Source organism: Nocardia vermiculata NBRC 100427, assembly GCF_001613265.1.
Taxonomy (GTDB): domain Bacteria; phylum Actinomycetota; class Actinomycetes; order Mycobacteriales; family Mycobacteriaceae; genus Nocardia; species Nocardia vermiculata.
The window spans coordinates 1-57,671 of the sequence record NZ_BDCA01000031.1; the positions used below are offsets into that span (position 1 = coordinate 1).

Here is a 57,671-nt window from a genome sequence, read left to right on the forward strand (position 1 = left end):
GCACTATCTTCCTTCGGACGTGTCATTCATCCGAGGCGCGCGCCGATATCGTGGCAGACCCATCGATCGGATGCCTGTGTTCTAGTAGCTACCGCGGCGGCCACTGTTTACGGGCGTCCGGAATGCAAATGCTCGAAGTCGACCGAGCGTGTGTAGTAGCACTGAGATGTGGCGCGCCGGTATCGAATGCCCGGAGGTGCCGGCAATCGGTGGATCCGACCCGGAAGGAGGCCCCGAGACCTTCATGGTCCGCCGCCGCAAGGGTTGCGTCATACGGGGCCGGGGTAGGCCGGTGGAGCGCTGGGCTGTCGTCGTTGCCCGGGCCTCGGTCCGCGTCGCCGGGTCGTGCGCGCCCGCGTCCCGAGCACGCCGTGCCGAGCCGACTACGCCCCGGGGCGGACTCGAACGGCCTGCTGCTCCTCGGTCGCCGCGGTCGCGCCTCCGTTTCGATCGGCACGCGCACGAGGCAACACCCAGAACAACACATATGTGCTGATCGCGCTGAGCACACAAATCCCCACCGAATAGCACGTGACCGCCAGTGACGAAGAACCCGCGGTCCACAGCGCGGTCGCGATGAGCGGGGCGAGCCCGCCACCGAGAATCACCGACACCTGGACGATGAGTGAGGTACCGGAATAGCGGACCGCCGGCGGGAACAACTCGGCGACGATGATGCCGCCCACACTGTGCGCGACCGGCAGGACGAGCCCCATACCGAGCAGCGCCAGTGACACCACGACCGCATTGCCGGTATCGAGCAACGGGAAATAGGCCGCAGACCAGACGACCAGCGCGACCGAACCCGCCAGATAGATGCGGTGGGTGCCGTAGCGGTCGGCCAGCGCACCCCACAACGGCATCGTCACACACCACAGCACCGAGGACACGATCACCGTCGACAGCAGGAAATCGCGGCTGAATTCCAGCGACTCGGTGCCGTAGGTGAGGGTGAAGGTCATGAAGATGTACACCACCGCCGACGTCGCGATCGCCGCGCACAGGATCAGCAACAGGCGGGCCGGACCCACCCGCAGTGCGGCGCGCAGCGGGAATGCGACAACCTCGCCGCGCCGGACCAGATCCGCGTACTGCGCCGATTCGGTGACCGTGAGTCGTACCGCCAGCCCGATCAGCACCAGGACGGCGCTCAGCAGGAACGGAATCCGCCAGCCCCAGGACAGGAACGCGTCCTCGGGTAGCAGCGCGCTGGTGCCGAGGAACACCGCGTTGGCCAGTACCAGCCCCGCCGGGGTCCCCATCTGCGGAAAACTCGCATAGCGGTTGAGCTTGCCGTGCGGGGCGTGTTCCATCGAGAACACCACCGCGCCGGCGCCTTCGCCACCGAGGCCGACCCCCTGGACCAGCCGCGCCAGTACGAGCAGGACCGGTGCCCAGAACCCGACGTCCGCGTAGGTGGGAAGCGCCCCGATCAGGGTCGAACTCACCCCCATCAGGATCAACGACACCACCAGTGTGGTGCGCCGGCCGACCCGGTCACCGAAGTGACCGAACAGCAGACCACCGATCGGACGGGCGCCGAAACCGACGGCGAAGGTCGCGAACGCTGCCAGGGTTCCGGCGGCCGGGCTCATCGAGGGAAAGAACTGCTTGCCGAAGATGAGCGCGGACGCGGTGCCGTAGAGCATGAAGTCGTACCACTCGAGTGTGGTGCCCACCAGTGTCGCCATCGCGACCTTGCGATGGGGCGGGGCGGCGGTCGAGCCGGAGGATCCTGCGGTCACTGCTATCCGTTCAGCCTGCGGCGGTGCGCCGCGTGTCATCGGGTAGGGCCGACACCGGGTGTCCGCGGACCCGGACCGGTCGCCTGGCCCGCAGGTAAATGTCCCATACCGGCGATAGCGGATGCGGGCCGGGCAGGTGCGGCAACCTCCGTTCCACATGATTGAATTCATGGTGGTTGCGGATGCGTGCCGGTCACCGGCGCCCAGTCCCGTGTGTCGTCGCCGGCCGCCAGAAGTCGGCTCGAAGAGAGGTAACACGCTGTGTCGGAGCATGACGACGGTAGGAGGCCCTTCCGCCGTAGTGGTACTGGTCCCGGTTCGACCGGCTCCGGCAAATCGGCGAACGAGCGTCCGGCGGGTGAGCGTGGTGGCTTCCGCCGCGACAACACCGGTGAGCGCCCCTCCGGCGGCTACGGCCAGGGCTCGGACAACCGGCGCTCGGGCGGCTTCCGCCGCGACGACGACGAGCGTCGATCCGGCGGTTTCCGGCGCGGGGACACCGAGCGCCCACGAGGTGGATTCCGGCGTGACGACGAGCGCCGCGACGGTGGCGACGAGCGTCGTTCCGGCAGCTACGGGCGCGGTGGCGACGGTCCGCGTTCCGGTGACGGCCGGCGCGATCAGGGCGATCGCCGTCCAGGCGGTTTCCGCCGCGACGACGCCCGGCGCGGTAGCGAGGGGACCCGCGGTGGCGATGCGGGACGCGGCGGCGAGCGTAAACAGGGCGGCTTCCGTCGCGAAGGCGAGCGCGGGACCGGTGGCTACGGGCGCGGCGGGGACGAGCGCCGCGGTGGCTATCGGCGGGAAGACAGCGGGCAGCGGCCCGCCGGTCCCGGGCAGCGCCCCGACGGGCCGGGACGTGGCGAGGACCGCCGCCGTGGTGGTGAAGGCGCTCGCGTGGGCAGCGAACATCGGGCCGGCCGGCCGGACGAACCGGCGCTGCCGGAGGAGGTACAGGCGAGCGATCTGGAAGGTGCGGTACGCCGCGACCTGCTCAGCCTCGACAAGAACAACGCCGAGACTGTTGCACGCCATCTGGTGATGGCGGCACAGCTGCTCGACGAAGATCCCGAGCTGGCCCTCGAACACGCCCGCGCGGCCCGGCGGCGCGCCGGCCGGATCGCCGTGGTCCGCGAAACCGCCGGTGTCATCGCCTATCACGCCGGCGAGTGGGCCGAGGCGCTGTCGGAACTACGCACCGCACGCCGGATGGCGGGCGGGTCGGGCCTGCTCGCGGTGATGGCCGACTGTGAACGTGGCCTCGGGCGGCCCGAGCGGGCCATCGAACTCGGCCGCAGCGACGAGGCACGGGAATTGTCCGGTGCGGAAGCGACCGAATTGCGGATCGTCGTCGCCGGCGCCCGAATGGATCTGGGGCAATACGACCAGGCGGTAGTGACACTGCAGACACCGGAACTGGACCCGGCCCACACCGGTCCGGCCTCGGCCCGGTTGTTCTACGCCTACGCCGAGGCCCTGCTCGCCGCCGAGCGACCGGACGAGGCGCTGCAGTGGTTCCTCAACACTGCGGCCGCCGATATCGACGGTGATACCGACGCCGAGGAGCGCGCCGACGAACTCGCCGCCGCGCAGGCCGACGACGACGCGGAGTAACACGGTATGGCGGCAACGCTGCGGGACGACTTCGACGCCCTCCTGCTCGATCTCGACGGCACCCTGTATCGGGGTGCGGAAGTCATCGACGGTACCCCGGCGGCCCTGGCCGCCGGGGGTGACGGTCGGCGGCTGATGTACGTCACCAACAACGCGAGCCGGTCGGTGGGTGCGGTGGCCGCGCACCTGCGTGACCTCGGCTTCTCCGCCACCGACGACGACGTGGTGACCAGCGCACAAGCGGCGGCGCGCCTGCTGGCCGACCGTGTGGACTCCGGTGCGCGAGTACTGATCGTCGGCACCGACGATCTGGCCGCGGAGGTCGAACTCGCCGGGCTGCGGCCGGTGCGGCAGTTCGACGGCGACGCCCCCGCTGCCGTGGTGCAGGGACATTCACCGCGCACCGGGTGGCCGGACCTGGCCGAAGCCGCCTACGCGGTGCGCGCGGGCGCACTGTGGGTGGCGGCGAATACCGATGCGACCCTGCCCAACGAACGCGGCCTGGCACCGGGTAACGGCGCGATGGTGGCCGCACTGCGCGCCGCCACCGATGCCGAACCCGTCGTGGCCGGCAAACCGTACGCGCCGTTGCTCGAGGATGCGCTCGTGCGCGCCGGCACCCGCCGTGCCCTGGTGGTCGGTGACCGCCTCGACACCGATATCGACGGTGCTCTCCGCGTCGGGCTGCCGTCGTTGCTGGTACTGACCGGAGTCAGCACCCTGGACCAGGTGTGTGCCCGGCCCGCCGACCGCCGCCCGACGTATCTGGCCCGCAGCCTCGACGCGCTCAACCACCCGCCGCTGTCCGGCCGGGCGGATGAGCCCCTGGAAAAGCTTGCGGAGCTACTGGACGAGCAGCCGGCCCGCGCCATCGCCCTGTCGGAGTGACGCCGATCCGGTGATACCGCCGCGGCCGTGCCGGGGGCCGCGTCCCGCCGGGCGTGCGGCGGGAATGCGGCGGCTGTCCTCATGTCAGGCGGTGACCCGTGGGCGGCCGGGCATCGCCCATGGCATCCACCGGGCCGGATACAGCGTGCGATCGCCGTCCGCGCTGCGGGCCCACGGTGGTGTTCTGCGTGCCGGACCTCGATGGGCCCCGGCCACACCTCACCGGCGATCTGCCGAGCCCGGTGCCTGCCGGCCATGAGGCGGTGCGTTCAGCGCCGCGGTACCGGAAGCAGGTCGAGCCGTTGCAGCAGGGGAGTGGCGGCCGCACCGGCGCGGCGGCGGGTGATGGCCGCGAGTTCGTGCGCTGCGGTGGGGACCTTGAGCCACCAGCGTTCCAGCGGGCGGTAGTCGTCCGCGGGCGCGAGCCGCCGGGCGAGGTCCGGGCGCTGAGCGCGCAGGTAGCGGCGGGCCCGGGCAGCATGCATCGGGTCGGAGGCGATCATGACGCGATCGGCCTGCTCGAACGACGGGGTTGTGAATTCGATGTTCTGCCAAGTGGTTTCGGCGGAGGTCTCGACGCGGATCCGGTCCGCGGACACACCCAGGTGCTCGCGCGTATAGGCGGCCATCACCTCGGCCTCGACCCAGGGGCCGTGCACCGCGCTGCCGGTGAAGATCAGAAATCCGTCCCGTTCCGGCGCCAGCGACCGCGCCGCGATCGTGCACCGCCACCGCTGCAGCGCTCGGGTTCTTCCCTCGGGTGTGGCCGGATAGCCGAGCACCACGACCACATCGAATCCGTCCCGGCGGGGTTCGTGTGCCGGGCCCAGCAACCGGTGTGACGCGCGCCGATGCGCCCATTCGGAGGCCGCCACCGCGGCCGCCGACACGCCCGCGATCAGCGCCGTCGCGGTGACGGCGAACCGGGCTGCGTCACGACCTCGCTCACCTCCCACCACGCCCATTGTGCCAATGCCGCCCACGGTGTGCTCGGGTCGGCGGGCGCGACCGGCCCGATTGCCGGGCTCGCGGGCCCGCCTGCCGCTTGTCTCGCAGGCCGGCAACTCCGGTAGCGTTGTCGGCACCATGAATACGCCCACTCCACGACCGCATTCGTCAGGTTCTCCGGGCCCTCGCCCCGGGGTTCCGCTGCCGGGGCAGCATCTCGCCGGCAGCGCCGCGGACTTCGCCGACCCGGAGCAGGTCCGCAGCGAGGTCGAGGCATTGCTGGCGGAATTGCCCGGCGGTCGGCGCGTCGCCGCGGAGCCCGACGGGGTGGACCGTGCCGGGGCCGATCTGACCCGGCGGGCTCGCATTCTCGAGCAGGCACACGAGGTGCTGGTCGGCGCCCTGGCGACGGTGGACAAGATCTGAGGTGGCCAGGCGTGCGCGAGTGGACGCCGAACTGGTTCGCCGCAAGTTGGCGAGATCGCGGGAACACGCGGTCGAGCTGATCGGCGCGGGCCGCGTCCTGATCAACGGTACGGTCGCGACGAAACCGGCGACCGCGATCGAACCCAACACCCCCTTGCTGGTACGCGAGGAACCCGACGAGGTGCAGTGGGCCTCACGGGGTGCGAAGAAGGTGCTCGGCGCCCTCGAAGCCTTCGAACCGCTCGGGGTGACCGTGGCGGGGAAACGCTGCCTGGATGCCGGTGCGTCGACCGGCGGCTTCACCGATGTGCTGCTCGACCGTGGTGCACGCGAAGTCGTCGCCGTCGACGTCGGTTACGGCCAGCTGGTCTGGCGGTTGCGCAACGACGAACGCGTGCGGGTGTTCGACCGCACCAATGTGCGTGCGCTGACACCCGAGACCATCGACGGGCCGGTGGAACTCGTGGTCGCCGACCTGTCGTTCATCTCGCTGGCGCTGGTACTGCCCGCACTGGCCGCCTGCTGTGTACCGGGCGCGGATCTGCTGCCCATGGTGAAACCACAGTTCGAGGTCGGTAAACAGCGAGTAGGCTCCGGCGGTGTGGTGCGCGATCCGGCTCTGCGTGCCGAGGCGGTGACCGAGGTCGCCGCCGCGGCCGCCGAACTGGGCCTGCGGACGTGTGGGGTCGTGGCCAGCCCGCTGCCCGGGCCGTCGGGGAATGTCGAGTACTTCCTGTGGTTGCGTAAAGATGTGGCAGATGCGCAGCACCCCGGCCCCACCGCGGCGGTGGATACCCGGACGGCCGAGATCGGCGAGATGGTGCGGCGGGCGGTCGAGGAGGGGCCTCAGTGAAGCGCGAAATCCTGCTCGTCGCCCACCCGGGCCGCTCCGAACTGCTCGAGACCGCACACCGGGTGGCGAAGATATTCTCCGACGCCGGGATCGGCCTGCGCATCCTCGAGGACGAGACCTACAGCACCAAGCTGGATTTCGACGAGACCGGCGAACCCGATGGTTATCCGATCCAGGTGGTCGCGCATGCTCCCGATGCGGCGGTCGGTTGCGAGATGGTGCTGGCGCTAGGTGGGGACGGGACGTTCCTGCGCGGGGCGGAGATGGCGCATCCGGCGCGGGTACCGGTACTGGGAATCAATCTGGGCCGCATCGGATTTCTCACCGAGGCCGAGGCCGAACACCTCGACGAGGCGCTGGCGCAGGTCGTGCGCGGGGATTACCGCATCGAGCAGCGGATGACCGTGGACGTCAGTGTCCGGGTCGACGATGTGGTGGTGGAACGCGGCTGGGCGCTCAACGAGGCGAGCATCGAGAACGCCACCCGCATGGGTGTGCTCGAGGTGGTGCTCGAGGTCGACGGCCGCCCGGTGTCGCAATTCGGTTGTGACGGGGTACTGGTCGCGACACCGACCGGGTCCACGGCCTATGCCTTCTCCGCGGGTGGGCCGGTGGTGTGGCCGGAACTGGAGGCGCTGCTGGTCATCCCCAGCAACGCCCACGCCCTGTTCGCCCGGCCCCTGGTGACCAGCCCGGACTCCCGTATTGCAGTGGAAACCGTTGCCGGCGGCCACGATGCGATCGTCTTCCTGGACGGCCGGCGGACTCTGGCACTGCCGCGCGGGGCGCGGTTCGAGGCGGTGCGTGGCACCGAACCGGTGCGCTGGGTGCGGCTGGATTCGGCACCGTTCGCGGACCGGATGGTGCGCAAATTCCGGCTACCCGTGACAGGCTGGCGGGGACGGCGGGGCGAGCAGCCGAACGGAGAACAGACGTGCTGACCGAGATCAGGATCGACGCACTCGGCGTCATATCCACTGCCACAGCGCAGTTCCACGAGGGCCTGACCTGCGTCACCGGTGAGACCGGCGCGGGAAAGACGATGGTGGTCACCGGACTGCATCTGCTCGGTGGCGCTCGTGCCGACGCGGGCCGTGTGCGTCAGGGCGCGCCGCGCGCCGTGGTGGAGGGCCGGTTCACCGTCGAGGAGGTGCACGACGGTGCCCGCGACGACGTGGAGAAGGTGCTGGAGTCCTCCGGCGCGCGCCGCGACGACGACGACAGCATCATCGCCCTGCGCACCGTCGGAAGCGACGGCCGCTCCCGCGCCCACCTGGGTGGTCGCAGCGTGCCCGCCGCGGTGCTGTCGGAGTTCACGGCGCCGCTGCTGACGGTGCACGGACAGAACGACCAGCTGCGGCTGCAGCGGCCCGATCAGCAATTGCAGGCGTTGGACCGGTTCGCCGGGAACACCGTGTCCGGGCCGCTGCGGAAATATCAGCTGGCCCGGCGTACCTGGGCGCAGGCCCGGACCGAACTGCTCGAACGTACCGCCCGCAGCCGTGAACTCGCGCTCGAGGCCGACCGGCTGCAGCATTCGCTGGACGAAATCGACGCCATCGCACCGGAACCGGGTGAGGATCAGCGCATCGTCGCCGAGGTGCTGCGGCTGGGCGATCTGGATTCGCTGCGCGGGGCCGCGGGAGCCGCCCACGAAGCACTGGCCGGCGCCGCCGAGACTTCCGGTGAGGGAGCCGGGGCGCTGGACGCGCTGGGTGCCGCGCGTAGTCGGCTGGAGTCCAGCGACGATCCCGGCCTGTCGGGTCTCGCCCCGCGGCTGGGCGAGGCGATCGCAGTCGTCGTCGACGTCACCACGGAATTGAGTTCGTATCTGTCGGACCTGCCGTCGGATCCGGCGGCGTTGGACAGCCTGCTCACCCGCCAGGCCGAGTTGAAGACCCTGACCCGGAAGTACGCCCCCGACATCGACGCGGTCATCGCCTGGGCCGAGGACGCTCGCCGGCGCCTGGCGTCGCTCGACGTGTCCGAAGAGGCATTGGCCGCGCTGGCCGCCGAGGTCGACACCGCGGCAGCGCAGGTACGTGAGACGGCGAAGAAGCTGACCGCAGCTCGGCGCAAGGCCGCCCGCAAACTGGCCGGTGCGGTGAGTGCGGAACTGAGTGGTCTGGCGATGGGGCGCGCCACCCTCGACGTGGAGGTGTGCCCGCTCGCGGCCGCGGCGAACGACAGCGCACCGATCACCATCGGCGGTACCGAACTGCATGCCGGTGCGGCCGGAGTGGACGAGGTGGAATTCCGGTTGTCCGCGCACTCCGGTGCACAGTCGCTTCCGTTGAGCCGCAGCGCGTCCGGGGGCGAGCTCTCGCGCGTGATGCTGGCTCTCGAAGTGGTGCTGGCCGCCTCCGAATACGGGTCGACCATGGTGTTCGACGAGGTCGACGCCGGTGTGGGCGGCCGGGCCGCGGTCGAGATCGGGCGGCGGCTGGCCCGGCTGGCCCGTACCCACCAGGTGATCGTGGTGACCCATCTCCCGCAGGTCGCCGCCTTCGCCGACACTCACCTGGTGGTCGACAAGGTCGACACCGGCACCGGCGTCGACAGTGGCGTGCGGGCCCTGACCAGCGACGAGCGAGTCGTGGAACTGGCACGGATGCTGGCCGGGCTCGACGACACCGAGACCGGTCGCGCCCATGCCGAGGAACTGCTGGCCACCGCGCGGGCGGAGAAATCCGACACCGCGCCGGCGGCCGGCTGACGCTACTTCGCGGCGGCGGCCTTCTTCGCGGCCTTGAGGAAAGGCGAGATCAGCGCGCGCAGGAACAGCTCGGTCGCCTTGTCCGGAACGGGCAGGCTCGGCTGGGAATCCATCCGGTAGGACACCAGCGTGCCGGCCGGGGCGTCGGCGAAGGTGATGGTGCCGACGTGGCGCTTCACCGGGGCGCCGGCGACGATCTGGTATTGCATGCGCTCACCGGGGACCAGTTCGATCGTTTCCTCCGTCACCCCGAATCCGCCGAGGCCGACCTGGTATCGCGCCCCGACACCGGCCGGTTCCGGCGCACCGGGCTTGCGCAGCGTGATCTGCACGGGCAGGAAATCGTTGAGGCTGTCACGTTCGGTGAACCACTTGTAGACGACGTCGCGCGGCGCGGAGATGACTGCGTCGACGGTGGTGCTTGCCATGTGTTCTCCTTCGAAGGGCAGTGAACCGAAGCATATCGGTACCAGCGGTTCGGTTCGGCACGCCAATCGACGGGGCGACACACCTGATGGATTGGCGTGGCTGTCTCGAATGTGCTATCCGGTCGGCGCGCCTCCATGAACGGTCGAGGGTTTGCCGCCATTATCGGATGCCATGAAGATGCTGGCGCTGTTGTCGCGCAACACCGAAACGCTGCCCGGCGTCACCGGGATGGCCCGGGTGGACCGCAACACCCGGCGTCTGCTCAAGCGGGTGGGGGCCGGTGATGTGGTCGTCCTCGACGAGATGGATATCGACCGCATCACCGCTGACCGGCTCGTCGAGGCCGGGGTGGCCGCGGTGCTGAACGCCTCGCCGTCGATTTCCGGGCGGTATCCGAATCTGGGTCCGGAGGTTCTGGCGGCCAACGGAATCGTGTTGCTGGATGCTGTCTCGGCAGATGTGTTCGGCCGGATCAAGGACGGCACCAAGGTGCGTATCGACGCCGGTGTCGTCTACGCCGACAAGCTGACCAAGAAGGAACCGGAGATCCTGGTCGAGGCGATCGAGCTCACCGATCAGGTGATCGCCGAGCGCATGATCGAGGCGCGTAACGGGCTGGCCGATCATCTGGAGGCGTTCGCGGGCAACACGATCGAATTCATTCGCAGCGAAAGCGCGCTGCTCATCGACGGTCTCGGAGTTCCGGAGCTGGATCTGTCGATGCGCAACCGGCACGTCGTCGTGGTCGCCGACGGCGCCGACGGCCGCGACGATCTCAAGGCGATCAAGCCGTTCGTGAAGGAATACGCGCCGATCCTGGTGGGCGTCGGCCGCGGTGCCGACATCCTGGCCAAGGCCGGGTACCGCCCGGATCTGATCATCGGTGACCCGGAGGAGATCACCGCGAGCACCTTGAAATGCGGTGCCGAGCTGATTCTTCCGGCCGACACGGACGGACATGCCAAAGGACTGGAACGTATTCAGGACCTGGGCATCGGTGCGACGACCTTCCCGTCCTCGGGTTCGGCGTCGGATCTGGCGCTGCTGCTGGCCGATCATCACGGCGCCGCGCTGATCATCACGTGCGGGGCGCCCGCTTCGCTCGACGACTTCTTCGACCGCAGCCGCCGCGAGTCCAATCCGGCGATGTTCCTGACCCGGCTCAAGGCGGGCCCGAAACTGATGGACGCCAAGGCTGTCGCCACCCTGTACCGGCGCAACAACTCCGGCTGGGCGACTGCGCTGGTGGTGCTGGCGGCACTGGCCGCGCTGATCGTGGGGCTGCTGGTGTCCTCGCATCTGGGTGGTGACGTGCTGGACTGGCTGGACTCGGCGTGGCGGCAGGCCCAGGACTGGCTGCATCGACTAGCCGACCGGGGGTAGAGGTACGTGGGTTCCATGCGCCGGCTTCTCATTTCCCTGGCCGCGGTCTTCCTGGCGCTGATCGTGGGCGCGGTACTGGGCGCCGTGGTCCGTCAGGGCAATTCCGATCGCGACGATCTGGCCCGTCGCAACGACGCGCTGGCCGCCGTCAACCAACAGCTCGAGCACCGGGCCGACACGGCTGAGCAGTTCATCGACCACTCGTCGGACCGGCTGCTGCACGGCACTTTGGCCGACCGGAAGGTACTGGTCTTCACCACCCCGGACGCCGACGTGGCCGACGCCGACGCGGTCAGCGCCGCCCTGACCACCGCGGGAGCGTCGGTCACCGGCCGGGTGGCGCTGACCGACGCATTCGTCGACGCCACCCAGGGCGACCGGTTGCGGACCGCGGTCACCAACATGATCCCCGCCGGAGCGCAGTTGCAGACCGACTCGGTGGACCAGGGCAGCCTCGCGGGTGATCTGCTGGGTCTGGCCTTGCTGAACGATCCCGGGAGTGGTGCGGAGCGCGCGACCGGACAGGAGCGAGGGTTGATCCTCGCCACCCTGCGCGACGGTGGGTTCCTCGCGACCGGCGAGCTCGCGCCCGCACAGCTGGCGGTGGTGGTGACCGGCTCGGGCGCACAGGCCGGGCAGGACGGCCAGGGTTCGATCATCGCGCATTTCGCGGGCGCGCTGCGCGAGCGCGGCGCGGGTGTGGTGCTGGCCGGGCAGCCGGGCTCGTCGCGCGGGCCCGGCCCGATCGCGCAGGTGCGTGCCGACCGGCGCCTGGACGCCGCGGTGACAACCGTCGACGATGTGGACCGGGGGAGTGGCCGGGTCAGCACGGTCCTCGGACTGGCGGAGCAACTGGATGGCAAAACGGGTCACTACGGCACCGGTGCGGACGTCAGCGCGACACCGGCCGGTGCGTTGCCGGGCTGAATCCAGCGGCCGTGCCCGGCCCGCTCGGCGCGTTGCCGGCCCGAACCGGTGCGTTGCCGGGCCGAATTCCGGGCGCTGCCGGGCCGAGCGGGAGCGGTTGCCCGGGCTCGGCAGTCCCGCGGCCCTGCCGACACCGACGCCACGGTCCTCCTGTCATGGGGTTGCTGCGCAGAGTGAGACGCATGTGACACCTGCGGTCGCGGCCTCGGAGTTCCCGCGCGTGGCATTCGTTTCGCAACCCTTTTCCGTGTTAGCGTGAAGTCCCGTGAGTCAATCGCGGATTCCGGCGCGCTCCCCCCATCAGACGGCCACCAGACACATCTTCGTCAGCGGTGGTGTCGCCTCCTCCCTCGGGAAGGGACTGACCGCCTCCAGCCTCGGCCAGCTGCTGACCTCCCGCGGATTGCGGGTCACCATGCAGAAACTGGACCCGTATCTGAATGTCGACCCCGGCACCATGAACCCCTTCCAGCACGGCGAGGTGTTCGTGACCGAGGACGGCGCCGAGACCGACCTCGATGTCGGGCACTACGAACGCTTCCTCGACCGGAATCTGTCCGGCTATGCGAACGTCACCACCGGGCAGGTGTACTCGACGGTGATCGCCAAGGAGCGGCGCGGTGAGTACCTGGGTGACACGGTGCAGGTCATCCCGCACATCACCGACGAGATCAAGAATCGCATCCTGGCGATGAGCGGTCCGGATCTGCAGGGACAGGTTCCGGATGTGGTGATCACCGAGATCGGCGGCACCGTCGGCGATATCGAATCGCAGCCGTTCCTCGAGGCCGCCCGCCAGATCCGGCACGAGGTCGGCCGGGACAACTGCTTCTTCCTGCACGTGACGCTGGTGCCGTATCTGGCGCCGTCGGGCGAGCTGAAGACCAAGCCCACCCAGCATTCGGTGGCGGCGCTGCGCAATATCGGTATCCAGCCCGATGCATTGATCCTGCGCTGTGACCGTGAGGTGCCGCAGGGGCTGAAGAACAAGATCGCCCTGATGTGTGACGTCGAGGTCGATGCCTGTATCTCCACCCCCGATGCGCCCTCCATCTACGACATCCCCAAGGTGCTGCACCGCGAGGGGCTCGACGCGTACGTGGTGCGCAAACTCGGGCTGCCGTTCCGGGATGTGGACTGGACCGTCTGGGGCGATCTGCTCGATCGGGTGCACAAGCCGCGCGAGGAGGTCACGGTCGCCCTCGTCGGTAAGTACGTCGATCTGCCCGACGCCTACCTGTCGGTGACCGAGGCGTTGCGGGCGGGTGGTTTCGCCGCGAAGGCCAAGGTCAACATTCGCTGGGTGCAGTCCGACGAGTGCGAGACGCCCGAGGGAGCGCAGCAACATCTCGGTGATGTGGATGCGGTCCTGATCCCGGGTGGTTTCGGTATTCGCGGGATCGAGGGCAAGGTCGGGGCGATCCGCTTCGCCCGCACCCGCTCGATCCCGCTGCTGGGACTGTGTCTGGGGCTGCAGTGCGTGGTCATCGAGGCGGCTCGTTCGGTCGGCCTCACCGACGCCAACTCCGCGGAGTTCGAGCCGGAAACCACACATCCGGTGATCTCCACCATGGCCGATCAGGCACAGGCCGTGGCCGGCGAGGCGGATCTGGGCGGCACGATGCGCCTGGGTGCCTATCCGGCGGTCCTGGACAAGGGGTCGGTGGTCGCGCGCACCTACGGTGACACCGAGGTGTCGGAGCGGCATCGGCATCGGTTCGAGGTCAACAACGTCTATCGCGACAAGATCGCGCAGAGCGGGCTGCGCTTCTCCGGCACCTCGCCCGACGGACATCTGGTCGAATTCGTGGAGCTACCCGCCGATGTGCATCCGTACTTCGTGGCCACGCAGGCACATCCGGAGCTCAAGAGCCGTCCCACCCGTCCGCATCCGCTGTTCGCGGGCCTGGTCGGGGCGGCGCTGGATTACAAAGCGGCCGAGCGGCTTCCGGTCGAAATCGTGACCGACGATGCCGACGTGCCGGAGTCGGCCGACGCGGCGGAGCAGACCGAGCGGGTCGGCGGGTGAGCGAACCCGGTAGCCACGTCTTCCGGACCATCGATTCCCGGACCGTGTACTCGGGCGCGATCGTCGCGCTGCGCCTGGACCAGGTGGAGATGCCCGGCGGCCGCGTCGCGGAACGCGAGATCGTCGAGCACCACGGTGCGGTCGCCGTCGTCGCGCTCGACGACGACGGCTCGGTCGTGCTGATCGACCAGTATCGTCACCCGGTCGGGCGGCGGTTGCTGGAGCTGCCCGCCGGATTGCTCGATGTGGCCGGTGAGGATCCGCTCGCGGCGGCGCGGCGGGAACTGGCCGAGGAGACCGGTCTCGCCGCCCGCGACTGGTCGGTCCTGGTCGATGTCGTGCTGTCGCCCGGTTTCACCGACGAGGCGCTGCGCATCTATCTCGCGACCGGCCTGTCGGAGACCGACCGGCCCGATCCCGAGATGGAAGAGGCCGATCTGGCCATCGTGCGGATGCCGTTGCCGGACGCGGTGACCGCGGCGCTGGACGGGCGGATCGAGAATGCGACCGCGGTGGCAGGACTGCTGGCCGTGTCGGCGGCGCGGGCGAACGGTACACCGCTGCGTGCCGCGGACACCGCCTGGCCGGGACTGCCGACCAGGTTCCTGGAACGCAAGGCAGCCGAACGCGAACGGTCCTGACCGCGGCGTCCGTAGGCGTGCAGCGTGTTTCACATCTGCTTTTGTCGGTGCCGGCTGCCATGATGACAGCGTGAGTATCGTATCGCGGTGCGGATCCCGGTAGTGGTGGCGGTGCAGCTACCTCCGGGTGGGTGATCATCCATGGTGGAGCAGCAGATCCGGGCCTATCTCGACCACCTGACCGTCGAGCGCGGGGTGGCCGGCAACACGCTCAGCGCGTATCGGCGTGATCTGCGCCGGTACCGGGATTTCCTGCAGCGGCGGGAGATCGCGGATCTGGATCGGGTGACAGAGAGCGTGATCGCCGACTTCGTGGTGTCGTTGCGGGCCGGTGGTGAGACACATCCACCGCTGGCCGCGGGGTCGGCGGCGCGCGCGCTGGTCGCGGTGCGCGGATTGCATCGCTTCGCGGTGGCGGAGGGGCTCACCAGTGCGGATGCCGCGCACGGGGTGAAACCGCCGACGCCGGCTCGGCGTTTGCCGAAAGCACTGCCCTACGACGATGTCTCACGGCTGCTCGAGGCCGCCGGGGGTGGCGATGCGGGTGGGCCGCGCGGGTTGCGGGACCGGGCACTGCTGGAACTGCTCTACTCCACCGGTGCACGCATCTCCGAGATCGTCGGGCTCGATGTCGACGACATCGATACCGCCGGCCGGGCCGTCGTGCTGCACGGCAAGGGCGGAAAACAGCGCATGGTGCCGATCGGCCGCCCGGCGCTGGCCGAGCTGGAGGCCTATCTGGTGCGTGGTCGTCCGGTGCTGTCGCAACGCGGTCGCGGTGCCGCGGCACTGTTCCTCAATGCGCGCGGCGGCCGGCTGTCCCGGCAGAGCGCTTGGCAGGTACTGCAGGACGCGGCGCAGCGGGCGGGGATCGGGGCGGCGGTATCGCCGCATACGCTGCGCCATTCCTTCGCCACCCATCTGCTCGACGGCGGTGCGGACGTGCGCGTGGTGCAGGAACTGCTCGGGCACGCCTCGGTCACGACCACTCAGATCTACACCCTGGTGACGGTCGGCACCCTGCACGAGGTGTGGGCCACCGCACACCCACGGGCCCGCTAGCGATCGGGCACTTCGTACTTGTTTGACGCAAAGACTTTCGCCGGGCGGCCGAAAGGCGACAGAATGCGGTATCGGCGCCGCGCGATGACACAAGTACGCAACGATCGGGCAGATTTCCCGAGCGTGTCCGATCGTGGGTCTTGCGCTCGGAGACGGTAGCGTCTATTGCGGCGGTCCGGTGCATCGGTGACCGATGCGGTGATCGCCCGCTGTTCCGCAGCGCGCGGCGGGGCAACGAGCAAGACAATTGAAGGAGCAGCGGATATGACGACAGCCGGTGCGGCCGAGCCGCCGAACAGTGCTGCGGCAGAACCGCTTTCGAATATCCGACCCGGCCTCCGAATCGAACAGGCGGCCCGCAGACTCTGGGAGGCGAACGACATCGTGGCGGACGGCACCGAACTCGGCCCGACCGGACGCCCGCTGCGCGACATTCCCGAACCACCTCCGTCGTCGCGCAACGGTGACGCCCTGATCGTCGCCATGTGCAACCAGAAGGGCGGTGTCGGTAAGACCACCTCCACCATCAATCTCGGTGCTGCGCTGGCCGAATACGGACGGCGCGTGCTGCTGGTCGACCTGGACCCGCAGGGCGCGCTGTCGGCCGGGCTCGGGGTGGCCCACCACGACCTGGACCAGACGGTGCACAATCTGCTCGTCGGTGGCCGCGCGACCGCGCCCGATGTTCTGCTCAACACCAAGGTCGACGGGATGGATCTGCTACCGAGCAACATCGATCTGTCGGCGGCCGAAATACAACTGGTCAACGAGGTCGGCCGGGAACAGACGCTCGGTCGCGCGCTGGCACCGTTGCGCGACAGCTACGACTACATCCTGATCGACTGCCAGCCGTCGCTGGGTCTGCTCACGGTGAATGCGCTGGCCTGCGCGGACGGCGTGGTGATCCCGATGGAGTGCGAGTACTTCTCGCTGCGTGGTCTGGCGCTGCTCACCGACACCGTGGAGAAGGTGCGCGACCGGCTCAACCCGCGCCTGGAACTGTCGGGCATCGTGGTCACCATGTTCGACGCGCGTCTGTTGCATTCGCGACAGGTGATGGCCCGGGTGGTCGAGGTGTTCGGCGACCTGGTCTACGACACGGTGATCAACCGGACGGTCCGCTTCCCCGATGCCAGTGTCGCGGGCGAGCCGATCACCACCTGGGCGCCCAAGTCCACCGGCGCGACGGCGTATCGGGCGATGGCCCGGGAAGTCATCCACCGGTCGGGCCGGTGAGTGGAGCCGGAACCCCGGCTGCCGACGTTCTCCCGGAAAACCCTGCCGTCGCAGTGACCGATACCGAACCGCCGCAGCCCGCCTCGGGCGAGTCGGCCGCCGACCCCGATAACTCGGACAGACCCAGCGGATTCCACCTGCGGCTGAGCAATTTCCAGGGCCCGTTCGACCTGCTGCTGCAATTGATCAGCCAGCGGCGTCTCGATGTCACCGAGGTGGCGCTGCACAAGGTCACTGACGAGTTCATCGCCTACACCAAGGAACTGACCGCGAGCCTGGAACGGGATCCGACGGTGCGCGCCGACCGGATCCTCGACCAGACCACCGAATTCCTTGTGGTCGCCGCGACTCTGCTCGATCTCAAGGCGGCACGGCTGCTGCCGTCGGGGGAGGTCAGCGACGCCGAGGATCTGGAACTGCTGGAGGCGCGTGACCTGCTGTTCGCCCGATTGCTGCAGTACCGGGCATTCAAACAGGTCGCCGAACTGCTGGGTGAGCTGGAGGCCGCAGCGCTGCGACGGTATCCGCGCGCGGTCGCCCTGGAGGATCGTTTCCTCGAGCTGCTGCCCGAGGTCACCCTCGGCGTGGACGCGGCGGGTTTCGCCGATATCGCCGCCGCCGCCTTCCGCCCGCGCCCGGCCCCCACCGTGGGGCTCGACCACCTGCACAACCACACGATCTCGGTCGCCGAACAGGCGGCGCTCGTACTGGAGATGTTGAAGAAGCGCGGGGCGGGCGAGTGGGCAACGTTCCACGAACTGTGCGCCGACTGCGAGATCCCGATCCAGATCGTCGCTCGCTTCCTGGCGCTGCTCGAGCTGTACCGCGGCAAGAGCGTCGAATTCGACCAGCCCGACCCGCTCGGCCCGCTCGCGGTGCGCTGGGTCGGCGACGACGCCGGCGCCGAGGCGGCCGAACCCGTGACGATCGAAGAGGATTACGGATGACGACTCCGGAGGGGAAGCAGACGTCGGACGAGCAGCCCGACGCTCACGGCACCGAGGTGGTGCCGGGTGTGGTGCCCGAAGATCCGGTGGCGACGACAGCCGGTGCGGGCGTCGCGACCGCGAGCGCGGGGAGGATCCGGACCGGTAACCCGTCGCGACCCTCGGATTCGGGTGGCTCGGATGCGCACCCGCCGGCGCCTGCGGTGGCCGAGAGGGGCGAGGATGCCGCCGTGGACGCCGGAGCCGATACACCGGCGACGATCGCGCCGGAGACCGGCCCGGAACCGGCGGTCGATACGGCGACAGCAGTGCCCGCCCCGGCAGATCCGGACGATCCGGAAGACCCCGAGGACGACGGGGAGCGACCGCTCGACGACGAGGAGTTGTGCTCGGCACTCGAGGCGATGCTGCTGGTGGTGGACGCGCCCGCGCCGACGGAGTTGCTGGCCGCGGCCGTCGCGGACAGTCCGACCCGGGTCGATCGGGTGCTGCGGGAGATGTCGGCGCAATGGTCGGCGCGCGAGAGTGGGATCGACCTGCGCTACGTGGGTGACGGCTGGCGGCTGTACACCCGCACGCGGTACGCACCCTATGTCGAACGGATGCTGCTCGACGGCGCTCGGTCCAAGCTCACACGGGCGGCATTGGAAACTTTGGCGGTTATCGCCTATCGTCAACCGGTTACCCGAGCACGGGTGAGTGCTGTGCGCGGTGTGAATGTCGACGGTGTGATCCGCACCCTGGTGGCGCGGGGACTGATCGCCGAGGCGGGTACCGACGTCGACACCAACGGCACCCTGTACGTCACCACCGAACTGTTCCTGGAACGGATCGGGCTCGCGTCGCTGACGGAACTTCCGTCGTTGGCGCCCCTGCTCCCGGATGTCGACCTGATCGACGAGATCAACGACAGCCTGGAGAGCGACCCCCGCTACACCAAGCTGAAAAAACCCGCCGAATCGGATATCGATCTCGGCGCCGAGAATTGACAGGTTCCGAGCCGGAACCTGCGAAATACCAGAGGACCACGTGAATACACCCGCTCGCCGAGATGGCACACCGGACCGTAGGAAACGACACAGCGACCCGCCACGCGGCGGTCGCGGGGGAACGACGGGCCGCCCGGCCCGGGGCGACGACCGTCGCGGGGGATACAACGACGACCGTCGCGGGGCATATGGCGACAACCGTCGCGGACCGGCCGGCGGCGAGCGTCGCGGCGGATACGGCGACGACCGTCGCAGCGGAGGACGCGGTGACGACCGCCGTGGGGGCTATGGCGCTCCGCGTGGCGGGTCCCGTTCCGGTCGTTCCGAGGAGCGTTACGGCCGACGCGACGAGGGTTTCGGCGCGCGGAGCTCGCGCCCGGCCCGTGGCGACGATCGGCCGAGCCGCCAGAGTGAGGGCACCGGCCGTGGCGGTGACAGCGGTTACGGCCGCGGTCCGCGTGCGGCCGGCAGGGACGAGCGCGGCAGTCGCGGCGCGGACGGCTACGGTCGCGGTTCTCGGCCCGCACACGGTGACGAGCGCGGCGGCCGGACCGAGGGCGGTCGCGGCGGTGACCGCTTCACCCGCGGACAAGCGAGCAGCGGTAGCCGCACGGGTGCGGATTCGCGCCCGGGACGTGGTGAGGGCCGTCCGGGCCGTAGCACCACGCCGAAGCCGAAGAAGCGCAAGACCCCACCGACGGTGCTGAGTTTCGCCAAACCCGCACGTCATCAGAACGTCGAGACCGCCACCGAATCCGGTCCGAAGAAGCTGCCGTGGGGTGAGGGCGAACGCCTGCAGAAGGTGCTGGCCCGGGCTGGTGTGGCGTCTCGTCGCGCCGCCGAGGAACTCATCGAGCAGGGGCGGGTCGAGGTCGACGGGGTCATCGTGCGCGAGCAGGGCCTGCGGATCGATGCCGAAACCGCCGTGGTTCGTGTCGACGGTGTGCGCGTGGTGGTGCGTGACGAGCAGGTCTACCTGGCGTTGAACAAGCCCAAGGGTTTCCAGTCGACCATGTCCGACGAGATGAACCGTCCCTGTGTCGGCGATATCGTGGCCGAACGGGTGATGGCCGGTCAGCGCCTGTTCCATGTCGGTCGTCTCGACGCCGAGACCGAGGGGCTGTTGCTGCTCACCAACGACGGCGACCTGGCGCATCGGCTGATGCATCCGTCGTATCAGGTGTCGAAGACCTATCTGGCCACCGTGCACGGCGAGGTCCAGCGCGACGCCGGTAAGCAGTTGCGTGAGGGCGTCGAACTGGAGGACGGGCCGGCGAAGGTCGACAAATTCCAGGTGCTCGAGGTGGGCGAGGGAAAATCGCTGGTCAAGGTGATTCTGCACGAGGGGCGTAAGCACATCGTGCGCCGGTTGCTCGCGGAGGTCGGGCATCCGGTCATCGGACTGGTCCGTACCCATGTCGGGCCGGTGGCGCTGGGGGACCAGCGGCCGGGCACCCTACGGGTATTGGGACGTGACGAAATCGGGAAGCTGTACGAGGCGGTGGCGTTGTGAGCGGTGGAGTGACGAGTGGCAGCGTGGTAAGTGGCAGCATTGCCGGTGACCACGCAGGCAGGCCCGACGATCCGACCCGAGGAGGCTGTGACGTGGTGGAAACCCGGAACGCCGAGGACGTGGCCGCGGGTCCTGCACTCGTGGTCGCGATGGACGGGCCGTCGGGCACCGGTAAGTCGAGCGTGTCGCGCCGGCTCGCCGACCGGCTCGGCGCCCGCTACCTCGACACCGGAGCGATGTATCGGGTCGCGACCCTGCAGGTGCTGCGGACCGCGACGGATCTGGCGGACCCGCAGGCGATCGCCGCAGCGGTCGAGGAGCTGGGGCTGTCCATCGGCACCGACCCGGGACACGAGGTGATCGAGCTCGACGGTGCGGATGTATCCGCGGAGATCCGGGGCGCGGCCGTCACCAAGGCGGTGTCCGCGGTGTCGGCGGTGCCGGAGGTACGCACCCGGCTGGTGGCGTTGCAGCGCGAGCTGGCGGCCGCGGCCGGTCGCATCGTGGTCGAGGGCCGCGACATCGGCACCGTCGTACTGCCCGAGGCCGACGCGAAAATCTATCTGACCGCGTCGGCGCAGGCGCGTGCCCAGCGCCGCAATCAGCAGAACATCGCCGAAGGGCGCGGCGACGACTACGAGGCGGTGCTCGCCGATGTGCAGCGCCGCGACAACCTGGACTCGACCCGTGCGGTGTCGCCGCTGCGTCCGGCTGCGGACGCCGTCATGGTGGATACCAGCGACCTGACCATGGACCAGGTTATCGACGAGCTGTACCGCGTTGTGGCACAGCGGATCACGGTGGGAGAGCGTAGATGAGCCCGAGTGTGTCCCCGAATTCCGATACCCTCACCGGCGACGGCGTGTGGTCCGACGAAGCCGACTGGGAGATCACCGATCTCGAGGGGGACGGCGAGGACGGTGAGCAGGTCGCGATGCCGACCCTCGCGGTCGTCGGGCGCCCCAATGTCGGCAAATCGACGCTGGTGAACCGAATCCTGGGCCGCCGTGAAGCGGTGGTGGAGGATATCCCCGGTGTCACCCGCGATCGCGTGTCCTATGAAGCGAGCTGGTCGGGCCGCCGATTCCTGGTGCAGGACACCGGTGGCTGGGAGCCCGATGCCAAGGGCCTGCAGCAGGCGGTAGCGCGCCAGGCAGAGCTGGCGATGGGCACCGCGGATGCGATCCTGCTGGTGGTCGATGCCACCGTCGGTGCCACGGCGACCGACGAGGCGGCGGTGAAGGCGTTGCGCCGCTCCAAGACTCCGGTGATCCTGGTGGCCAACAAGGTCGACGGTGAGAAGGCCGAGGCCGATGCCGCGGTGCTGTGGTCACTGGGGCTGGGGGAGCCGCGCATGGTTTCGGCCGCGCACGGTCGTGGCACCGGTGATCTGCTCGACGATGTACTGGCGGTGCTCCCGGAAACTCCACGTGAAGGGGTCACCGGTGGGGGACCGCGGCGCGTGGCGCTGGTCGGTAAGCCCAATGTCGGCAAGTCCAGCCTGCTGAACAAATTGTCCGGTGACGAACGGTCCGTGGTGCACGATGTCGCCGGAACCACGGTCGACCCTGTGGATTCACTGGTCGAATTGGGCGGCAAGCCATGGCGTTTCGTCGACACCGCGGGCTTGCGCCGCAAGGTGTCGACGGCGGGTGGCACCGAGTTCTACGCCTCGCTGCGCACCAAGGCCGCCATCGAGGCCGCGGAGGTGGCGGTCATGTTGATCGATGCCTCCGAGCCCATCACCGAACAGGATCTGCGGGTGATCGGCATGGTCGCCGACACCGGCCGCGCCCTGGTGCTGGCATTCAACAAATGGGATCTGGTCGACGAGGACCGTCGTTATCAGCTGGAGCGGGAGGTTGAGCGCGATCTGGTGCGGGTGCCGTGGGCCCAGCGGGTCAATATCTCCGCCCATACCGGCCGTGCCGTCCAGAAGCTCGTTCCCGCAATGGAAACCGCGCTGGAGTCCTGGGATCAGCGGATTCCGACCGGGCGCCTGAACACCTGGCTCAAGGAGGTCATCGCCGCCACCCCGCCGCCGATGCGCGGTGGTCGGCTGCCGCGGGTGCTGTTCGCCACCCAGGCGACCACCCGGCCGCCGACTTTCGTCCTGTTCACCACCGGATTCCTGGAGGCCGGCTACCGGCGATTCCTGGAGCGGCGACTGCGTGAGGAGTTCGGTTTCGAGGGTTCTCCGGTGCGGATCTCGGTGCGAGTGCGGGAAAAGCGAAACAGCACAAAGCGATAGCGAGACACGAGTGCGGGCCGGCCGTCCACCGGCCCGCACTTCTTTCGCATCGCAGCGCAGGAGGAAATGGGCATATAAGCATCTAAACATGTGTGTCCTGAGAGTCGCACAGACGCAGGACGGGGAGTAGTCCGCCGTTCGAAGACCGGCCTCGATGCCCATGGGGACGGGCGTCGTTCCGGGGCGGCGGGTAGGTGCGGAGGATGCGGAGTGCAGCGCCGGCGCGTGGTGAGTGCCGATCGGCAATGCGCTGCGCCCCTTCAGAATCCGAAGATGTGCCCCAGTCGTTCGCCGACGACGAGAAGTGAGAACAAGCCGTAGTACACCGTGAGCATTCCAGCATTCTGCCCTGCCGTGGTGCCGGATGCCGAGTGGATTGGCCACCCTAATCCCACTCACCGGGTTTTCACATATAGCGGCGAGAAACGGTGTGACACGGTTCACTCATCTTGTTCATCTCACCCGGAGGACGCCCCATGTCCACCTCTGTCGAAGACGCCAGACAACCGGAACCGGTCGATACGACCGGCCGGCTCGACGGTGCCTCGAAGTTCCGCATCTTCGCAGTGCTCGCGTTGATCGTCCTGTTCACCGAGGTCGCGCCGCTGCAGTATGTGATGGTTTCCGCAGCAGTGCGCGATATCGCGCCGACCTTCCCCGCGCAGGGCGCCAACGTCAACTGGATCGTCATCATTTTCGGTGTCATCGGTGCGGCGGCGTCACCGTTGCTCGGCAAGATGAGTGACATCTGGGGCAAGAAGCTCATATTCCTGGCATGCGGTGTGCTGTCGGTGATCGGCTGCGTGATCTGTGCGCTGACCAGCAACTGGTGGCTGTTTCTGATCGGCCGTGGCCTGCAGGCGACCGCCATCGCCACCACCGTGATCTCCTACGGCCTGATCCGGGACCTGATGCCGCGCAAGTACGTTCCGATCGGACTGGGCATCTCCGCGACCGGGCTGGGCTTCGCCGCCGTCGCCGGACCGCTGATCGGCGGCTTCGTCGTCGACACCTTCGATTGGCGCGCCATCTTCTGGTTCGTGTTCGCTTTCACCCTGATCATGCTGCCGCTGGTGGCCGCATTCGTCCCGGAGTCGAAACTGCGTACACCGCAGCGACTCGACGTCCTGGGGGCGGTACTGCTGGCCGCGGGCGCGACACTGACCCTGATCTACCTGGACAAGGGGCAGGAGTGGCATTGGCTGAAGCCGAGCAGCCTGGCCTGGCTGGTCGTCGGCCTGCTGCTGCTGGTGTTGTTCCCGATCGTGGAATCCCGGGTGAAGAACCCGATCATCGACATCAAGCTGCTGGCCGCGCCGCGGGTGAGCCTCGTTCTCGGGATCGCGCTGCTGGCCTCGTTCATGATCGGCTTCCATGCCTACGCGGTCGGCTACATGACGCAGACACCGTCGGCCGAGGAGACGAAGGGAATGGTCACCCAGGGCGTGCTCCAGCAGGCGCAGGAGCAGTTCGGCATGAAGCTGCCGCCCGAGGCGGTGCAGGTCACGCTCGACCCGGTCTACACCTACGGTGACGGTTTCAGCCTGTTCCAGTTCGCGACACACGTCTCGCTGGTCCAATCGATCATCGGCATGATCGTGGGATTCCTTGCCGGGCTGTGGATCCGCCGTTCCGGCGCCCGCCTTCCGCTGATCACCGCGCTGACGGTCATGGTGCTGTGCGCGATCGCCTTCGCGGTCACCGACCACGGCTGGGTGGCGATCGCGGTGGTGAGTGCGGTCTACGGCGTAGCATTCGGCATGTACTACGCGTCGACACCGAACCTGATCGTGGAGGGCGTGCCGGCCGAACAGCAGGGCGTGAGTGCGGGCATGCTCGGCGTCATGCAGTCGATGGGTACGGCGATCGGGCTGGCCGTGGGTACCGCGTTCCTCAGCGCGAATCCGATCCATGCCGACATCGCGGTCATGGGGAAACATCAAGCCACCGAGAAGCTCGATTCGCTGTTCGGTGACAAGGGGTACGAACTGGGCTTCTATTTCGCGGCCGGCGCCGCGGTGGTCGCTCTGGTCGGCGCGTTGGTCATGAAGCACGGTCGGACCGCCGCCACCGGTGGAACCGCACACTGAGACAGCCGAACAGCGAGGTGGGGCAGCCGAATCCGGCTGCCCCACCTCGCTTCGCCGGTCAGATGCCGGGTGGCATGGGCGGCAGAATCGGGGATTCGGCGGGTAGTGCGGCCGGCTCGGCCAGCTCGGATTCGAGTACATCGGCGATGACATCGGCATGGACCGGGTGATGGAAGTACCAGCCCTGGGCTGTGTCGCAGCGCAATCCGAGCAGCCGGTCGGCCTGGTGCCGGGTCTCCACACATTCGGCGGTGACACTCAGACCCAGGTCGTGGCTGAGGTCGATGATCGTCTCCAGGATCAGCAGATCGCTGCGGCCGATGGTGCCCGCGTTGCGGATTCGGTGGATGAACGGTCCGGCCAGCTTCACCACATGCAGCGGCAGCTGGCCGAGATAGGCGAGGTTGGAGTAGCCGGTGCCGAAATCGTCGATGGCGATGCGGATTCCGGATTCGGCGAGCGTGTGCAGCGCCTGCAGGGGGCGTCCGATGGCGTGCATGAAGGTGCGCTCGGTGAGCTCGAGTTGTAGCTTGTCCGGTGCGATCCCGGTGTCGGCCACCACTTTCTGCACTCGTTCCAGCCAGGCGGGATCGGCCACTTCCTCGGCGGAGACGTTGACGCTGACGACCGGGGCGTGTTCGCCGAAGCGATCGCACCACCGCCTGCCTTCCCGGCATGCCTGTTCCAGGACCACCGTGCCCAGAGCGATGATGTGGCCGCCGTTCTCGGCGAGGTCGATGAAGCGGGCCGGACTGAGGATGCCCAGCTGTGGATGATGCCAGCGCACCAGCGCCTCCACCGCGACCGGACGGTGATCGGCCAGATCCACGATCGGCTGATAGTCGAGGAAGAATTCCCCGCGGGCCAGCGCGCCCGGCAGATCCGCCAGGAGTTCGGCGCGGGTGTGCTCACGGCGACGCCGGCTGTGATCGAAGACCGCGTAGCGGCCGCGGCCGTCGGTTTTGGCCCAGTACATGGTCGAGTCGGCGGCCTGCAGCAGCTCCTCGGTGGTGGTCTCGGCGGCCTGCTCGGAGATGACACCGATGCTCACTCCGATCCGCAGCCGGTGCCCGTCGATGTCGAACGGGACCGTGAATGCGTCCAGCACGGTACCGGCCAGATCGATCAGTTCACGGCGGCGCCGGGTGCGCGGGACCAGGATGACGAACTCGTCTCCGCCCATGCGCGCCACCAGATTGTTCTCCCCGCCCGCACAGGCACACAGCCGTGAGGCCGCGCGGGTCAGCAGTTCGTCGCCGATGGCGTGACCGAAGGTGTCGTTGACGGCCTTGAAATGATCGAGGTCGACGTAGCAGAGGCCGACGCGTGCGCTGGGATCGGTGAACGCCTCGGTGAGCGCATCGAAGAAGCGGGAGCGGTTGGCGAGTCCGGTCAGCGGGTCGTGGTGGGCGCGGTAGCTGAGCCGCTCCCGCAGTTCACGTTGTTCGGAGATGTCCTCGACGAGGATGAGGGTGTACTGCGGCTCGCCCTGGTCGTCCCGGATCAATGCGACGTTGATATTCGTCCAGACCGTGCTGCCGTCCCGATGCCGGTATGCCTTCTCCATCTGGGCGTGCTCGTGTTCGCCACGCAACACCCCGTCGTAGAGTTCCCACATACCGGGCGGGTCGTCCGGATGGGTCAGATCGGTGACACCGAGTTCGTACATCTGCTGGGGTTCGTAACCGAGCATGGCCGCGAACGCGTCGTTGACCTCGATGATCCGGCCCGACATATCCGAAAGACCGGTCCCGATCCCGGCCTGGGAGAACACCGCCCGCAGCCGGGGTTCACTGCCGCGCAATTGTTCCTCCACCATGCTGCGTGCCGCCATGTCGGCGCTGCGCAGACTCTCCTGTTCGCTGAGTAACCAGGCCCGGAACTCGCGCACATACCCCGAGGCGAACGCGCCGATCAGTTCCGCGGCCCGGCCCGAGGCGACATCGCGTTCGGTGAAATAGGTGGCCAGCACCGTCATGGTGCGGCCGAGTACCTCGTCGCCGACGAAATGCGCGCGGGCCAGGTCGCCACCCAGTTCCCGGATGTGGTCGGTGCCCTCGGAATCGACGGCGGCGAGGAGATCGCCGGCGAGGCCGAGGAGCAGGTGATGGGCCTCGCGCCCACTCATCGGCACGACATGATCTCGGGCACCGCCGCCGAGCGCCGTCGCCCATCGGTGCGCCAGGTCGGCGTGCGGACCGTTCTCGGATCCATCCCACGCCATGGGGATGATCGTAGCGGGGGCGTGTACTTCGTGTGAACCGCGGGAGTTTCGAACACCGGTCGAATACGATTGCGTGGCTTGCCCTTCCGGCGGGCAATTTTTGTTTGCGCACGCCACAGGAGGTTGAGATGACCAGGCCGAGTTGGGCACCCGAGGGAATCGATCTGGATAAACCCAGCGCATCCAGGGTTTACGACTATTTCGTGGGCGGGATGCACAACTTCGAAATCGACCGCACGCTGGCGCGGCAGATCGAATCGTTCACTCCCGAGGTCGCCGAGACGATGCGGGCCAACCGAGACCTGCTGCGCCGCTGTGTTCGCTATCTGATCGACGCCGGAATCACGCAGTTCCTGGACCTGGGATCGGGTATTCCGACCGTCGGCAATGTGCACGAGGTGGCGCAGGCGCGGGACCCGCATGCGCGCGTGATCTACGTCGATATCGATCCGGTGGCGGTCGCACACAGCCAGGCGATTCTGGAAGGTAATCCGGGCGCTGCGGTGATCCAGGCGGATATGGCCGATACCGACACCATTCTGGCGAACCCGGTGGTGCGCAGGGTGCTCGACTTCGACCGCCCGATCGCGGTCCTGTTGCTGGGGGTCCTGCATTTCGTGCCGGACGCGGCCGACCCGGCAGGGTGTGTGGCGCGGTTGCAGCAGGCCGTGGCACCGGGCAGCTATCTCGCGATCACCCACGCCACCGCGGACGGCCAGCCGGCCGAGGTGCTGGAGGCGCAGAAGCTGTCGGGTCGCACTTCCACCGAGATCGTGCTGCGCGACAAGAACCATATCGAGGGATTCTTCCATGACTGGTCCTTGCTGGAACCGGGACTGGTTCATCTGCCGTTGTGGCGGCCGGAGAATCCGGGCGACGTCGGCGAGCACCCCGAAATGTCCGGCGCCTATGGTGGTTTGGCGTTGCGTGCGTGAACACGACTGTAGGGTGTGAGCGCCCGTTTGAAAATGGAAGGAATGCGGTGCGTACACCTTTGCTGATGGTTGTGCTCGGACTGGCGTTGGCCGGTGGGGCGAATGCGGTCGCCGTGGCCGATCCGGTGCCGGCACCCCCCGCCGTGCACGCGGTATCGGAGCCGGTCATCGTCGGAACAGATGGCAACGGAGGGACCACGAACCTGTCGGTCGGTGAGGAACTGGCCGTGGCGCTGCCCGACACTCCGAGCACCGGCTACGTGTGGGAGATCGGTCAGATCGACCGTGGTGTCCTCGCTCAGGAGGGCGACCCGGTGTTCCGGCCCGGCACCATGATGCCGGGTTCGCCCGGCACCAGTGTGTGGACCTTCACCGCCGCCAAGGCCGGAAGCACGCATCTGGAACTGGTGTCGGTGCGTCCGTGGGATCGGGCCAATCCGGCCCAGCGGTTCTCGATGACGGTCGCGGTGAAGTAGCCGATCGAGCCGGCGACGGCCCGCCACCCGGATTCCGGGCGGCGGGCCGTCGTCTATTTCGCCCCGTCGTCGCCGTCGGATTCGGATCGGACGTCGATCAGGCAGCCGTCCTGTAGCTGTAACCGGCGCTGCACCCGCAACTCGTCGAGGAAACGCTCGTCGTGGCTGACCACCACGATCGCACCTCGGTAGGCGTCCAGGGCGCCGACCAGTTGTCCGATACTCACCAGGTCGAGGTTGTTGGTCGGCTCGTCGAGTAGCAGCAGATGCGGTGCCGGTTCGCCGTACAGCACACAGGCGAGGGTGGCTCGCAGCCGTTCACCTCCCGACAGTACTGCGGCCGGTAGGTGTGCCCGCGGCCCGCGGAACAGGAAGCGTGCCAGCAGGTTCATCCGCTGCGCGGTCGGCAGATGCGGGGCGGTGTCGGCCAGATTCTCCGCGACCGTGCGGTGCGGATCGAGCAGGTCGAGTCGCTGGGACAGATAGGCGATGCGTCCGTCGGCGCGGGTGACGGTGCCGCTGCCGGGGGACAGCTCACCGGCGATGATCCGGAGCAGTGTGGACTTTCCGGCGCCGTTGGGGCCGGTCAACGCGATCCGTTCGGGCCCGCGAACGGTCAGGTCGATGCCCGGCGCGGTGAACAGTTCACGCGCGCCGAGCCGGTAGCGGACCTGCGCACAGCCGAACAGGGTGCGTCCGGCCGGGACCTCGGTGTCCGGGAGATTCAGCACGATTCGCTGGTCGTCGCGCAGGGACCGGCCGGCGTCGGCCAGGCGATTCTCGGCGGCATCCACTCGGGCAGCGTGGGTTTCGTTCGCGCGCCCGGCCGACTGCTGGGCGTTGCGCTTCATGGTGCCCGCGAAGATTTTCGGCAGGCCGGCGTTACCCAGGGTGCGCTGGGCGTTACTCGCGCGCCGCGCGGCCCGTTCGCGAGCCTGCTGGAGTTCGCGTTTCTCCCGTTTCACCTCCTGTTCGGCGGTGCGGATATTCTTCTCCGCCACCGCACGTTCGGCGCGGACGGCCGCTTCGTAGTCGCTGAAATTTCCGCCGTAGTACCGGATCTCGCCATGGTGGAGTTCGGCGATCCGTTCGGTGCGGTCCAGCAGGGCGCGATCGTGGCTGACCAGCAGTAGGCAGCCCTTCCAGTCGGTGAGAACGTCGTAGAGCCGGTGCCGGGCGGCGAGGTCGAGGTTGTTGGTGGGTTCGTCGAGTAGTAGCACGTCGGGGCGGCGCAACAATTGGCCGGCCAGGCCGAGCGAGACGATCTGCCCGCCGCTGAGCGTGTGCAGTTGCCGGTCGAAGCTCAGCGCTGCGAGACCGAGGCGATCCAGCTGTGCGCGGGTGCGTTCCTCGATATCCCAGTCGGTGCCGATGGTGGTGAAGTGCGCTTCGTCGGTGTCACCGGATTCCACGGCGGTCAGTGCTGCCAGGACCGGGGCGATACCGAGTACCTCTGCGACCGTGAGGTCGCCGGTCAACGGCAGATTCTGCGGCAGGTAGCCCAATGTTCCGGCGACGGTCACGCTGCCGGCGCCCGGTGTCAGCTCACCGGCGATCAGGCGGAGCAGTGTGGTCTTTCCGGTGCCGTTGGGGGCGACCAGGCCGGTACGTCCGGCGGGCACGCTGAACGACAGATCCCGGAATACCGGGGTGTCGTCGGGCCAGGTGAACGACAGATTCGATACGACGAGACAAGCGTCGGACATGATGAGACCTCGAAAGTCAGGGTGGCGACGCCACCGAGAACGGGGGAACGACGACATGGCCACATCGGCGGCGCCGTATGCGCTCACCGGTGGCCTGACTTCCGGATTTATCCGGAGATGACGAGTTCACCCACCATGTGTGTCTCCTCGACTCGGGTCCGATTCCGACGATAGCAGGCCGTTTCGCGCGGATGCGGACTCCGGGCCCCGGTTCGGCCATAATTTGACACGCGACGACGAAGTTGTTCGGGCGCAACCGGATTCACCCCGGGCCCGGCGCGTGAAAGGTAGGAGACGAGATGGACGTTGTGTTCGGGATCGGGATGGTGATCTGGTTGGCCGGTGTCGCCACGATGTTCCTGGCCCGTGCGCTGCGTGAGCGGAGTACGCAGGTCTTTCGGGGCGGCCTCGTGGCATGCGGGGTCGGGTCGACGATCCTGGCGATCGCGACGCCCGCCGTCGGTGGCGAATCCGGTGATCACGACGTGGTGATGTGCATCGTCTTCGCGGGGATGGCGGTGCTGTGCGCATATACGGCTCTGGTCCTGCGGCGCGATGCCGCAGGACCAGAGCCGAAACGGGAAATCGGTGAGCGGGCCCCGCTCAGGGAATGACGACGGTCGCGGTGACCGGTGCCGGGTCGTCGGCCCACCGTTGCGCGGATTCCCGCGGGGGGACGTTCCGCTCGGACCACGCCGCCAGCAGCCGGGCGACCTTGGAGTGCATCACGCTGCGCAGCCGGTCGAACGAGGTGTCGGGGTTCTCGTCGACCTCGCCGAGCAGCAGCCACCACGCCCAGGCGACCGCCCCGGCGTTGGCCACGAAGTCCGGCAACACCGCGATGCCGCGCGCGGCCAGCATGGCCTCCGCCTCGGGGGTCGTGGCGGCGTTCGCGGCTTCCACCACGATGCGCGCCCGCACGTCGAACGAGTTGTCGGGTGTGAGGGCGTAGGAGATCGCGGCCGGGACCAGGATGTCGACGTCGGCGGACAGCACCGCGGTGCGCGGCAACTGCTCGATGCCCTCGGGCAGCCGGGTCCGGTCGATCTCGCCGAATCCGTCACGCAGGTCGAGCAGCGCGGGGATATCGAGGCCGTCCGCGCAGTACAGCGTGCCCGCGGCATCGGCGACCGTGGTGACCTTCATTCCGGCTTCGTGCAGGTAGTAGGCGGCCGAGCCGCCCATGGTGCCCACGCCCTGGATGGCGACGGTGGTGTCGGCGGGCACCCGGCCCCAGGAGACGGCCGCCGCGAGGCAGGCGTGTGCGACGCCGTATCCGCCGATCACGTCCCCGAGCAGGAAACCGCCCTCGACCGCGGCATCGAGTCCGGCGCGGACCCGGGCGAGGGTGGCGGCCGGGTCCGGTGCGCGGCGAATCGCCGCGTGGTAGCTCTGGCCGAGCCCGAGCTTGCCGAAGACCTCGTCGATCCGGTGCTGGGGCACGCCCAGGTCCTCCGCGGTGACCCAGTGCGCGTCGATCCACGGGCGCATCGCCTCGCAGAAGCGTTCCAGCACCTCCACGGCTCGCGGATCCTTGGGGTCGAAATCGATACCGCCCTTCGCGCCGCCGATCGGCAGGTCGAACGTGGCGGTCTTGGCAGCCATCCCCCGGGCCAGGTCCTCCACCTCGCTGACGGTGCACCCGGCCCGCATCCGGGTACCGCCGGTGGCCAGACCGCCACGCAGGGTGTGTACGACGAGGTAGCCGACCGCGCCGGTGGCGGCATCGGTCCACTGCAGGCGAAGATACGGTTCGCTGCGACGAACGGGTGCCAGCGGGGCGGCCGGGGGAATGGTCGCAGCGGTCTGCGCGGTCGACGCCGGGGTGCTGCCGGCCGGGTTCTGCATGGTCGTCACGGCGAACTGCCTCCTCTCGAGTTGGATGCCATAAGCCTGCCTGCGTACCAGGTAGTGCGTCTATTTACGGTTCGTTCACTGCAGTGTTCAGCGTTCGTGCACAACCTCGGGCAACGAATAAGCTCATGTCATGGAGCTGTCGCTGGCACGTCTGCGCATGCTGCGCGAATTGCATCGTCGGGGCACGATCACCGCCGCCGCGCTGGCTCTGCACTACACGGCGTCGGCGGTGTCGCAACAACTGGCGCAGCTGGAACGCGATGTCGGCGTCCGGCTGTTCGAACGCCGTGGCCGGCGGCTGCAGCTGACCGACCGCGGGGTACTGCTGGCCGAGCACGCCGAGGAGATCCTGGCATCGGTGGAGCGGGCGACCCAGGCGCTCGAGGAATCGGGCGAGTCGATGACGGCGAAGCTGACCGCCGGAGTGTGGGCCTCGGTCGCCTCGGGCCTGCTTCCGGATGCGCTCACCGCCCTGGCGCGCACCCATCCGGGCATCCTGGTGCGCACCCGTGAGCTCGCCCCGGAGGCGACCGCGATGGCGGTCCGGGACGGGTCACTCGATCTGTCGTTCGTCCTCGACTACTCGAACTACCCGATGACCTGGGATCGCGGTCTCGAGCGCGCGATCATCGGGGTGGAGCGGCTCTATGCCGCCGTCCCCGCCGGGGCGGTTCCGGCTGCCGGTGCGACCCTGGCGGAGCTGTCCGAGCACCCGTGGATCCTGGCGCCTGCGCGCTCCCATTTCGGGCATGCGGTCCGGTTGGCATTTCAGTCCGCGGGGTTGCGCCCGCGCATCGATCACGAGGTCGAGGAACAGGCGACCGCGATGGCGATGGTCGCCGCGGGACTGGGGGTGACGCTGGTGTCGGATCTCGGCCTGGTCTTGAGACCTCCCGGCGTGGATATCGTCGGCCTCGGTGATGTGCTGACCCGCACGGTATCGCTGGCCTACCGTACGAATTCCGCGCGCAGGAGCGCACTTCTGCTGGTGGTCAACGCGATTCGCGCCGCGGCGGTGGCGAAGGGCCTGGGTGCCGATCCGGCCCTGCCGGGCCCGCAGGTCGCGCCTCCGCAGCCGGAGACGATCGGTGGCACCGGCCTGGCATGAGGGGGTTCCGGTCCGATCCCATTGCACTCGACGATCTTTCGACTCGGCGGATCGGTGGCTACAGTGTGTCACTGTGGAGTTTCACCCGGAGGTCGCCCACACCGCACGCGTTTACGACTGGTGGCTCGGCGGTCGCGACAACTACGAGGCCGACCGCATCGCCGGGGCACGTTCGGAGAGCGTGTTCCCGACCGTCAGGCTGACGGCGCGGCAGAATCGCGAATTCATGCTGCGCGCCGGCCGCCACCTCGCCACGCAAGGTATTCGGCAGTTCCTCGACATCGGCACCGGTATTCCGACCGAACCCAATCTGCATCAGGTGGTGCAGTCGATCGCCCCGGACGCGCGGGTGGTCTACACCGACAACGATCCACTGGTCCTCACCCATGCCCGGGCGCTGATGGCCGGCACCCCCGAAGGCCGTACCACCTACGTCAATGCCGATGTGCGGCAACCGGATACCATTCTCGGCGCTCGTGAACTGAGGGATACCCTGGATCTCACCCGGCCGGTGGCGGTGTCACTGATCGCCGTCATGCATTTCGTCGAGGATCAGTACGACCCGTACGGGGTCGTCGCGCAGGTGATGGCCGCAGTGCCCGCCGGATCGTATCTGGTCATGACCCATGCGACGCCGGATCTGGGGCCGGAGATGGCGGAGGTGCAGCGGGTGTATCACGAGTCCGGAATGCCGGGACGGATCCGGACCCGTGCGGAGTTCGCCCGATTCTTCGAGGAGTTGACCTGGGTCGAGCCGGGGTTGACCACACCTCATCGTTGGCGGCCCGACGGCACCGAACCGCCCGACGATATGGATCGGCGCGTCCAGTTCTATGCGGGGGTGGCCCGCAAGGACTAGACCGGAACGGTCAGTAGTGGTGGGAGAGTTTCCCGTCCGGCCAGCGCGCGAAGGTGCGTTCCGGAACCACGGTGATGACATCGGTGATCTCGACCAGTTCGGCCGGGACGGTACATTCGTCGAAATGTGCCACGGTGGGCACGATAACCGCTTCGGCGTCCACCTGCGCCACCACGTTCATCAGAACGCCGATGGGATCGTCGGTGCGACTGCCCGCCACCACCGTCTTCTGCAGGTTGTAGCCCAAACGCCTTGCCAGCGAGCGTATCTGCGCCTCGTCCCAGCGTTGCTGCTGGCGGGACACGTCTTTGCGGAGATATCCGAGGGCCACGAAAGTCATGTGTATTCCATCCTCGAGGTCGACCGCGCTCGGGCCGTGAACCGGGGGCGGTCCGGGCGCCGGTGCGGGTGCTGCGTCGGGCGATACGGAGGCTGAAACGGATGCCGGAGAACCGAACTCCAGCATCTTTGTAGCAAATTCAACTGTAGCTATGACTCTCGGTTCGCGGCAACCATTCGGGGGACGAACCGGGCATCAGGTGTCCGGGTGTGTTTGCTGCACTGCTGTCGGTATTCGCGCAGGTCTCCTGGTGGGAAGTGATTTCCGTTCGGATGGCGGACGATCGTGCGGCGATGTCGGTGGTCACTTCCATAGCCGGGTGGTGTCCTGTCTCGGATGCCAGTATGCCGTTGACATGCACGTGATCGGTGTTGCTGCTGGGGTTTTGGAGCATCGGAAGTTGATAGCTTATGCATAGCTAATTCGAGGCTCCGGTGGCCACCGACGATGTGGTTCAGGGCACCGGCGCGGTGAGCATGCCGGTCAGCATGGCGACGATCTCCTCCGGCGACTCGGGCTCGGAGCCGTCGGTGTGCGCCTTACGTTCTCGTTCGGCGAGTAGGGCGAACATCGCGGTGCCCACCGCCGTGACCCGGCGACGCACGGCGTTCGGGTCGCTGGTGGGCACGGACCGGGTGAGATCTTCCAGTACCCGCGGCCATACCGCGCCCTGCGTCCCTTCCAGGTCGGTCGGCAGATGCAGTGCTGCCGCTTGCAGGAACCGGGCGTAGTGCTCGCTGTCCACCCTGGTCAACGGCACCACCAGAATGCGAAGCAGGGCGGTGACATCGCCACGGGTCGCGTCGTCGAGTACCGAGAGCATCTCGGCGCGCTCTATCTCCATCGGCCGCAGGCGCCGGTCGATCACCGCATCGATCAGCTCCTGCCGGTTCCGGAAGTGGTAATTGACCGCCGAATTGTTTCGCTGTCCCGCTGCGAGTGCGATGTCGCGCAGCGGCACTCGCATACCGCGCTCGGCGATCAATTGTTCTGCCGCATCCAGGATCTCGGCCCGGGCGCGAGCGCTGCGACTCATCGTGATTTCACGTATTCGTAGAAGGCGCGCATATCGGCGCCGATCTCGGCGATCTCGAGATACGGCACCCCCGCGGCCGCGCCGTCGAGATAGGCATAACGCATGGCGGTGCCGACCGTGCCGTTCTGGATCACCCGCAGTCCATTGGTATTCGCATTCGCGACGGCGTCGTCGAAATCCACGGGCTCGAAACAGATATGGTGCAGGCCCGGACCGCCCCGTTCGAGGAATTCGGTATAGATACTGGTGCCGCGCACGGGTTCGATGAGTTCCAGTTGCATATCTCCGAGATAGGACAGTGAGATATGGGCGCTGAAATCGGCTGGTGCGCCGCGGTAACTACACACGTCCGGACCGAATCGAGTATCCGGCAGCCGGGTCCACGTCCCCGCACCGAACCTGCTGAGCAGCCGTTCGGTGGCCTCGATATCCGTAGTCACCCAAGCTGTTTGGGTGATCGGTCCGAAGTCGGCGGGCGTCGTCTCGGCACCGCCGGTCACCCGGCGGTCTTCCCGTTGTCGGCCGCGTAGACCGCGCCGTGCACGGCCGCGGCATCCGCACTCGCCAGGAATGCGATGACGCCGGCGACATCGCGGGGCTCGTTCATTCCGCGCAGTGCGGCGATACGCATGATGAGATTCGGATCCGCGCCTTCGGGCATCGAGAAATCGGTGACCTGTGGGGTGAGCATTCCACCCGGGCACACCGCATTCACCCGGATCTGTTTCGTGGTGTATTCCACCGCGAGCGCTCGGGTCAGTCCGATCAGACCGTGCTTGGCTGCGCAGTATCCCGCGGAATAGGCCTGTCCTTCGGTCCCGGCGATCGAGGCGACATTGACGATATTCCCGGCTGTCTCGAGTAGGTGTGGGATCGCGGCCCGGCACAGATAGAACGGTGCGTTGAGATTAACCGCCAGATCGTATTCCCACTCCGCGTCGGTGACGTCGGTGGTATGCCGCATGGTGTGTGCGCCGGCGACGTTCACGAGAATATCGAGCCGGCCGAATTCCGCCACGCACTGGTCCACCACCGACCCACAGGCGGCCGAACCCGAAATGTCGGCAACCGTGAACCGGCCACGCTCCACCTGTTCGAAGGTCTGTGACAACCGGTCCCGGTCGCGCGCTACGCCGAACACCGAGGCGCCGCGCTCGGCGAACAACTGCGCGACGCTTGCGCCCAGGCCGGAGGATGCGCCGGTGACCAGCGCTACTTTCCCTGACAGACCGCTCATTTCGACTCCTGCGACATTCGTGGGGATTGCGGGGCGTACCCCGGCGGTGCGGCCACGGTGCACCCGGCCGGGAGTTTAAGCGATTATGCTTAAATCCGCAGGTTTCGGTGCGAGCCTCAGGTGGGACGGTCCGGCGGCGGGGTCAGTTCGTCGAGCACCACCAGATTGCCGCCCGACTGTTTGGCCCGGTACATGGCAGCGTCGGCGGACTGCAGTAACCGGTCCGTGGTGGGCCGGGGAGTTCCGGGGCTGACCGTCGCGTCGTAGACGGCGACGCCGACGCTCGCGGTGACCTCGACCGCGGTTTCCGGCGTTTCGGCTACCGCCAGGCGCAGCCGCTCGGCCTCCGAGCGTGCGGCGTCACCGGCGATGGGCGCGGCCACCACGAATTCCTCGCCGCCGGTGCGTGCCACCACGGCCGCGTCCCCGGCGGCCTCGCGCAACCGCCGCGCGGTCCGTACCAGCACGGTGTCACCGACCCGATGCCCCCAGGTGTCGTTGACGTTCTTGAACCGGTCCAGATCGAAGGTCATCACACAGACTGCGGGATACTGCTCGACCAGGGGCGGCAACCTGGTCTCCAGGCCGCGCCGGTTCAGCAGTTCGGTCAGGGGGTCCGACAGCGACTCGGTGCGCAGCAACCAGTAGAGGATCTGCAACGCCGGCAATGCGCTGACCACCGAGACGAACAGCAGCAGTCCGACCGCGAGTGCCATCCGGATATCGCCACCACCGGTGACGATGCGCACCGAGAACACGATCACCGCCACCAGTGACCACGCCGAATGTGCCGCGAGGACCCGCGCGCTGTGGAAGTAGCCCAGGTAGCATCCGGTGACCACGAGCAGTACCGTGCCCATCGCCGCGAACAGCCGATCCGGCACCTGCAGGAATTCCGCGGTGAACAGCACATCGGCGCACCCGATCAGGACCACCGATTCGGTGCTGCTCGGCCAGCGCAGCAGCCACCAGCGCAAGGCCCACAGGGTCCCGGCCGCTATTCCGATGCTCGAGGCGATCCCGGGGTGGCCCGGCGGCCCCACCGGTGAGCCCGCGATCACGGCACCCATCACCGCGATCACTGCGCCCGCGGTACCGATCAGTGCCTTCAACGGTCCCAGCACGGACCGGGCCGCCAGGGTGTGCACCAGCCAGCGGTAATCGACCCGGTCGTGCCACCAGGCCCGCACTATGCTGCTGTCGTACATCGCCACTCACCCCTGGTCCGTACTGCGCAACCAGCGTCGCACACGCATCTGCCGGCAGACCCAGCGGTCTCATCGTGCCGGAGCGGTCCGAACCGGTCGGCGGCAGGTGCGGGCCGCGCGGGTTGCCGGGCGATCGCCCGGGCCTACCGCTGATCGCGGAATACCGCCGGGCGGCCTTCCGTGCGCGCTGCCACCGCCTCTTCGAAGTTGTCGGTCAGCAGGCGAATGTACAACTGCCCCAGCCCTTCTGCCTGCATATGCCCTTCCAGTGAGGACGCGTCGAGGCCGCTCCACAGCGTTCGCTTGGTCAGTTCGATTCCGGGCCGGGAGAAGGTCGCGATGCGCTCTGCGATGTCGTAGCAGTAGTCGAGGAGCCGGTCGGCCGCCACGCAATGCGACACCAGCCCGATGCGTTCTGCCTGCTGGGCGTCGATATCGCCCCCGGTGAGCATCATTTCGAAGGCACGGGAGGTGCCGACGGCCCGGGGGAGCAGATACGACAGCCCCAGTTCGCTGGCGGTGAGGCCGTTGTTGATTCCGGCGGCCCGGAAGTAGGCTTCATCGCTCGCCACCCGGATATCGGCGGCGAGCGCCAGACACAGTCCGCCGCCGATGGCGGGGCCGTTGACCGCAGCGATGATCGGCTGGTTCAGGCGGCGAAAGGACAGGATGACCTCGTCGAGAACCTCCATCGAACGCAAGGCTTTGGTGGGCGCGGTCAATCCGTCCAGATGGGGAAGGGCGCCCGCGGCCTTCTGATCGGCGCCCGAGCAGAATCCGCGTCCGGCCCCGGTCAGGACGACCGCCCGCACGGAATTGTCGTGCTTGATCTCCTCGATCGCCGCCCGCAGCGGCAACATCAGGTCGAACGCCATCGAATTCATACGTTCGGGCCGGTTCAAGGTGACGAGTGCTACCTGCGGGCGGGGCTTGTCGACGAGGACGAGATCGGTGTTCATGACGTGACCGTAGCGGTAGCGGCGAGCAACCGAGAGGTTCTCCTGACGTCGATCTGGACATATGTTAAGTGTTATGTCTGGACAGATGTCCTCGGTACGGACGTATCGGCAGCAGGTGCGAGGCGGTTTGCGTTGATTGATCCACGGACACCGGTAATCGTCGGTGTGGGGCAGATTTCGGACAGCATCGACGGGCCCGGATACCTGCAGTTGTCCTCGGTCGAGCTGGCCGCCGCGGCTGCACGCAACGCGCTCGAGGACACCGGGGCGCGATTCGCCGGTGTGGCGGCGTCGATCGAGGTGATCGCCGGAATCCGCCAATTCGAGATCTCGGCACCGGTGCCTACGCCGCTGGGCCGCTCGGACAACTACCCACGCTCGGTGGCGCGGCGATTGGACATCGATCCGGCGCGTGCGGTGCTCGAGGTGGTCGGTGGGCAGGGGCCACAGCATCTGATCACCGAATTCGCGACCGCGATCGCCGCCGGAGAGCTGGAGTCGGTGCTGATCACCGGCTCGGATGCGATATCGACCGAACGCCACTACGCCGGTCGCGCCGACAAACCCGACTTCACCGAACACGCCACGGGGCAGCTCGAGGACCGCGGTTTCGGATTCGAATCGTTCATCGACTCCAACCAGGTCCGCCATTCGGTCATGGGCGCGCCGACCCAGTACGCGCTGCTGGAGAATGCGCGCCGGGCCCGGCTGGGAGCGAGCCCGGACGAATACCGCCGGCAGATGGCGGAGCTGTTCGCGCCCTTCACCTGCGTGGCCGCGAAAAATCCGCTGGCGGCCGCACCCGTCGTCCGCTCCGCCGAGGAGTTGGCCACCGTCACCGCGGACAACCGGATGATCTGCGACCCGTACCCCCGGTTGATGGTGGCACGGGATCTGGTCAACATGGGCGCTGCGGCGGTCGTGATGTCGGTGGCTGCCGCGCGTCGTCTCGGCGTCCCGGCGGAGAAATGGGTCTACCTACGCGGCCACGCCGACCTCGCGGAGCGTTCGCTGCTCGAACGCGACGACCTCGGCACCGCGCCAACCGCAGCGATGGCCACGCGGGAAGCGTTGCGGGTGGCCGATATCAGGCTCGCCGACGTCGCGACCTTCGATCTCTACAGCTGCTTCCCGGTCCCGGTGTTCAACTTCTGCGAGGGCACCGGACTGGCCACCGACGACCCGCGCGGGCTGACCGTTACCGGCGGGCTGCCGTTCTTCGGCGGTCCCGGTAACAACTACTCGATGCACGCCATCGCCGAGACCGTCGCCCGCATGCGGGACGACCCGGGTGCGTTCGGACTGGTCGGAGCCAACGGCGGCATCATGAGCAAATACTCGGTGGGCGTGTACTCGACCGCGCAGGCCAACTGGGTGCCCGACAGCAGCGCACAGCTGCAGCGCACCGTCGACGCAGCGCCAGGTATCGCGTTCCGGTCCCGAGCCGAGGGCTCGGCCAGGATCGAGACCTACACGGTGCGCCGCGCCTTCGAACCACGGATCGGTGTACTGGTCGGACGGCTGCACGCCGACGGCAGCCGATTCCTGGCGACGATTCCCGCCGACGATCTCGACGCGGTCGACGATCCGATCGGGCACGACATCACCGTCTCCGCGGGAGACGAGAAGAACACGGCGGCCCTGGCGTCCTGATGCCAGACGCGTCCGAATCCGCGGAGAACGGAGAAACAGATGGGGTTCCTGCAGCCGGAGCTGCCGGTAGTGGACATGCAGCAGTGGGCCGGTAGCGGGCGTAGCGAGCGCATCAGGCTGATGGCCCGGCACTGGGCCGAGGTCGGATTCGGCACGCCGGTGGTGATGCACCTGTTCTATGTCGTGAAGATCCTGCTCTACATCCTCGCGATCTGGCTGTTCGCGCTCACCACCAGTGGTATCGACGGATTCACCGATGTCGGCAGCTGGTGGTCGGAACCGATCGTGTTCGAAAAGGCCGTGCTGTTCACCCTGTTGTTCGAGGTGCTCGGCCTCGGCTGTGGGTTCGGACCGCTCAACAACCGGTACTTCCCGCCGATGGGGTCGATCCTGTATTGGTTGCGCCCCGGTACGATTCGGCTCCCACCCTGGCCTCGACAGATCCCACTGACGCGCGGCACCAATCGCACACCGATCGATATCGCGCTGTATGCGGTGCTGCTGGTGGCGCTGGTATGGGCGTTGTGCTCCGACGGCACCGGGCCGATACCGGCCCTCGACACCTCGGTCGGCGTCCTGCCGGCTTGGCAGATCTGGCTGATCCTCGCGGTGCTGGCCGTGCTCGGACTGCGGGACAAGGTGATCTTCCTGGCCGCGCGCGGTGAGGTCTATGCACCGCTGGCGGTGGCCTTCCTGTTCACCGGAGCCGATATCGTGCTCGGCGCCAAGCTCGTGTTCGTCGTCATCTGGATGGGTGCGGCCACCTCGAAGTTGAACCGGCACTTCCCTTTCGTGGTCTCCACCATGATGTCCAACAGCCCGATCGTGCGGCCGCGCTGGCTCAAGCGCCGGTTCTTCGCGAAGTTTCCCGAGGATCTGCGTCCGGGGCCGTTGTCGCGCATCGTCGCGCACAGCGCCACCGCGGTCGAGTTGTGTATTCCGGTGGTGCTGTTCTTCTCCCGTGGCGGATGGCTGACCGTGGTAGCCGCGGTGCTCATGCTGTGCCTGCACCTCGCGATCCTGACCGCCATCCCGATGGGGGTGCCGCTGGAGTGGAACGTGTTCATGATGTTCGGATTGGGCGTGCTGTTCGTGTCCTACTCCGATATCGGATTGACCGACGCGGTGCACCCGTGGTGGCCTGCGCTGTTGTTCGTGGTCCCGGTGGCGATCGTGATCGCGGGCAATCTGATGCCTGCACGGATCTCGTTCCTGCCCGGGATGCGCTACTACGCGGGCAACTGGGACACCACCGTGTGGTGTGTCAAGCCGTCGGCAGCGCAGAAGATCGGGGAGAACATCGTCGCGATCGCGAGCATGCCGCAGGCTCAGATGCAGCGCTTCTACGGGGATCGTGCCGAGATCCTGATGTATCTCGGCTATGCCTTCCGCGCCATGAACACCCACGGTCGCGCGCTGTACACGCTCGTGCACCGCGCCATGCCCGCGGGCCGCGAAGACGAGTACACCATCACCGACGGGGAGCGGATCTGCAGTACCGCGGTCGGCTGGAACTTCGGTGACGGGCATATGCACAACGAACAACTCATCGCGGCACTGCAGCAGCGGTGCAGGTTCGAGCCCGGCGAGGTGCGCGTGGTCCTGCTCGACGCACAGCCGATCCACCGGCAGACCCAGTCCTATCGGCTCGTCGACGCCGCGACCGGCGAATTCGAGCGCGGCACCGTCCGGGTGGCGGATATGGTCGAAAGTCAGCCCTGGGCCGACGATCTCCCGGTCCGGGTGACCTCCGGCGGCTGAAAAATATCCGAGACAGGTGTCACGTCCGCCGGTCCACACCGGGGATGTCGACTACCATTGCTCGAAAGTGGCCGGGACGCGGGAAGAGCCCGGCACTTGCGTTCGTAGATCGGGAGAGTTGTTGTGGCACAGAAATACACGCCGCAGGTGCAAGCAGAACTTTCCGAGATGCACGAGCACTATCGGCAACTTCTGGACCGGGGGGACCGCTGGTCGTTGCGCGCCCTGTTCAGCACCGAAGACTGTGACATAGCCGAATACTGCCGGGATTTCGCGCCGAACCGGTTCGGTGAGCAGGCCTGCGCGCAGGTCGAGGACTTCTGCCGCGAGCACGGCATCTGGCTGGAACACGGTGGCGCCCACTACAACAGCATGACCCCCTACCTGCATCCACGGGCGACCACCGTCGAGCGGATGGTGACGATCGGGATCTACAACGCGATCCTGTTCTGGCTCAACGATACCGTGGGCCGGGAGAAGTTCGGCCACCTGTCCGCCGCGGAGCAGGCGCAGGCGTTGTACGAGGTCGATCGGCTGTGCCGATTATTCGAGGCGGAGGACATTCCGCCCTTACCCGAGGCGGAAGGTACTCCGCCCGCCCCCAGCCCTCCCGGACCCATCGAAACCGCCACCACCGAATTCCTCTCGATGCTCGCCGACCAGGCTGATCCGGCCTGGTTACGAAGCTTCCGGATCCTGACCGTCGACCATCTGCGACCGGCCATCCGCGATCAGAACGCGAGCGCGCGCCGCGACCTGCTCGGCGTAGACGACTACATCGCACTCCGCAACGAGATCTCCGGCATGTACCCCGCGATCGCCCTGTGCGATTTCGCGCGCGGCGTCGTGCTGCCGTGGGACCGCATCCGTGCCGTCGGCCTCGACGAGGACGTGCGGGTTCTCATCCGCCTCACCGCCGAGATCGGCGCGCTGATGAACGATGTGTTCTCCTTCGAGAAGGAGTGCATTGTCGACCGCTCGGACTTCAATCTCGTACCGATCCTGCTGCTCAACACCCCCGGCGCGACACTGTCCGATGCCGTCACCGGCGCCGCCGACGTGGTCCGTGACCGGCTCACCCATTTCCGTACGCTGCGGGCCCGGGTGCTGCGGCGATGCGCGGATGTCGCGGATGCCGAGTTGAGCGAAGCGGTCGCCGAGTATCTCGCGGATCTGGACCAGTGTGTGCAGGCCAGCTGGGTGTGGCAGTGCGTGAGTCCGCGGTACAAGGGCACCTCGATCTTCGTGGAGGATCATCTCGCCTAGAGGTGTTCCTTTTTGTGAGAATTTCGCCGTGCAGTACTTTTGCACTAGCGACCATTAGCGTTGCTTACAGAGCAGTACCGGAGGAGGCACTACCGGACGCCCGTACCTAGCGGGCTCCCGAACCGGCAGGGGATTTGTAGTGAACGACCTGGAGTACACCGCACTAGCGCAGCAGTGGCGGCGCGCCTTGGCCCCTCTCGCCGGCTCCACCCCCTACACCGACGTGGACTTATCACTGCTGAGCAAGTTATTACGCGAGCTACGGGCGGGACTTGACGCTCCAACCTTCGACTACGCCGTCGGCTCGCGGGTGGGTGCTGCCCTGGTACGTGCCCAGCTCACCGATTCCTCCGTGCCCGCCGCCTCCGCGCAGGTCCTCTACGGGCTGGTCGACCACTGCGAACATCCCGAGGGCGGCCCCCGCCTGGCAGCGCTGCTCGCCGCGCTCGGTCAGGGACACCGCGATGCCTCGGCGCTGCAGCGCCCCACTCAGTCCGAGTACGACAAGCGCTTCCGGATCGTCTTCGATCACGCGGCCATCGCCATCGCGGTCGGCGACACCAACGGCGCCCTGCTGGAAGCAAATCCCCACCTGGCGACGATGATCGGCGTATCGCCCGAGGAGCTGCACGGCATCTCGGTCTACGACTTCGCGCACCCCGACGATCAGAACGAGATCCGGCGGATGGTCTACGACAAGCTGGTCCCCGCCCGGGAGGGCACCGTCCGGATCGAGCGGCGACTGCTGCGCGCCGACGGCAGCGTCGGCTGGGCCTCCTTCGCCATCACCTATGTCAAGGGTGCCGCCGACCAGCCGGACTATCTGCTCGCGATCGGCGAGGACATGACCGAACGGCATCAGCTGCAGGAGCAGCTGCACTATCAGGCCCGGCACGATGCGCTCACCGGCCTCCCCAATCGCCGATATCTGCTCGAGAAACTCAGTGAGGCCATCGCCGCGGCCGGGGACCACGACCGGATGGGACTGTGCTTCGCCGATCTCGACCAGTTCAAGGAGATCAACGATCACTACGGGCACGGAACCGGTGATCAGGTCCTGGCCACGGTCGGTCGCCGGCTGCTCGACAATCTCTGCGGGATGGGCTGCATGGTGTCGCGGATCGGCGGCGACGAGTTCGTGATCATGGTGCCGCCCCCGGCCGGCAACGAGCGGGTCACCGAGATCGCCAACCGAGCACGCGGCGCCCTGACCGACCCCATCGTCGTCGGCGGGCACCGGCTGCCCATGTCGGCCAGCATCGGCGCCGTGATCACCCCGATCGTCGGCAGGGACCCGGAATGGCTGCTCGACGCCGCCGACACCACGCTGTACCACGCCAAATCCAATGCCAAGGGCGATTGGATCCTGCACACCGTGCACGCGGCGGACGACAGCGACGACAACCGGGTCGGATTCTGCTGAAACACAGCGACGCCCGCGACCCGGCGCGGTGTTCTCAGTCGGTGCAGAGCTCCAATTCGATGCCGCTGCCGCGGCGGACGGTGTTGTAGATCGGGCAGGTTTCGGTGAACCGCGCGACCAACGTCTCGGCGACGGTGCGGTCGACGCCGTGTACCCATACCGTGACCCGAGTGTGGTCGTAACGGGTCGGATCGGCGACACCACGCACATGCGTGGCGCTGACCCGGACGCCGGAGACCGTATACCCGGATTCGGTCGCCGTGGCCTCGATATTCGCCATCGCACAGGAGACCAGCGCCGAGAGCAGCAATTCTCCGGCCCGAATGGATTCGCCGGGCCCGAAGCGGGAGTCGGTGATCACATGGTTGGTACGAGCATCGAGGACGAACCGGCCCGGCACGCCGGCGATGGTGTGTCCCGAAACCGTCGCGGTATTCGCTTCGCTCACAACGCCACCCGCCCGGACAGCGGTGCGCGGTGGACCCACTCGCCGGACTCCGGACGGTTCAGGCCCAGATTCTCGCGCAGTGTCCGCCCCTCGTACTCGGTGCGGAACAAGCCACGCCGCTGCAGTTCCGGGACCACCTGACGGGTGAATTCCTCGAAACCGCCCGGCTGATACGGCGCTTGGACGGTGAAACCGTCGCACGCACCGGCGGTGAACCATTCCTCGAGACCGTCGGCGACTTCGGCGGCGGTCCCGACGAAGCCGCCCTCGACCCGACCGCCGTACTGTTTGCCGAGTTCACGCAGCGTCAGCCCATCACGCTCGGTGATCTCGCGAACCTCGCGGTAATGCCCTTCCACGCCGGGCACCTGCACTTCCGGCAGCCGCTCGTCGAGTGGAAAGGTCGACAGGTCGACATCGAGATGGTAAGCGAGCGTAGATAATCCACCCAGTGGCGGCACCAGCTCGTAGAGCTCGTCGTGCAGGCGGCGGGCATTCTCGGTGGTGGTGCCGATGACCGGTGCGATCGACGGGAGGATCTTGATCTGCTGCGGATCGCGGCCGTGCGCGGCGGCCCGCTCCTTGATCTCGGTGTAGAAGGCTTGCGCGGATTCGAGCGAGGCGTGACTGCAGAATATGACGTCGGACCAGCGAGCCGCGAAATCCTTGCCTTTCGCGGAGGCGCCGGCCTGGATCAGCACCGGATAACCCTGCGGTGGGCGTGGCACGTTGAGCGGCCCCCGAACGGTGAAGAATTCACCGTCGTGGTCGACCGCATGTACCTGCTCCGGATCGGCGAACAGCGGCGTCGCGGCATCCAGAACCAGCGCGTCCTCATCCCAGCTGTCCCAGAGTTTTCCGGCGACCTCCAGGAACTCGTCGGCCCGTTCGTAACGGAGCTCGCGCGGAAACTGGCTGTCGCGGCTGAAGTTACGCGCTTCGGCTTCCTGGAACGAGGTGACGATATTCCATGCGGCGCGCCCGGCGGTCAGGTGATCGAGCGTGGCGAAGGAACGGGCCACGGTGTACGGCTGCGCGTAGGTGGTCGACACCGTTGCGGCGAGTCCGAGCCGATCGGTGACCGCCCCCATCGACGAGAGCACGTGCAGTGGATCCAGACGCAGGGATCCCAGCGCGCCGTTGCGGAGCTGAGCATCGGTACTTCCGCCGAATCGGTCCGGCACCGACAGGATGTCGGCGAAGAAGGCGAGGTCGAAGCGCCCCGCCTCGAGGGTGCGGGCGATGTGCTGGTAGTAGTCGGCGCTGAGCCACCCCGGCACCGAGGAGGGGTAGCGCCAACCTCCCGGACGTCCCGGCCCGGCGGTCACGAAGGCGGCAAGGTGCATCTGTGAATTCGACATGGCTGGGTCGCAATCTATTTCGAGAGTTCCTGGTCGATGATCTTGTTGATCTCGTCGAATCGTGAGTCCTGCAGCCAGGTCGTCACGTCGACGCGTTCGGGATAGACGCCGAGCCGGTGGAAGTTGTCGGCGAGGTCCTGGGTGCCGGCGATGGCGTCGGCGCTGACCGAGGTGAACGAGCCGGCGCCCGAGTACGACAGCCGACGGCTCTCGATCAGGTCGCGGTACACCTGGGCCTCGAGCGCGCTGTCACCGAAGCCGCCGAGGCGGGTGAAGGCGTCGACGGCGCGTTGCGGATCGTCGTCGATCCAGCGCTGCGCGTCGCGCACGGTCCGCACCAGCGTCGCGGCCTGCTGTGGATGGTTGTTCGCGAACGATTCGCTCGCGACGAAGAAGGCGTAGTCGTAGGTTCGCACACCCGGCAGCGTCGCGGCGTTGTGTTTGCGGCGGGCCAGCTCCGCGCTGGGTTGCCAGGTGATCCAGGCGTCGACCTTGCCCTGCGCGAACGCGGCCTCGGCATCGGCCGCGGTGAGGTTCGCGTAGTCGACATCGTCGATCGACAGGCCGGCGGTGTCGAGATACTTGATCAGACTGTAGGTTCCGGTGGTGCCGCGCTGATCGGCGACGCGGCGACCTTTCAGATCCGCGGCCGACTTGATCGGTGACCCCTGGGGAACCAGGATGTCGACTTCGTTCGCCGGTAGCGGATAGGCCACCAGCGGGACGATCGGAACACCGCCGCCGATGGCGTAGATGACAGCGGTGGCGGTGGCGAAGGTGAAATCGACGCTGTGAGCCTTGATCGCCTCCATCACCGGGAGTGAGGCCGGAAATCCGGTGGGCCACTCGAGCGGGATGCCGCCGAGCTCGGCGGCCGGATCGATGTCGCTGAGCTTGTTGCGCAGGACGGTGCCGGGCTCGGCTCGACCGTCACCGATCAACGCGTAGCGGACTCGCCGCAGCGGCCCGTCGTCCGGTTCGGCGGTCGCGCATCCGGCCACCGCGAGGGCGGACAGACCGAGCAGCCCGGCACCGGCGGCGACGAATCCGCGTCTGTTCAGGGTGCGTGGTGGGGGTGAGGACATGGAAAACCTTCCGATTCGAGGGGATCAGGCATGCACGGCCCGGTCGGCGGCGAGCAGCGCATCGAGCAGATCGGCCTTGCGGACAGCCGATTCGGCACTGCCGTGCAAGCGCGGCCGGGGTTCGTCGATGCGCAGCTCGCGGGTGATTCCGGAGCCGGTCAGCAGGAGGACGCGGTCGGAGAGGATCAGGCTCTCCTCGACGTCGTGGGTGACCAGGACGACGGTGCGTGGATGTTCGGCCAATAGCCGCTCGAGCAGCTGCTGCATGGTGACGCGGGTGATGGCGTCCAGCGCGCCGAAAGGTTCGTCGAGCAACAACACCTCGGGCTGATGCAGCAGCGCGCGGGCCAGGGCGACCCGTTGCCGCTGACCGCCCGACAACTCCCGCGGCCAGTCCCGTTCGCGCCCCGCCAAGCCCACCGCCTGCAGCAGTTCCACGGCGCGTTCGCGCCGACCTCGCATGCCGAGCTGGACGTTGTCGACAACGGTGCGCCAGGGCAGCAGCCGGTCCTCCTGGAACATCATGCGCGAGCGCACCCCGTCCCCGGTGGTCGAGCGCACCCGGCCCGTTGTGGGTTGTTCGATCCCCGCGAGAAGTCGCAGCAGCGTCGACTTTCCGACACCACTGGGACCGAGGACGGTCACGAACTCACCGGGTTCGATGGTGAGATCGATACCGTCGAGGATCGGCCGGTCCCGATAACGGTGGCCGACGCCGGACAGTTCCAGACCGGCACCCGGGCGTGGGTCGTTCATCGCGTGCTTTCCTTGCCGTAGTTGGTGTTCCAGCGCAACACTCGCCGTTCCATCAGCCGGACCAACTGATCGGCGATCAGCCCGGCCAGTGCGTAGAGCACGATCGCCAGCACGATCCGGTCGTTGCGCAACAGGTCACGGCCGTTCTGGGCGAGGTAGCCGATTCCGTCGCTGGTGGCGATCGTTTCCCCGACCACCAGGGTCAGCCAGGCGACGCCGAGGGCGTACCGGATTCCGGTGAGGATCATCGGCATCGCCCCGGGGATCACGATCTCGCGCAGCAGGCCGGGATAGCCGAGGCCGTAGGAACGCCCGAGCTGCACCAGTTTCGGGTCGACCGATCTGATTCCGGAAACCGTGTTGAGATATACGGGGAACACGACTCCAAGGGCCACCAGAATGATCTTGGGCAATTCGTCGATACCGAACGCGGCGATCAGGAGCGGCACCATCGCCAGATGTGGGACGGCTCGCAGCATCTGGACACTGCGATCCACCAGTGCTTCGCCGATGCGCGACAGCCCCACCAGGAATCCCAGCGTGAGTCCCAGCGCCGCACCGATGCCGAAGCCGAGGGCGACCCGGCGGATACTGGCGCCAAGGTAGCGAGTGAGTTCGCCGGTCTCCCAGAGGTTTCCGGCAGTGTCGAGGATTTTGCTGGGCGGCGGCAGAATTTCGGCCGCGAGGATGCCGTTGGTCGAACCCCACTGCCAGCCGATGAGGAGCAGCACCGGAACCACCCAGGGCAGCAGGGTGGTGAGCGGGAGCCGGCGGCGCACGGCTACCACGGTGCGCTGCGGCCGGGTGACGGGGACGGTCGATATGTCAGACACGATTGCGTCCCCTCGGCGCCCGAGTGGGTAGATACATGGCTCTCCTCGCAGGTCGATGGGTACGAGCAGAACCATGTCAGCTTCGGATGCAAATGGCGCCAGTTGTATACAGCTGGATTTGAACTCTTTGCACACCGCACCGCGGCCTGGTACTCGTTGGAGAACGCAATCGAAGGGAGTGGGCCGATGCGCACCGAGTCGTCGCCGTACCAGCAACTGCGCGAACGCATCACGGGCCGGATCTACCCGCCGGGCACGATGCTCCTCCCGGCAACGGTGGGCGCCGAACTCGGCGTATCCAGGACGCCGGTCCGCGAGGCACTGCACCGCCTCGACTACGAAGGTCTGGTCGTGCAGGCGCCCCGCGGCTATCGCGTCCGCGAGCGCACCCCGGAAGAACTACTCGAGATCTGCGATGCCCGCATCGTCCTGGAGTCGGCGGTCGCTTTCTCTGCCGCGACCAGCCGGTCCGAAATCGATCTTGCCCGCCTCACCAGAATGTTCGACACCGCTGTTGCGGAACCCGATCCCGAGGCCGGCCTGCGCCTCCACAGTGACTGGCACCATGCGCTGCGGGCGGCCGCGCACAACCGGACCGTCGAGGAACTGATGGATCGGCTAGACGCCCAGATGGCGGTCTACGAAACCGACCGATCCCAGGCTCCGGAGAACCTGGCGCAGATCGAGAACGAACACCGCGACATCCTGGACGCGGTCCTGGCCGGCGACGCCGAACGCGCCCGCACCACGATGATCGCCCATCAGGTGCGCACCCGCGATATTCGCATCGCCGCGGCGGCCGCCCGATAACCGAGCGCCGCAACGGTCAGTAGGCGACGGGGGCCGGGCCCGTGCCGCGAATGGTGACGGGCATGTGGCGGACTCCCGCGTGTTTGTTGCTGCGGACGTACTCGATCGGGCCGTCCGGAGTGATCGTTTCGACGCGATCGAGCAGCACATCGAACATGACACGCATCTCCATGCGAGCCAGCGAGGCCCCCAGGCAGAAATGCACACCACGTCCGAATGCCAGGTGCGGGTTCGGGTTTCGGCCGATATCGAAGGTGTGCGGTTCGGTGAACACCTGCTCGTCGCGGTTGGCCGACGCCCACCAGAGCGTGACCTTGTCGCCGGCCGCGATCCGGTGCCCGCCGACCTCCACGTCCCGGGTGGCGGTACGCCGGTTGTACGGGGTCGAGGAGGCCCAGCGCAGCATCTCCTCGACCGCGCCCGGGAGCAGTGTCCGGTCCTGTTGCAGCCGCCGCCACAACTCGGGGTCCCCGCTGAGCGCGGCGGTCCCCTGGGCGATCGAGTTGCGGGTGGTCTCGCTGCCGGCGGCGACGATCAAACTCAGGAACAGGCGCTGCTCGGCCTCGGTCAACGGCTCGTCGTCGACGAGGGCGTGGGTGACGATGGACAGCAGGTCCGCACCCGGCTCGGCGCGCTTACGTTCCAGCAGCTCCGCCCCGTAGACGAACATCCGCGCCTGTGCCTGCGCGAGACGATCGTCGATCTCGCCGACCTCCCGGTCCTCGTAGTCGAGGGTCACATTCGCCCAGTTCATCAGCTCGTGCCGGTCGGCCTGCGGCACACCCGCCAGCTCGGCCACCGCCTGCAACGGCAGCTCCGCTGCCACATCGGTCAGGAAATCGCAGTCCCGCTTCGCGACCGCCGCATCGACGATCGCGATCGAGCGCTGCCGCAGATCGTCCTCGATCCGCCGCAGCGCGCGCGGCGTGGTGCTGGGGGCGAGCAACCGGCGGATCTTCGCGTGCCGGGGATCGTCCATCATGTTCAGCAGTGCGCCGACCGTCCCCAGCGGCATATCTTCGAGCGTGGTGCCGCCCCCGTCCCGGTCGCCACCTGTTTCCGAGGAGAAGGTGTCACCGGAGGTGGCTGCGGCGATGATATCGCCGTAGCGGCTGAGCACCCAGAATCCTTCCCCGCCCGGGCTGTGCGCGGTGGGCGGGTGAAACCACACCGGTGCTTCCCGTCGTAACCGGTCGAAGACGTGATGGGGGAATCCGCTGGTGAACCGGTTCAGGTCGGTGAGGTCGATATCGTCGAACATGGAGCCTCCTCGCCGTGCCGCCCAACGGTATTCGCCGTGGTCGAGGACGGTCAACAGCCGAGGTGGAGATGCTGCCTAAGGGTTCGCGTCGAGGACCTCGTGCAGGCGCCGGGCGAAGGCTTCGGGCTGTCCCGCGTAGCCGGCGTCTCCACCGACGAAACCGCTGTGGTGGCTGGGGAACACGACCGCTTCGTGCCCCAGCAGGGCAGCGGTGGCCTCGGCGGTACGTCCGGTGAGCACTCCGGCGGACTCGGTGCCGACCGCGATCAGCACCCGGGTCGGCGCCGCGGTGAGGGCGGCGATATCCGGACGGTAGTCCACGACCGCCCGAGAGCGGTCCGACAGCAGCGGATCGTCGCGGTGGCCGTCGTCCTCGGTGGGCATCCCGAACACACCGGGATCCGGTGCCGGCTGTGCGAAGTACCCCTCGTCGAATTCGCCCTGCCACGACGTCATGGCGATGAACGCCGCCATCCCCGCCCCGAACCCCTTGGCCTCGTAGGCTTCCCGAACCCCGGCAAACGCCCGCGCGGCCGCCGCGGCATCGGGCAATACCCCGGTGATAGGCGGTTCATGAGCGACCAGGACGGATACATCGCCAGGATGCGCCGCCACCAGGGCCAGCGCCGTCACCGCCCCACCGCTACTGGCGAATACCTCCACCGGCCCGCCGACGACCCCGATCAGCGCATGGAGATCCTCCGCCTGCACCACCGGTGAGTTGTCGGTGCGCCCATCCTTACGCACACTGCGCCCGAGCCCCCGCGGGTCGTAGGTGAGCACAGTCCGGTCCGGAAAATACTCCGCCAGGGTGGCGAAACCACCGGCATCCATCGGCTGACCCACCATGAGCAGCGGCGGACGGCCGACGCTGGGCAAGGGGCCGCGCACATCGTAGACGAGGTCGGCTTCAGCGGTTTCGAGTGTATGTGTCTGCATGCTCATCGTGACGGGGCGCCGCCCGAAAACTCATCGGTAGGTGAGCGCGATCAGTTCCGCTTCGAGTGCGGCGCGGTCGGAATCGGTGAGCACGGCGCCCCACAGGGGAGCGGTGGTGCTGCCGTCGGCGGCGGCCACGACCATGCGGATGACAGCGGGGGAGAGGCCGTCGTCGAGAAGCGCGGTCCGCCACCACAGCGCGTCCTGCTGCGTCAACTTCTCGAGTTCCGGCTCGTACATCAGATGTGCGGCCAGCGCGATGTAGTCGCGAAGCCCGGCGACGTCACGGGCCTGGGCGAAGCTCACCCGGATGTATGCCCTGGTGAGCCGGCCCGGCGTTCCCTCCTCCTCGTCGCCCGCGGCGTGCTCCACGTCCTGCCGGAACCGGACCACCAGATCCGTGGCGACTTCGTTGAGGAGTTCCTCCTTGTTCGGAAAGTGATAGAGCAGGCCACCTTTGGACACTCCGGCGGCGACGGCGATGTCGGAGACGGGCACCGCGGTGCCGTGCCTGCCGATGAGCTGCGCGGCGGCGTCCAGGATCAGTCGCTTCGTTTCGGCGGGGCTGCGGCCGGCAGTACGTGCCATATCGTCGTCCTTCGTCTGTTGCAGGTGACGAATCGGTTCAGTGCTCCACCGATACGGCAGCCTTGGTGTTCGGGATGAGCGTAAAGGCCACGACCGCGGCGATCACCATCACCGCAGCCGCGATGAGGCTCGTTGCCTGCATGGCGTGCACGAATGCGCGCTGTGCCGCTTCCAGTGCCGCACTGCCGGATTCGAGCACCGCGGTCGCGGCGGCGAGTGAGTCCTCGGCACGCGGCGGGGTGCCGGCGGGGAGTGCGAGACCGGCGCGATAGAGCACCGTGATGATCGACCCGAGCACTGCGATACCGAGTGCGACGCCGAGCTCGTAGGCGGTCTCCGACACCGACGCTGCCGCGCCGGCCTTGGCCGGACGTACCGCGGAGACGACGGCGTCGACGCTGAGGGTTTCGGCGATACCGATCCCCAGCCCGAGGGGAACCACCGCGAGCAGCACCCAGAGCAGCTGCTCACTGCCCTCCACTGCGGCCATCAGTCTCAGTCCGGCCGCACCGACGAGCATGGCGACCGCGATGGCTCGTCCGCGGCCGAGCCGGGTCAACAGGACACCGACCACCGTCACCGCGGCCATCGCGGCGAGCGCCGCGGGGAGTTGCGCCAACCCCGCCTGCAGTGGGCTGAGTTCGCGAGCGAGCTGGAGATATTGGGAGAAGAAGAACAGCACACCACTCAGCGCGAACACCGAGATGAAGTTGACCAGCACGGCTCCGGTGAACGCCTGGTTGCGGAACAGGGCCACATCGATCATCGGTGACGCCGTGCGCCGTTGCCGTCGCACGAACAGCACCGCACAGACGGCGCCGACCACGAGTACGCCCGCGGTGGCGGGTCCGAACGTGCCGCCGGCGAGCTGTTTGATCGTGTACACGAACGGAATGATCGCGAGCATCGACAGGCCGCTCGAGACGAGGTCGAAGCGGCCGGGATTCGGGTTGCGGGACTCCGGCAGCATCCACCCGCCGACGGCGAGTACGAGCAGCATGACCGGCAGGTTGATGAGGAATACCGACCCCCACCAGAAGTGCTCGAGCAGAAAACCACCTACCAGCGGCCCCAGTGCGATGCCGCTGGCGGCGGCGGCCGACCAGATCGCGATCGCCCGGGTGCGCTCCACCTGATCGGTGAAGATGTTGCGGATCAGCGACAGGGTGGAGGGCATGATCGTCGCTCCGGCAATGCCCAAGATCAGCCGGGCTGCGATCAGCACCTCGGCGGACGGTGCGAAGGCAGCCAGCACCGAGGCGAGCCCGAAGGCGACCGTGCCGATCAGCAGCAATCGCTTGCGGCCGATTCGGTCGGCCAGATTGCCCATCGTCACCAGCAAACCGGCCAGCGCGAGCGAGTAGATGTCTCCGACCCACAGCACTTGTGTCGCGGTCGGCGACAACTCGGCCGTCAGTGACGGCACCGCCAGGTAGAGCACGGTCGCGTCGATCGCCAACAGCAGCACCGCGCCGACCAGCACCGCCAGCGATGCCCAACGCCGCGCCGGACTCAGCACCTCGCTCCGTAACATGCAAAGAACTATACCGTCGTGCCGGTACAGTTTCTAGGAAGTGTGAGCGGCGACAACCCCATGACCTTCGCCTTCCGGTCGATGCCGGGGCTCGGGACGGCTGCCTCGTCGTGGCAGGATCACGGTCTGCTCCCCGGTGTCAGCGCCCGGCGTGCCAACGTCAGCCAGCGCGTCTGCTCCGCCCCGGACATGCTGTAGGTGGGTGCGGTGGACAGCAGTAGAACCATTCCCCGGCAGCCTTCCGGCTGCCGAATCTGGCCATCGCCCGCCTCTTCGGGCGCACCCCGGCCATGGGTGCATTGCCCACCCTTCGTGCCGCGACCGATCCGGCGGCTCGGGGTGGCGAATATTACGGTCCCTCAGGTCTTTTCGAGATCCGGGGCTACCCCGGACGGGTGCAGTCCAGCGCCCGATCGGTGGACCGCGAAAGGCAGCGCCGTCTCTGGGAGGAGTCGGAGAAGCTGACCGGTGTCCGTTACCTCGGCTGAACGGGGCGCAACCGGCACCCGGTGGGCAGGCTGCAGACGGCAACCCTCAATCGTGGACGGCCAGTCCGTCCACGAGGGTGCTCACCAACTGCTCGACCCAGGCGTCGTCCACCGCGGCCGCGCCACGCAGGACGACAGCGACCAGGGTGGTCCCGAAGACTGTTTCCACACACAGTGAGATGTCGAGATCGGGGCGCACCTCGCCGCGCTCGACCGCGCCCGCGAACAGCCCGGCGAGGTGGTCCCACACCGTGGTGCGCAGGCGTGCGGACAGTTCCTGCTCGAGATCCGGATCGGCGACCAGTTCGCTGATCAGCCCGGGTGTCGCACGCCGCCCCGCGGGGGAGCCGACGACCTCGACGCATCGATGCACCACGGCCCGCAGGACGCCGCGCAGGCTGCTGTCCTCGCTCGGCTCGGCCGCGACATCGGGCGGGAACACCGCCTCGTGCACGAGATGTGCTTTGGAGGCCCAGCGCCGCCGGATCGCGGGAACCGATGTTCCTGCCCGCTCGGCGATGGCGCGGAAGGTGAGGTCGGTGTAGCCGACTTCTGCCACCAGCTCACGCGTTGCGGCCAGGACGGCGTCGTCGATGCGGGTGTCGCGGGGGCGACCGGCGACCTGCGTCGCGTCCTCGGGCACGATGCTCGACCTCCTCCGTGGGGACAGACCCCTGCTTCGCTACGACCGGCCCATTATCGCCGGACTGCGATCGATTCGCGGAAACCACCTCGAGCCACACTGTCCCTATAATACATTCTGTTGCGCAACGAAACGTAATGATGCCTCCGTGTGAAAGGGATCTGGAATGATCGAGCTCAACCGCAACCATCTGGTCGACTGCATCACCGAACGCCTGGCCACCACCGAATCGGCGCGGCAACGAGCCATGCTCGAGCGGATGCGGGTGCATGCGGCTGCCGAGCGGGACGGCGACCTCGACACACTCGTCGGCACCCTGGGAGAGGCCACCGATTACCACTTCTGGGGCCTCAGCGGTGATGTCGGTCCGAAGACCCGTGACGGTGTCACCGAGTACTACCGAAACCTGGTCGAGAGCAATGGTCACGTCCTCGAATTCTTCTGCGAGCGAATGGTGGTCGACGACCACTGCATCGTCATCGAGGGCAGGTTGACGATGATCCAGCCCGGCGCACTCATGTCCCAGCATCCCCTGGCTGCCGGCGGCGGAATAGAGGTGGACAAGAACTACCTGCTGCGGATGCGCAACGTGATCTTCTGGTCCTTCGACGAGGACTCGATGGTCATCGGTGAGGATTCGTACACGGGTGGCCCGCTCGAGATGCGCGTGCTCGACGATCACGAACTGCCGGCGGATTTCGCGGCACTGACCTGATCGTGGCGGTGCGCGGGAACGGGCGTTCGGTCCCGTTTCCGCAGCGGCATGCACGGAGCCCGGTCGGTCACTCGGGGAGCAGTCGGCCCGTGAAACCGTGTTCGACCAGCCGGGCGTACGCGGCGGATACCTCGGGCGGCACTTCCTGTTCGGCGGCCCACCCCTTCGCGGGATAGATCCGGATCCGCTGCGTATCACCGACGAGCATCGTGACGACACGGTCGACGTCACCGATGCTCTCGATGTATTCGTCCAGTGGCAGCGGCAGTGATGCGCAGCGGATTTCCACTCCCGGCCACCGTTTCCGTGCGATCGCATAACTGCGCCGCTGCTGGTACGGACGCGAAATCAGCATGACGGAGCGAATCACGTCGAGCGTGCCGTGTGCGTCGAGCAGCGCTCGGGTGAAGTCGATGTTGTCGCCGGTGTTCGTGGCCTTCGGCTCCACCAGGATCGCGTCGCCGGGCACCCCGAGCCCGATGGCGTGCTCGCGGAAATGAACTGCTTCGCCGCGCGGGAACCGCTCGACGGTCGTCGCAGCGTTGGCGCCGGTGAAGACGACGAGCGGGAACACGCCCGCGTGGTAGAGCTCGGCGGTGTAGGTGGCAACGCCGAGATCATGGCTACCGAGACCGATCCCGACATCCACCGGCCGAACGTCGTGGTTCAGCTGGTTGTAGTCCCACAGGACCTCGACGTCGGCGCGAAGGTGTTCCGACAGGGTCGTGCTCGGCACAACAAGATCCTCTCAGTCCCACGAGCGCCCTGTCGACCCACTGCCCTCGGCGACGGCCCGCCATCGCACGCCACGTATCAGACGCCGGGTGCCGTCATTCGGTCGACAGAGCGTCCGTCAAATCGGCCAGGCGGGTAATCACGGCATCGGGGCCGTGCGCGGCGAGGCGGTCGATCTTCTCGGGACGGTTGGCGAAGGCTATCGAGCTGACACGGGCGGCTCGGGCAGCCTGAATGTCGGTTGTCGAATCGCCTACGAAAACAGTGTGTTCGGCGGTGGTGCTCAACGTTCGCATCGCCAGATTCAGCAAGTACGCGCTCGGCTTCAACGCGGTGAGGTCAGCGGACGTTCGGGCGAAGATTCCGGAAATATCGCGGTGTAGGTCGCGGTCGTCGAGGTATGCGGCGATGGCCGACGCGGAATTGTTGCTGACGACGGCGACCGTGTATCCGCGATGAGATGCGCGGCGGATCAGCTCGGCTGCGCCCGGGGTCGGGTGTGACACCGCCATCGCTTCCCGTTCGACTCGAGCGAATGCACGTTCGATGCGCGCGGCAGTCGATGGACCGAGTTTCTCCGCGAATCCGAGAACATCGAATGGATCCGTCGTTTCGGAAATGGCGGACGGCAGTGGTGTATCCAACTGTTTCCCAAGGTAGTCGACGGCCTCGCGGCTGGTGATTCCGGAGAAGACCGAGCAGATCGGGCCGTCGAAATCGAGCAGTAGACACCTGTGACT

General features: G+C 67.6%; 54 protein-coding genes (1 of these 54 running past the window's edge). 30 read left to right on the forward strand and 24 right to left on the reverse strand.

Annotation, left to right across the window (positions count from 1 at the left end; all coding sequences use genetic code 11):
- Positions 1 to 383: 383 nt before the first annotated feature.
- Positions 384 to 1,745, reverse strand: coding sequence for an MFS transporter (locus tag NV2_RS25165; RefSeq protein ID WP_067879441.1), 1,362 nt, complete (start codon positions 1,743 to 1,745; stop codon positions 384 to 386).
- Between the two features lie 261 nt (positions 1,746 to 2,006).
- Between NV2_RS25165 and NV2_RS33005 the strand changes: the two genes are divergently transcribed.
- Both NV2_RS33005 and NV2_RS25175 read left to right on the forward strand, forming a co-directional pair.
- Complete coding sequence (locus tag NV2_RS33005) at positions 2,007 to 3,359, forward strand: hypothetical protein (protein WP_084475427.1); 1,353 nt, start codon at positions 2,007 to 2,009, stop codon at positions 3,357 to 3,359.
- A 6-nt stretch (positions 3,360 to 3,365) separates the two neighbouring features.
- Positions 3,366 to 4,247 carry an HAD-IIA family hydrolase gene (locus NV2_RS25175; RefSeq protein WP_067879444.1) on the forward strand — a complete coding sequence of 294 codons (882 nt, stop codon included), beginning with the start codon at positions 3,366 to 3,368 and terminating at the stop codon, positions 4,245 to 4,247.
- 269 nt (positions 4,248 to 4,516) lie between these two features.
- Here NV2_RS25175 and NV2_RS25180 read toward each other — a convergent pair whose 3' ends face one another.
- Positions 4,517 to 5,203 (reverse strand): YdcF family protein, encoded by a 687-nt coding sequence (locus tag NV2_RS25180; RefSeq protein ID WP_210749798.1) that lies wholly within the window; start codon positions 5,201 to 5,203, stop codon positions 4,517 to 4,519.
- A gap of 130 nt (positions 5,204 to 5,333) precedes the next feature.
- Here NV2_RS25180 and NV2_RS25185 point away from each other — a divergent pair, with 130 nt between their 5' ends.
- The 4 genes from NV2_RS25185 to recN are packed head-to-tail and all read left to right on the forward strand — an operon-like array spanning position 5,334 to position 9,190.
- Complete coding sequence (locus NV2_RS25185; RefSeq protein WP_067879449.1) at positions 5,334 to 5,621, forward strand: hypothetical protein; 288 nt, start codon at positions 5,334 to 5,336, stop codon at positions 5,619 to 5,621.
- Between the two features lies 1 nt (position 5,622).
- Positions 5,623 to 6,474 (forward strand): TlyA family RNA methyltransferase, encoded by an 852-nt coding sequence (locus tag NV2_RS25190; protein WP_067879452.1) that lies wholly within the window; start codon positions 5,623 to 5,625, stop codon positions 6,472 to 6,474.
- Positions 6,471 to 7,415, forward strand: a complete 945-nt coding sequence (locus tag NV2_RS25195) for an NAD kinase (protein WP_067879455.1) — start codon at positions 6,471 to 6,473, stop codon at positions 7,413 to 7,415. Before NV2_RS25190 ends, NV2_RS25195 begins: the two co-directional genes overlap by 4 nt.
- Positions 7,409 to 9,190 carry a DNA repair protein RecN gene (recN, locus tag NV2_RS25200; RefSeq protein ID WP_067879458.1) on the forward strand — a complete coding sequence of 594 codons (1,782 nt, stop codon included), beginning with the start codon at positions 7,409 to 7,411 and terminating at the stop codon, positions 9,188 to 9,190. Before NV2_RS25195 ends, recN begins: the two co-directional genes overlap by 7 nt.
- Before the next feature lie 2 nt (positions 9,191 to 9,192).
- Here recN and NV2_RS25205 read toward each other — a convergent pair whose 3' ends face one another.
- A complete protein-coding gene (locus NV2_RS25205) occupies positions 9,193 to 9,618 on the reverse strand; it encodes an SRPBCC family protein (RefSeq protein ID WP_067879461.1) in 426 nt (141 codons plus the stop codon).
- 172 nt (positions 9,619 to 9,790) lie between these two features.
- Here NV2_RS25205 and steA point away from each other — a divergent pair, with 172 nt between their 5' ends.
- The 12 genes from steA (at position 9,791) to NV2_RS25265 (ending at position 24,687) form a co-directional block, all read left to right on the forward strand.
- Positions 9,791 to 11,002 (forward strand): putative cytokinetic ring protein SteA, encoded by a 1,212-nt coding sequence (gene steA / locus NV2_RS25210; RefSeq protein ID WP_067879464.1) that lies wholly within the window; start codon positions 9,791 to 9,793, stop codon positions 11,000 to 11,002.
- A 15-nt stretch (positions 11,003 to 11,017) separates the two neighbouring features.
- Entirely contained in the window at positions 11,018 to 11,929 is a 912-nt protein-coding gene (locus NV2_RS25215; RefSeq protein ID WP_067879467.1) for a copper transporter, read from the forward strand.
- A 265-nt stretch (positions 11,930 to 12,194) separates the two neighbouring features.
- Positions 12,195 to 13,958: a CTP synthase gene (pyrG, locus tag NV2_RS25220; RefSeq protein ID WP_067879470.1), complete on the forward strand. Its 1,764-nt coding sequence runs from the start codon at positions 12,195 to 12,197 to the stop codon at positions 13,956 to 13,958.
- The gene (locus tag NV2_RS25225; RefSeq protein WP_067879473.1) at positions 13,955 to 14,599 is read left to right on the forward strand and encodes an NUDIX domain-containing protein; all 645 of its coding nucleotides are present in this window, start codon (positions 13,955 to 13,957) and stop codon (positions 14,597 to 14,599) included. Before pyrG ends, NV2_RS25225 begins: the two co-directional genes overlap by 4 nt.
- A gap of 141 nt (positions 14,600 to 14,740) precedes the next feature.
- Positions 14,741 to 15,661 (forward strand): site-specific tyrosine recombinase XerD, encoded by a 921-nt coding sequence (xerD, locus tag NV2_RS25230; RefSeq protein ID WP_067879476.1) that lies wholly within the window; start codon positions 14,741 to 14,743, stop codon positions 15,659 to 15,661.
- A 264-nt stretch (positions 15,662 to 15,925) separates the two neighbouring features.
- A complete protein-coding gene (locus NV2_RS25235; protein WP_067879478.1) occupies positions 15,926 to 16,897 on the forward strand; it encodes a ParA family protein in 972 nt (323 codons plus the stop codon).
- 53 nt (positions 16,898 to 16,950) lie between these two features.
- Positions 16,951 to 17,844 (forward strand): segregation and condensation protein A, encoded by an 894-nt coding sequence (locus NV2_RS25240; protein ID WP_084475430.1) that lies wholly within the window; start codon positions 16,951 to 16,953, stop codon positions 17,842 to 17,844.
- Between the two features lie 308 nt (positions 17,845 to 18,152).
- The gene (scpB, locus tag NV2_RS25245) at positions 18,153 to 18,833 is read left to right on the forward strand and encodes an SMC-Scp complex subunit ScpB (RefSeq protein WP_067879626.1); all 681 of its coding nucleotides are present in this window, start codon (positions 18,153 to 18,155) and stop codon (positions 18,831 to 18,833) included.
- A gap of 40 nt (positions 18,834 to 18,873) precedes the next feature.
- Entirely contained in the window at positions 18,874 to 20,346 is a 1,473-nt protein-coding gene (locus tag NV2_RS31100; RefSeq protein WP_084475432.1) for a pseudouridine synthase, read from the forward strand.
- Positions 20,347 to 20,495: 149 nt separating this feature from the next.
- A complete protein-coding gene (gene cmk / locus NV2_RS25255) occupies positions 20,496 to 21,164 on the forward strand; it encodes a (d)CMP kinase (RefSeq protein WP_067879632.1) in 669 nt (222 codons plus the stop codon).
- A complete protein-coding gene (gene der / locus NV2_RS25260; protein WP_067879480.1) occupies positions 21,161 to 22,597 on the forward strand; it encodes a ribosome biogenesis GTPase Der in 1,437 nt (478 codons plus the stop codon). Before cmk ends, der begins: the two co-directional genes overlap by 4 nt.
- Positions 22,598 to 23,073: 476 nt before the next feature.
- On the forward strand, positions 23,074 to 24,687 hold the full coding sequence (locus NV2_RS25265) for an MFS transporter (protein ID WP_067879483.1): 1,614 nt from the start codon (positions 23,074 to 23,076) through the stop codon (positions 24,685 to 24,687).
- Between the two features lie 58 nt (positions 24,688 to 24,745).
- Here NV2_RS25265 and NV2_RS25270 read toward each other — a convergent pair whose 3' ends face one another.
- A complete protein-coding gene (locus NV2_RS25270; protein WP_084475434.1) occupies positions 24,746 to 26,911 on the reverse strand; it encodes a putative bifunctional diguanylate cyclase/phosphodiesterase in 2,166 nt (721 codons plus the stop codon).
- 128 nt (positions 26,912 to 27,039) lie between these two features.
- Between NV2_RS25270 and NV2_RS25275 the strand changes: the two genes are divergently transcribed.
- Both NV2_RS25275 and NV2_RS25280 read left to right on the forward strand, forming a co-directional pair.
- A complete protein-coding gene (locus NV2_RS25275) occupies positions 27,040 to 27,846 on the forward strand; it encodes an SAM-dependent methyltransferase (RefSeq protein ID WP_067879486.1) in 807 nt (268 codons plus the stop codon).
- A gap of 47 nt (positions 27,847 to 27,893) precedes the next feature.
- Positions 27,894 to 28,322 carry a protease inhibitor I42 family protein gene (locus NV2_RS25280; protein WP_157103085.1) on the forward strand — a complete coding sequence of 143 codons (429 nt, stop codon included), beginning with the start codon at positions 27,894 to 27,896 and terminating at the stop codon, positions 28,320 to 28,322.
- 53 nt (positions 28,323 to 28,375) lie between these two features.
- Here NV2_RS25280 and NV2_RS25285 read toward each other — a convergent pair whose 3' ends face one another.
- On the reverse strand, positions 28,376 to 30,028 hold the full coding sequence (locus NV2_RS25285; protein ID WP_067879492.1) for an ABC-F family ATP-binding cassette domain-containing protein: 1,653 nt from the start codon (positions 30,026 to 30,028) through the stop codon (positions 28,376 to 28,378).
- A gap of 299 nt (positions 30,029 to 30,327) precedes the next feature.
- Here NV2_RS25285 and NV2_RS25290 point away from each other — a divergent pair, with 299 nt between their 5' ends.
- Positions 30,328 to 30,642 carry a hypothetical protein gene (locus tag NV2_RS25290; protein WP_067879494.1) on the forward strand — a complete coding sequence of 105 codons (315 nt, stop codon included), beginning with the start codon at positions 30,328 to 30,330 and terminating at the stop codon, positions 30,640 to 30,642.
- Here the strand turns inward: NV2_RS25290 and NV2_RS25295 are convergent.
- A complete protein-coding gene (locus tag NV2_RS25295) occupies positions 30,632 to 31,876 on the reverse strand; it encodes a Glu/Leu/Phe/Val dehydrogenase dimerization domain-containing protein (protein WP_084475436.1) in 1,245 nt (414 codons plus the stop codon). The two genes, NV2_RS25290 and NV2_RS25295, sit on opposite strands and share 11 nt — an antisense overlap.
- A 139-nt stretch (positions 31,877 to 32,015) precedes the next feature.
- On the opposite strand from NV2_RS25295, the gene NV2_RS25300 reads away from it, so the two are divergent.
- Positions 32,016 to 32,993, forward strand: a complete 978-nt coding sequence (locus tag NV2_RS25300; RefSeq protein ID WP_067879498.1) for a LysR family transcriptional regulator — start codon at positions 32,016 to 32,018, stop codon at positions 32,991 to 32,993.
- 73 nt (positions 32,994 to 33,066) lie between these two features.
- Positions 33,067 to 33,852: an SAM-dependent methyltransferase gene (locus NV2_RS25305; protein WP_067879500.1), complete on the forward strand. Its 786-nt coding sequence runs from the start codon at positions 33,067 to 33,069 to the stop codon at positions 33,850 to 33,852.
- 10 nt (positions 33,853 to 33,862) lie between these two features.
- On the opposite strand, the gene NV2_RS25310 is transcribed toward NV2_RS25305, so the two are convergent.
- The 6 genes from NV2_RS25310 to NV2_RS25340 all read right to left on the reverse strand — a co-directional run bounded on the left by NV2_RS25310 (position 33,863) and on the right by NV2_RS25340 (position 38,632).
- Positions 33,863 to 34,192 carry a hypothetical protein gene (locus NV2_RS25310; RefSeq protein WP_067879638.1) on the reverse strand — a complete coding sequence of 110 codons (330 nt, stop codon included), beginning with the start codon at positions 34,190 to 34,192 and terminating at the stop codon, positions 33,863 to 33,865.
- Positions 34,193 to 34,646: 454 nt separating this feature from the next.
- On the reverse strand, positions 34,647 to 35,228 hold the full coding sequence (locus NV2_RS25320; RefSeq protein WP_067879507.1) for a TetR/AcrR family transcriptional regulator: 582 nt from the start codon (positions 35,226 to 35,228) through the stop codon (positions 34,647 to 34,649).
- Complete coding sequence (locus tag NV2_RS25325; protein ID WP_067879510.1) at positions 35,225 to 35,728, reverse strand: VOC family protein; 504 nt, start codon at positions 35,726 to 35,728, stop codon at positions 35,225 to 35,227. Before NV2_RS25325 ends, NV2_RS25320 begins: the two co-directional genes overlap by 4 nt.
- The gene (locus NV2_RS25330) at positions 35,725 to 36,465 is read right to left on the reverse strand and encodes an SDR family NAD(P)-dependent oxidoreductase (RefSeq protein ID WP_067879512.1); all 741 of its coding nucleotides are present in this window, start codon (positions 36,463 to 36,465) and stop codon (positions 35,725 to 35,727) included. Before NV2_RS25330 ends, NV2_RS25325 begins: the two co-directional genes overlap by 4 nt.
- A gap of 116 nt (positions 36,466 to 36,581) precedes the next feature.
- A complete protein-coding gene (locus NV2_RS25335; protein WP_067879515.1) occupies positions 36,582 to 37,673 on the reverse strand; it encodes a GGDEF domain-containing protein in 1,092 nt (363 codons plus the stop codon).
- 143 nt (positions 37,674 to 37,816) lie between these two features.
- Complete coding sequence (locus tag NV2_RS25340; protein WP_067879518.1) at positions 37,817 to 38,632, reverse strand: enoyl-CoA hydratase; 816 nt, start codon at positions 38,630 to 38,632, stop codon at positions 37,817 to 37,819.
- A gap of 132 nt (positions 38,633 to 38,764) precedes the next feature.
- Here NV2_RS25340 and NV2_RS25345 point away from each other — a divergent pair, with 132 nt between their 5' ends.
- The 4 genes from NV2_RS25345 (at position 38,765) to NV2_RS25360 (ending at position 44,735) form a co-directional block, all read left to right on the forward strand.
- Positions 38,765 to 40,285, forward strand: coding sequence for an acetyl-CoA acetyltransferase (locus tag NV2_RS25345; protein WP_067879522.1), 1,521 nt, complete (start codon positions 38,765 to 38,767; stop codon positions 40,283 to 40,285).
- A gap of 39 nt (positions 40,286 to 40,324) precedes the next feature.
- Complete coding sequence (locus NV2_RS25350; RefSeq protein WP_067879525.1) at positions 40,325 to 42,046, forward strand: DUF3556 domain-containing protein; 1,722 nt, start codon at positions 40,325 to 40,327, stop codon at positions 42,044 to 42,046.
- 123 nt (positions 42,047 to 42,169) lie between these two features.
- Entirely contained in the window at positions 42,170 to 43,312 is a 1,143-nt protein-coding gene (locus NV2_RS25355; RefSeq protein ID WP_245662775.1) for a terpene synthase family protein, read from the forward strand.
- A gap of 139 nt (positions 43,313 to 43,451) precedes the next feature.
- Complete coding sequence (locus NV2_RS25360; protein ID WP_067879531.1) at positions 43,452 to 44,735, forward strand: sensor domain-containing diguanylate cyclase; 1,284 nt, start codon at positions 43,452 to 43,454, stop codon at positions 44,733 to 44,735.
- A 34-nt stretch (positions 44,736 to 44,769) separates the two neighbouring features.
- On the opposite strand, the gene NV2_RS25365 is transcribed toward NV2_RS25360, so the two are convergent.
- Genes NV2_RS25365 through NV2_RS25385 form a run of 5 tightly spaced genes read right to left on the reverse strand, consistent with a single transcriptional unit; the run spans position 44,770 to position 49,218 of the window.
- The gene (locus NV2_RS25365; protein WP_067879534.1) at positions 44,770 to 45,183 is read right to left on the reverse strand and encodes an OsmC family protein; all 414 of its coding nucleotides are present in this window, start codon (positions 45,181 to 45,183) and stop codon (positions 44,770 to 44,772) included.
- The gene (locus NV2_RS25370) at positions 45,180 to 46,544 is read right to left on the reverse strand and encodes an LLM class flavin-dependent oxidoreductase (RefSeq protein WP_067879537.1); all 1,365 of its coding nucleotides are present in this window, start codon (positions 46,542 to 46,544) and stop codon (positions 45,180 to 45,182) included. Before NV2_RS25370 ends, NV2_RS25365 begins: the two co-directional genes overlap by 4 nt.
- 14 nt (positions 46,545 to 46,558) lie before the next feature.
- On the reverse strand, positions 46,559 to 47,629 hold the full coding sequence (locus NV2_RS25375; RefSeq protein ID WP_067879540.1) for an NrtA/SsuA/CpmA family ABC transporter substrate-binding protein: 1,071 nt from the start codon (positions 47,627 to 47,629) through the stop codon (positions 46,559 to 46,561).
- Between the two features lie 24 nt (positions 47,630 to 47,653).
- Positions 47,654 to 48,385, reverse strand: coding sequence for an ABC transporter ATP-binding protein (locus NV2_RS25380; RefSeq protein WP_067879543.1), 732 nt, complete (start codon positions 48,383 to 48,385; stop codon positions 47,654 to 47,656).
- Positions 48,382 to 49,218 carry an ABC transporter permease subunit gene (locus tag NV2_RS25385; RefSeq protein ID WP_245662776.1) on the reverse strand — a complete coding sequence of 279 codons (837 nt, stop codon included), beginning with the start codon at positions 49,216 to 49,218 and terminating at the stop codon, positions 48,382 to 48,384. Before NV2_RS25385 ends, NV2_RS25380 begins: the two co-directional genes overlap by 4 nt.
- Positions 49,219 to 49,404: 186 nt before the next feature.
- On the opposite strand from NV2_RS25385, the gene NV2_RS25390 reads away from it, so the two are divergent.
- Positions 49,405 to 50,028 carry a GntR family transcriptional regulator gene (locus tag NV2_RS25390; RefSeq protein WP_067879546.1) on the forward strand — a complete coding sequence of 208 codons (624 nt, stop codon included), beginning with the start codon at positions 49,405 to 49,407 and terminating at the stop codon, positions 50,026 to 50,028.
- A 16-nt stretch (positions 50,029 to 50,044) separates the two neighbouring features.
- Here the strand turns inward: NV2_RS25390 and NV2_RS25395 are convergent, their stop codons facing one another.
- From NV2_RS25395 to NV2_RS25410, 4 genes are all read right to left on the reverse strand, one after another.
- Positions 50,045 to 51,289, reverse strand: coding sequence for a cytochrome P450 (locus NV2_RS25395; protein ID WP_067879549.1), 1,245 nt, complete (start codon positions 51,287 to 51,289; stop codon positions 50,045 to 50,047).
- Between the two features lie 75 nt (positions 51,290 to 51,364).
- Positions 51,365 to 52,228: an alpha/beta fold hydrolase gene (locus NV2_RS25400; RefSeq protein WP_067879644.1), complete on the reverse strand. Its 864-nt coding sequence runs from the start codon at positions 52,226 to 52,228 to the stop codon at positions 51,365 to 51,367.
- Between the two features lie 30 nt (positions 52,229 to 52,258).
- Positions 52,259 to 52,816 carry a TetR/AcrR family transcriptional regulator gene (locus NV2_RS25405; protein WP_067879553.1) on the reverse strand — a complete coding sequence of 186 codons (558 nt, stop codon included), beginning with the start codon at positions 52,814 to 52,816 and terminating at the stop codon, positions 52,259 to 52,261.
- Between the two features lie 37 nt (positions 52,817 to 52,853).
- Positions 52,854 to 54,350, reverse strand: a complete 1,497-nt coding sequence (locus NV2_RS25410) for an MFS transporter (protein ID WP_067879556.1) — start codon at positions 54,348 to 54,350, stop codon at positions 52,854 to 52,856.
- Between the two features lie 42 nt (positions 54,351 to 54,392).
- On the opposite strand from NV2_RS25410, the gene NV2_RS31560 reads away from it, so the two are divergent.
- Entirely contained in the window at positions 54,393 to 54,548 is a 156-nt protein-coding gene (locus tag NV2_RS31560) for a hypothetical protein (RefSeq protein WP_157103086.1), read from the forward strand.
- A gap of 336 nt (positions 54,549 to 54,884) precedes the next feature.
- On the opposite strand, the gene NV2_RS25420 is transcribed toward NV2_RS31560, so the two are convergent.
- The gene (locus NV2_RS25420; RefSeq protein WP_168436200.1) at positions 54,885 to 55,481 is read right to left on the reverse strand and encodes a TetR/AcrR family transcriptional regulator; all 597 of its coding nucleotides are present in this window, start codon (positions 55,479 to 55,481) and stop codon (positions 54,885 to 54,887) included.
- A gap of 166 nt (positions 55,482 to 55,647) precedes the next feature.
- Here NV2_RS25420 and NV2_RS25425 point away from each other — a divergent pair, with 166 nt between their 5' ends.
- Positions 55,648 to 56,196, forward strand: coding sequence for a hypothetical protein (locus tag NV2_RS25425; RefSeq protein WP_067879566.1), 549 nt, complete (start codon positions 55,648 to 55,650; stop codon positions 56,194 to 56,196).
- A 67-nt stretch (positions 56,197 to 56,263) separates the two neighbouring features.
- On the opposite strand, the gene NV2_RS25430 is transcribed toward NV2_RS25425, so the two are convergent.
- Both NV2_RS25430 and NV2_RS25435 read right to left on the reverse strand, forming a co-directional pair.
- Positions 56,264 to 56,932: a YdcF family protein gene (locus tag NV2_RS25430; RefSeq protein WP_067879569.1), complete on the reverse strand. Its 669-nt coding sequence runs from the start codon at positions 56,930 to 56,932 to the stop codon at positions 56,264 to 56,266.
- A 94-nt stretch (positions 56,933 to 57,026) separates the two neighbouring features.
- Positions 57,027 to 57,671 carry the 3' portion of an HAD family hydrolase gene (locus NV2_RS25435; protein WP_067879572.1) on the reverse strand. 27 nt of this gene lie beyond the right edge of the window, so the window shows 645 of its 672 coding nt (coding positions 28–672); the start codon falls outside the window, past its right edge; the stop codon is at positions 57,027 to 57,029.

Bases quoted from the DNA above. Each gene is read 5' to 3' on its own strand.
- NV2_RS25205 (WP_067879461.1), bottom strand. From the start codon at position 9,618: ATGGCAAGCACCACCGTCGACGCAGTCATCTCCGCGCCGCGCGACGTC.
- steA (WP_067879464.1), top strand. From the start codon at position 9,791: ATGAAGATGCTGGCGCTGTTGTCGCGCAACACCGAAACGCTGCCCGGC.
- NV2_RS25320 (WP_067879507.1), bottom strand. From the start codon at position 35,228: ATGAGTCGCAGCGCTCGCGCCCGGGCCGAGATCCTGGATGCGGCAGAA.
- NV2_RS25275 (WP_067879486.1), top strand. From the start codon at position 27,040: ATGACCAGGCCGAGTTGGGCACCCGAGGGAATCGATCTGGATAAACCC.
- NV2_RS25335 (WP_067879515.1), bottom strand. From the start codon at position 37,673: ATGTACGACAGCAGCATAGTGCGGGCCTGGTGGCACGACCGGGTCGAT.
- NV2_RS25310 (WP_067879638.1), bottom strand. From the start codon at position 34,192: ATGACTTTCGTGGCCCTCGGATATCTCCGCAAAGACGTGTCCCGCCAG.
- der (WP_067879480.1), top strand. From the start codon at position 21,161: ATGAGCCCGAGTGTGTCCCCGAATTCCGATACCCTCACCGGCGACGGC.
- NV2_RS25330 (WP_067879512.1), bottom strand. From the start codon at position 36,465: ATGAGCGGTCTGTCAGGGAAAGTAGCGCTGGTCACCGGCGCATCCTCC.
- NV2_RS25215 (WP_067879467.1), top strand. From the start codon at position 11,018: ATGCGCCGGCTTCTCATTTCCCTGGCCGCGGTCTTCCTGGCGCTGATC.
- NV2_RS25400 (WP_067879644.1), bottom strand. From the start codon at position 52,228: ATGCAGACACATACACTCGAAACCGCTGAAGCCGACCTCGTCTACGAT.
- NV2_RS25265 (WP_067879483.1), top strand. From the start codon at position 23,074: ATGTCCACCTCTGTCGAAGACGCCAGACAACCGGAACCGGTCGATACG.
- NV2_RS25425 (WP_067879566.1), top strand. From the start codon at position 55,648: ATGATCGAGCTCAACCGCAACCATCTGGTCGACTGCATCACCGAACGC.
- NV2_RS25300 (WP_067879498.1), top strand. From the start codon at position 32,016: ATGGAGCTGTCGCTGGCACGTCTGCGCATGCTGCGCGAATTGCATCGT.
- NV2_RS25395 (WP_067879549.1), bottom strand. From the start codon at position 51,289: ATGTTCGACGATATCGACCTCACCGACCTGAACCGGTTCACCAGCGGA.
- NV2_RS25405 (WP_067879553.1), bottom strand. From the start codon at position 52,816: ATGGCACGTACTGCCGGCCGCAGCCCCGCCGAAACGAAGCGACTGATC.
- cmk (WP_067879632.1), top strand. From the start codon at position 20,496: ATGGACGGGCCGTCGGGCACCGGTAAGTCGAGCGTGTCGCGCCGGCTC.
- NV2_RS25235 (WP_067879478.1), top strand. From the start codon at position 15,926: ATGACGACAGCCGGTGCGGCCGAGCCGCCGAACAGTGCTGCGGCAGAA.
- NV2_RS25270 (WP_084475434.1), bottom strand. From the start codon at position 26,911: ATGGCGTGGGATGGATCCGAGAACGGTCCGCACGCCGACCTGGCGCAC.
- NV2_RS25175 (WP_067879444.1), top strand. From the start codon at position 3,366: ATGGCGGCAACGCTGCGGGACGACTTCGACGCCCTCCTGCTCGATCTC.
- NV2_RS25290 (WP_067879494.1), top strand. From the start codon at position 30,328: ATGGACGTTGTGTTCGGGATCGGGATGGTGATCTGGTTGGCCGGTGTC.
- NV2_RS25390 (WP_067879546.1), top strand. From the start codon at position 49,405: ATGCGCACCGAGTCGTCGCCGTACCAGCAACTGCGCGAACGCATCACG.
- xerD (WP_067879476.1), top strand. From the start codon at position 14,741: ATGGTGGAGCAGCAGATCCGGGCCTATCTCGACCACCTGACCGTCGAG.
- NV2_RS25340 (WP_067879518.1), bottom strand. From the start codon at position 38,632: ATGAACACCGATCTCGTCCTCGTCGACAAGCCCCGCCCGCAGGTAGCA.
- NV2_RS25370 (WP_067879537.1), bottom strand. From the start codon at position 46,544: ATGTCGAATTCACAGATGCACCTTGCCGCCTTCGTGACCGCCGGGCCG.
- NV2_RS25380 (WP_067879543.1), bottom strand. From the start codon at position 48,385: ATGAACGACCCACGCCCGGGTGCCGGTCTGGAACTGTCCGGCGTCGGC.
- NV2_RS25375 (WP_067879540.1), bottom strand. From the start codon at position 47,629: ATGTCCTCACCCCCACCACGCACCCTGAACAGACGCGGATTCGTCGCC.
- NV2_RS25285 (WP_067879492.1), bottom strand. From the start codon at position 30,028: ATGTCCGACGCTTGTCTCGTCGTATCGAATCTGTCGTTCACCTGGCCC.
- NV2_RS25185 (WP_067879449.1), top strand. From the start codon at position 5,334: ATGAATACGCCCACTCCACGACCGCATTCGTCAGGTTCTCCGGGCCCT.
- NV2_RS25410 (WP_067879556.1), bottom strand. From the start codon at position 54,350: ATGTTACGGAGCGAGGTGCTGAGTCCGGCGCGGCGTTGGGCATCGCTG.
- NV2_RS25295 (WP_084475436.1), bottom strand. From the start codon at position 31,876: ATGCAGAACCCGGCCGGCAGCACCCCGGCGTCGACCGCGCAGACCGCT.
- NV2_RS25350 (WP_067879525.1), top strand. From the start codon at position 40,325: ATGGGGTTCCTGCAGCCGGAGCTGCCGGTAGTGGACATGCAGCAGTGG.